This is a genomic window from Saccharopolyspora sp. NPDC050389 (assembly GCF_040655595.1).
In the GTDB taxonomy this organism is placed as follows: domain Bacteria; phylum Actinomycetota; class Actinomycetes; order Mycobacteriales; family Pseudonocardiaceae; genus Saccharopolyspora.
In genome coordinates this window covers 90,092-132,378 of the sequence record NZ_JBFAKG010000007.1, presented here as the reverse complement: position 1 = coordinate 132,378, position 42,287 = coordinate 90,092, and the positions used below count along the sequence as shown (strand labels likewise).

The 42,287-nt window shown below is 69.8% G+C and carries 45 protein-coding genes and 1 pseudogene (1 of these 46 cut by a window edge); 26 read left to right on the top strand and 20 right to left on the bottom strand.

Annotation, left to right across the window (positions count from 1 at the left end):
* Positions 1-147 precede the first annotated feature (147 nt).
* Together AB0I53_RS06835 and AB0I53_RS06830 are read left to right on the top strand one after the other, a co-directional pair.
* Entirely contained in the window at positions 148-903 is a 756-nt protein-coding gene (locus AB0I53_RS06835) for an NAD(P)H-binding protein (RefSeq protein ID WP_358597617.1), read from the top strand.
* A gap of 2 nt (positions 904-905) precedes the next feature.
* Positions 906-1,319 (top strand): hypothetical protein, encoded by a 414-nt coding sequence (locus AB0I53_RS06830; RefSeq protein ID WP_358597615.1) that lies wholly within the window; start codon positions 906-908, stop codon positions 1,317-1,319.
* On the opposite strand, the gene AB0I53_RS06825 is transcribed toward AB0I53_RS06830, so the two are convergent.
* Entirely contained in the window at positions 1,267-1,566 is a 300-nt protein-coding gene (locus AB0I53_RS06825; protein WP_358597612.1) for a hypothetical protein, read from the bottom strand. The genes AB0I53_RS06830 and AB0I53_RS06825 overlap by 53 nt on opposite strands.
* Before the next feature lie 158 nt (positions 1,567-1,724).
* Here AB0I53_RS06825 and AB0I53_RS06820 point away from each other — a divergent pair, with 158 nt between their 5' ends.
* Both AB0I53_RS06820 and AB0I53_RS06815 read left to right on the top strand, forming a co-directional pair.
* Positions 1,725-3,506, top strand: a complete 1,782-nt coding sequence (locus AB0I53_RS06820; protein ID WP_358597609.1) for a Xaa-Pro dipeptidyl-peptidase — start codon at positions 1,725-1,727, stop codon at positions 3,504-3,506.
* A gap of 202 nt (positions 3,507-3,708) precedes the next feature.
* Entirely contained in the window at positions 3,709-4,818 is a 1,110-nt protein-coding gene (locus AB0I53_RS06815; RefSeq protein WP_358597606.1) for a DUF4192 domain-containing protein, read from the top strand.
* A 44-nt stretch (positions 4,819-4,862) separates the two neighbouring features.
* Here AB0I53_RS06815 and galE read toward each other — a convergent pair whose 3' ends face one another.
* The 3 genes from galE to AB0I53_RS06800 all read right to left on the bottom strand — a co-directional run bounded on the left by galE (position 4,863) and on the right by AB0I53_RS06800 (position 7,768).
* Positions 4,863-5,825, bottom strand: a complete 963-nt coding sequence (gene galE, locus AB0I53_RS06810; protein WP_358597603.1) for a UDP-glucose 4-epimerase GalE — start codon at positions 5,823-5,825, stop codon at positions 4,863-4,865.
* Between the two features lie 72 nt (positions 5,826-5,897).
* The gene (gene galK, locus AB0I53_RS06805) at positions 5,898-7,076 is read right to left on the bottom strand and encodes a galactokinase (RefSeq protein ID WP_358597601.1); all 1,179 of its coding nucleotides are present in this window, start codon (positions 7,074-7,076) and stop codon (positions 5,898-5,900) included.
* Positions 7,073-7,768 (bottom strand): metal-dependent transcriptional regulator, encoded by a 696-nt coding sequence (locus tag AB0I53_RS06800; RefSeq protein WP_358597597.1) that lies wholly within the window; start codon positions 7,766-7,768, stop codon positions 7,073-7,075. The genes galK and AB0I53_RS06800 overlap by 4 nt, the downstream gene beginning before the upstream one ends.
* Positions 7,769-7,890: 122 nt before the next feature.
* Here AB0I53_RS06800 and AB0I53_RS06795 point away from each other — a divergent pair, with 122 nt between their 5' ends.
* The 4 genes from AB0I53_RS06795 (at position 7,891) to AB0I53_RS06780 (ending at position 13,655) form a co-directional block, all read left to right on the top strand.
* A complete protein-coding gene (locus AB0I53_RS06795; RefSeq protein WP_358597594.1) occupies positions 7,891-8,742 on the top strand; it encodes a sulfurtransferase in 852 nt (283 codons plus the stop codon).
* A 75-nt stretch (positions 8,743-8,817) separates the two neighbouring features.
* Positions 8,818-9,993, top strand: a complete 1,176-nt coding sequence (locus AB0I53_RS06790) for an acetoin utilization protein AcuC (RefSeq protein WP_358597591.1) — start codon at positions 8,818-8,820, stop codon at positions 9,991-9,993.
* Positions 9,962-12,688, top strand: coding sequence for a GNAT family N-acetyltransferase (locus AB0I53_RS06785; RefSeq protein ID WP_358597588.1), 2,727 nt, complete (start codon positions 9,962-9,964; stop codon positions 12,686-12,688). The genes AB0I53_RS06790 and AB0I53_RS06785 overlap by 32 nt, the downstream gene beginning before the upstream one ends.
* Before the next feature lie 52 nt (positions 12,689-12,740).
* Positions 12,741-13,655 (top strand): alpha/beta fold hydrolase, encoded by a 915-nt coding sequence (locus AB0I53_RS06780; protein ID WP_358597585.1) that lies wholly within the window; start codon positions 12,741-12,743, stop codon positions 13,653-13,655.
* A 106-nt stretch (positions 13,656-13,761) separates the two neighbouring features.
* Here AB0I53_RS06780 and AB0I53_RS06775 read toward each other — a convergent pair whose 3' ends face one another.
* Positions 13,762-15,006, bottom strand: a complete 1,245-nt coding sequence (locus AB0I53_RS06775) for a YeeE/YedE family protein (RefSeq protein WP_358597582.1) — start codon at positions 15,004-15,006, stop codon at positions 13,762-13,764.
* 268 nt (positions 15,007-15,274) lie between these two features.
* Here AB0I53_RS06775 and AB0I53_RS06770 point away from each other — a divergent pair, with 268 nt between their 5' ends.
* Complete coding sequence (locus tag AB0I53_RS06770; RefSeq protein ID WP_358597579.1) at positions 15,275-15,610, top strand: hypothetical protein; 336 nt, start codon at positions 15,275-15,277, stop codon at positions 15,608-15,610.
* Between the two features lie 95 nt (positions 15,611-15,705).
* Here the strand turns inward: AB0I53_RS06770 and AB0I53_RS06765 are convergent, their stop codons facing one another.
* Complete coding sequence (locus AB0I53_RS06765) at positions 15,706-17,358, bottom strand: fumarate hydratase (RefSeq protein WP_358597576.1); 1,653 nt, start codon at positions 17,356-17,358, stop codon at positions 15,706-15,708.
* Positions 17,359-17,548: 190 nt separating this feature from the next.
* Here AB0I53_RS06765 and AB0I53_RS06760 point away from each other — a divergent pair, with 190 nt between their 5' ends.
* Entirely contained in the window at positions 17,549-18,271 is a 723-nt protein-coding gene (locus AB0I53_RS06760; RefSeq protein ID WP_358597573.1) for a tyrosine-protein phosphatase, read from the top strand.
* Positions 18,272-18,916: 645 nt separating this feature from the next.
* Here the strand turns inward: AB0I53_RS06760 and AB0I53_RS06755 are convergent.
* The 3 genes from AB0I53_RS06755 to AB0I53_RS06745 all read right to left on the bottom strand — a co-directional run bounded on the left by AB0I53_RS06755 (position 18,917) and on the right by AB0I53_RS06745 (position 22,113).
* The gene (locus tag AB0I53_RS06755) at positions 18,917-19,888 is read right to left on the bottom strand and encodes a sigma-70 family RNA polymerase sigma factor (RefSeq protein ID WP_093265043.1); all 972 of its coding nucleotides are present in this window, start codon (positions 19,886-19,888) and stop codon (positions 18,917-18,919) included.
* 288 nt (positions 19,889-20,176) lie between these two features.
* A complete protein-coding gene (gene dtd / locus AB0I53_RS06750) occupies positions 20,177-20,602 on the bottom strand; it encodes a D-aminoacyl-tRNA deacylase (protein WP_358597570.1) in 426 nt (141 codons plus the stop codon).
* Positions 20,599-22,113 carry a class I SAM-dependent methyltransferase gene (locus tag AB0I53_RS06745; RefSeq protein WP_358597567.1) on the bottom strand — a complete coding sequence of 505 codons (1,515 nt, stop codon included), beginning with the start codon at positions 22,111-22,113 and terminating at the stop codon, positions 20,599-20,601. Before AB0I53_RS06745 ends, dtd begins: the two co-directional genes overlap by 4 nt.
* Before the next feature lie 107 nt (positions 22,114-22,220).
* Here AB0I53_RS06745 and AB0I53_RS06740 point away from each other — a divergent pair, with 107 nt between their 5' ends.
* The 3 genes and pseudogenes from AB0I53_RS06740 to AB0I53_RS06730 all read left to right on the top strand — a co-directional run.
* On the top strand, positions 22,221-22,814 hold the full coding sequence (locus AB0I53_RS06740) for a hypothetical protein (protein ID WP_358597564.1): 594 nt from the start codon (positions 22,221-22,223) through the stop codon (positions 22,812-22,814).
* A 273-nt stretch (positions 22,815-23,087) separates the two neighbouring features.
* Positions 23,088-23,969 (top strand): NAD(P)-binding domain-containing protein, encoded by an 882-nt coding sequence (locus AB0I53_RS06735; protein ID WP_358597561.1) that lies wholly within the window; start codon positions 23,088-23,090, stop codon positions 23,967-23,969.
* A 47-nt stretch (positions 23,970-24,016) separates the two neighbouring features.
* A pseudogene (locus tag AB0I53_RS06730) lies at positions 24,017-24,121 on the top strand (Fe-S cluster assembly protein HesB); the annotation flags it as partial.
* 70 nt (positions 24,122-24,191) lie between these two features.
* On the opposite strand, the gene AB0I53_RS06725 reads toward AB0I53_RS06730, so the two are convergent.
* Positions 24,192-24,692, bottom strand: a complete 501-nt coding sequence (locus AB0I53_RS06725) for a nuclear transport factor 2 family protein (RefSeq protein WP_358597558.1) — start codon at positions 24,690-24,692, stop codon at positions 24,192-24,194.
* Between the two features lie 99 nt (positions 24,693-24,791).
* Between AB0I53_RS06725 and AB0I53_RS06720 the strand changes: the two genes are divergently transcribed.
* The 3 genes from AB0I53_RS06720 to AB0I53_RS06710 all read left to right on the top strand — a co-directional run bounded on the left by AB0I53_RS06720 (position 24,792) and on the right by AB0I53_RS06710 (position 26,660).
* Positions 24,792-25,361 (top strand): helix-turn-helix domain-containing protein, encoded by a 570-nt coding sequence (locus AB0I53_RS06720; RefSeq protein WP_358597555.1) that lies wholly within the window; start codon positions 24,792-24,794, stop codon positions 25,359-25,361.
* Positions 25,362-25,473: 112 nt separating this feature from the next.
* Complete coding sequence (locus tag AB0I53_RS06715; RefSeq protein ID WP_358597552.1) at positions 25,474-26,055, top strand: HhH-GPD-type base excision DNA repair protein; 582 nt, start codon at positions 25,474-25,476, stop codon at positions 26,053-26,055.
* Positions 26,056-26,117: 62 nt separating this feature from the next.
* On the top strand, positions 26,118-26,660 hold the full coding sequence (locus tag AB0I53_RS06710; RefSeq protein WP_358597549.1) for an RNA 2'-phosphotransferase: 543 nt from the start codon (positions 26,118-26,120) through the stop codon (positions 26,658-26,660).
* Between the two features lie 115 nt (positions 26,661-26,775).
* On the opposite strand, the gene AB0I53_RS06705 is transcribed toward AB0I53_RS06710, so the two are convergent.
* From AB0I53_RS06705 to AB0I53_RS06695, 3 genes are read right to left on the bottom strand one after another with little or no spacing between them, the layout of a single operon-like run.
* Complete coding sequence (locus tag AB0I53_RS06705) at positions 26,776-27,120, bottom strand: hypothetical protein (protein ID WP_358597546.1); 345 nt, start codon at positions 27,118-27,120, stop codon at positions 26,776-26,778.
* A 24-nt stretch (positions 27,121-27,144) separates the two neighbouring features.
* The gene (locus tag AB0I53_RS06700; RefSeq protein WP_358597543.1) at positions 27,145-27,330 is read right to left on the bottom strand and encodes a hypothetical protein; all 186 of its coding nucleotides are present in this window, start codon (positions 27,328-27,330) and stop codon (positions 27,145-27,147) included.
* A 45-nt stretch (positions 27,331-27,375) separates the two neighbouring features.
* Complete coding sequence (locus tag AB0I53_RS06695) at positions 27,376-28,050, bottom strand: lysophospholipid acyltransferase family protein (RefSeq protein ID WP_358597540.1); 675 nt, start codon at positions 28,048-28,050, stop codon at positions 27,376-27,378.
* 157 nt (positions 28,051-28,207) lie between these two features.
* On the opposite strand from AB0I53_RS06695, the gene AB0I53_RS06690 reads away from it, so the two are divergent.
* Complete coding sequence (locus tag AB0I53_RS06690; RefSeq protein ID WP_358597537.1) at positions 28,208-28,555, top strand: DUF3099 domain-containing protein; 348 nt, start codon at positions 28,208-28,210, stop codon at positions 28,553-28,555.
* A 58-nt stretch (positions 28,556-28,613) separates the two neighbouring features.
* Positions 28,614-28,862, top strand: coding sequence for a DUF3039 domain-containing protein (locus tag AB0I53_RS06685; protein WP_358597534.1), 249 nt, complete (start codon positions 28,614-28,616; stop codon positions 28,860-28,862).
* A gap of 24 nt (positions 28,863-28,886) precedes the next feature.
* Here the strand turns inward: AB0I53_RS06685 and AB0I53_RS06680 are convergent, their stop codons facing one another.
* Positions 28,887-29,915: a YihY/virulence factor BrkB family protein gene (locus AB0I53_RS06680; RefSeq protein ID WP_358597531.1), complete on the bottom strand. Its 1,029-nt coding sequence runs from the start codon at positions 29,913-29,915 to the stop codon at positions 28,887-28,889.
* 375 nt (positions 29,916-30,290) lie between these two features.
* On the opposite strand from AB0I53_RS06680, the gene AB0I53_RS06675 reads away from it, so the two are divergent.
* Both AB0I53_RS06675 and AB0I53_RS06670 read left to right on the top strand, forming a co-directional pair.
* The gene (locus AB0I53_RS06675; protein WP_358597784.1) at positions 30,291-32,024 is read left to right on the top strand and encodes a DEAD/DEAH box helicase; all 1,734 of its coding nucleotides are present in this window, start codon (positions 30,291-30,293) and stop codon (positions 32,022-32,024) included.
* Positions 32,025-32,089: 65 nt separating this feature from the next.
* Positions 32,090-33,301, top strand: coding sequence for a cysteine desulfurase-like protein (locus AB0I53_RS06670; protein ID WP_358597528.1), 1,212 nt, complete (start codon positions 32,090-32,092; stop codon positions 33,299-33,301).
* An 82-nt stretch (positions 33,302-33,383) separates the two neighbouring features.
* Here the strand turns inward: AB0I53_RS06670 and AB0I53_RS06665 are convergent, their stop codons facing one another.
* From AB0I53_RS06665 to ppgK, 4 genes are all read right to left on the bottom strand, one after another.
* Complete coding sequence (locus AB0I53_RS06665; RefSeq protein ID WP_168587342.1) at positions 33,384-33,569, bottom strand: hypothetical protein; 186 nt, start codon at positions 33,567-33,569, stop codon at positions 33,384-33,386.
* Between the two features lie 514 nt (positions 33,570-34,083).
* Positions 34,084-34,380, bottom strand: a complete 297-nt coding sequence (locus AB0I53_RS06660; protein ID WP_358597525.1) for a hypothetical protein — start codon at positions 34,378-34,380, stop codon at positions 34,084-34,086.
* A gap of 175 nt (positions 34,381-34,555) precedes the next feature.
* A complete protein-coding gene (locus tag AB0I53_RS06655; protein ID WP_358597781.1) occupies positions 34,556-35,965 on the bottom strand; it encodes an RNA polymerase sigma factor in 1,410 nt (469 codons plus the stop codon).
* 225 nt (positions 35,966-36,190) lie between these two features.
* Positions 36,191-36,964, bottom strand: coding sequence for a polyphosphate--glucose phosphotransferase (ppgK, locus tag AB0I53_RS06650; protein ID WP_358597522.1), 774 nt, complete (start codon positions 36,962-36,964; stop codon positions 36,191-36,193).
* A 103-nt stretch (positions 36,965-37,067) separates the two neighbouring features.
* On the opposite strand from ppgK, the gene AB0I53_RS06645 reads away from it, so the two are divergent.
* A complete protein-coding gene (locus tag AB0I53_RS06645) occupies positions 37,068-37,859 on the top strand; it encodes an inositol monophosphatase family protein (RefSeq protein WP_358597520.1) in 792 nt (263 codons plus the stop codon).
* 66 nt (positions 37,860-37,925) lie between these two features.
* Here AB0I53_RS06645 and cei read toward each other — a convergent pair whose 3' ends face one another.
* Positions 37,926-38,618: an envelope integrity protein Cei gene (gene cei / locus AB0I53_RS06640; RefSeq protein WP_358597517.1), complete on the bottom strand. Its 693-nt coding sequence runs from the start codon at positions 38,616-38,618 to the stop codon at positions 37,926-37,928.
* A 479-nt stretch (positions 38,619-39,097) separates the two neighbouring features.
* Between cei and AB0I53_RS06635 the strand changes: the two genes are divergently transcribed.
* Entirely contained in the window at positions 39,098-39,397 is a 300-nt protein-coding gene (locus tag AB0I53_RS06635) for a DUF4193 domain-containing protein (protein ID WP_093265014.1), read from the top strand.
* Positions 39,398-39,683: 286 nt separating this feature from the next.
* Here AB0I53_RS06635 and AB0I53_RS06630 read toward each other — a convergent pair whose 3' ends face one another.
* Positions 39,684-40,190 (bottom strand): DUF3093 domain-containing protein, encoded by a 507-nt coding sequence (locus AB0I53_RS06630; RefSeq protein ID WP_358597515.1) that lies wholly within the window; start codon positions 40,188-40,190, stop codon positions 39,684-39,686.
* Between the two features lie 24 nt (positions 40,191-40,214).
* On the opposite strand from AB0I53_RS06630, the gene dut reads away from it, so the two are divergent.
* The 4 genes from dut to AB0I53_RS06610 form a co-directional block, all read left to right on the top strand.
* Positions 40,215-40,706: a dUTP diphosphatase gene (gene dut, locus AB0I53_RS06625; protein WP_358597512.1), complete on the top strand. Its 492-nt coding sequence runs from the start codon at positions 40,215-40,217 to the stop codon at positions 40,704-40,706.
* A gap of 4 nt (positions 40,707-40,710) precedes the next feature.
* The gene (locus AB0I53_RS06620) at positions 40,711-41,328 is read left to right on the top strand and encodes a DUF3710 domain-containing protein (RefSeq protein WP_358597510.1); all 618 of its coding nucleotides are present in this window, start codon (positions 40,711-40,713) and stop codon (positions 41,326-41,328) included.
* 268 nt (positions 41,329-41,596) lie between these two features.
* Positions 41,597-41,974, top strand: a complete 378-nt coding sequence (locus tag AB0I53_RS06615; RefSeq protein ID WP_358597507.1) for an OB-fold nucleic acid binding domain-containing protein — start codon at positions 41,597-41,599, stop codon at positions 41,972-41,974.
* Positions 41,971-42,287, top strand: the 5' end (the start) of a protein-coding gene (locus tag AB0I53_RS06610; RefSeq protein ID WP_358597504.1) for a DUF3159 domain-containing protein. The gene runs 424 nt beyond the window's last position; only the first 317 of its 741 coding nucleotides appear in the window; its start codon is at positions 41,971-41,973; its stop codon lies beyond the right edge, outside the window. Before AB0I53_RS06615 ends, AB0I53_RS06610 begins: the two co-directional genes overlap by 4 nt.

Sequence of the window (42,287 nt, the reverse complement as noted above, 5' to 3'; positions counted from 1 at the left end):
GGGCGACGACCAGGCCGTCCTGCGGGGTCGAGTACGCCGCGTAGCTGTGTCCGCCGCTGCCCGCGGCACCCACGCCGGGCTGATGGCCTGTCACATCCGGCAGGGCCGCCTCGTCCTACCGATGACCAGCTCGGAAAGGACGGACGAATGCAGAAGCCGATCCTGGTGACAGGCGGGACGGGCACGTTGGGCAGGGCCGTGGTGCGGCGGCTGCTGGATGCCGGGCATGAAGTGCGCGTGCTCAGCCGCGGCCCACGGCCCGGCAACGTCCAGCACGGTTGGGCGACCGGGGATTTGCGCACGGGTGCGGGTATCGACGCGGCGACGTCCGAAGTGGACGCCATCGTGCACTGCGCCACCACGCTGGGGCGCAAGGACGTGGCGGCAACCCAACGCCTGATCGATGCCGCGCGCCGCAACGGCGTTCCGCACCTGGTCTACATCTCGATCGTCGGCGTGGACCGGGTGCCGCTTCCGTACTACCGCGCCAAACTCGAAGCCGAAGAGCGGGTGACGAAATCGGGGCTGCCGTGGACGATCCTGCGGACCACGCAGTTCCACGACCTGATCGTCCGCATCACCTCGGCGCAGCGCCGGTCCCCGGTGGTCGCGACGCTCGCCGGGGCGAGCTTCCAGCCCATCGACGTCCGCGACGTCGCGGAACGCCTCGCCGAGCTCGCGGCCGGGGAGCCGGCCGGCCGGGTCGCGGACATGGGCGGGCCGGAGGTCCGCAGCCATCGCGACCTGGCGCGGGCCTACCTGAATTCGACCGGGCGCCGCCGAATCCTGCTGCCGGTGCGGTTGCCGGTCGCGGCGTTCGACGGCTACCGCCGCGGCGGCCACCTCGCCCCGGACCACGCGGTCGGCCGCATCACCTTCGACGACTTCCTGGCCGGGCGGTGACGATGCGCGCCTGGTTGCGGACAGGCCTGGTCTTCCTGACGTTCGTGCACGTCGCACTGGGTTCCTGGACGCTGCTGTTCCCGCATTCGTTCTACGGCCGAGTGCCGACGGTGGGCGACTACCCGCCGTTCAACGAGCACCTCTTCCGCGATTTCGGCGCGATGAACCTCGCCATGGCCGTGGTGCTCGGCGCAGGTGCGGTGTTCCTGGAACGGCGCCTGGTCTACGTCGCGTTGACGTCGAACCTGGTCTGGGCGGTCCCGCACCTGGCGTTCCACGCCGCGCATCCGCCGCACACCGCGGGGACGGTGCTGGTGGTGGCGCTGGGCGTGATCGCGACGATCCCGGTGGTGCTGCTGGTGCTCACCCGCGGCGCTTTGCCAGCAGGTGAGCGGCGACGGCCGTCGCGCCGGTGACCGCGAACACCGACGGCCAGGCACCGATCTTCTTGGCCAGCGGGTGCGAGCCGGTCAGCGCCGCCGCGTAGGTGGCGCCCAGCGCGAGGGCCGGCACCACTCCGGTCCGGCGGCGGCACGACTCCATCGCGCCCAGGCCGGCGCCCGCGGCCACCACTCCGCCCCAGTGCCGGTGCTTGGTCGCGCGGGCGACCGCGAAGCCGCCGATCAATCCGGCCGAGGTCAACAGGCTGGACGGAATGGACATGCTCGCTCCTCGCGGGTTCGGTTCTGAGTCCCTGTTCCGACTCTACTGGGCGGCACGCGGTGGGTTCTGGCGTAAACCCGCCGGGGGAGTGTTTGACTTCGCGTTCCGCTGTAAGAAAAGTGCTGGTGTCGATTTCCCCTTCGGTCCCGGGAGCCTGCATGCGACGCGTTCGGATGGGTCTGCTGGCGGCGGTTTGCGTCCTGCCGCTCACCGGGATGCCGGCTCTCGCGGAACCACCGCAGGGCCCGGTGTTCCAGGACGGCGAGGCGCAACCGGTGTTCGACCCGGCGCAGGCGGTGCGCGAGGACCTGTTCGTGACCGCGCCGGTGGACAGCGACCGCGACGGGCAGGACGACGTGGTGCACGTCCAGGTGGTGCGGCCGAAGGAAACCGAGCAGGGCCTGCGGGTGCCGGTCGTCTACCAGGCCAGTCCGTACTTCTCCGGCGGAAACGACGTCCCCAACCACAACGTCGACACCGAGCTGCACGTGCCTCAGAAGCCGGGCAACCGGACCATCCGCACCGCCGGCGGCGACGAGCGCATCGCGGCGGCCGCCGACATCAGCTGGGCCTACGAGGAATACCTGCTGGCCAGGGGATATGCGGTGGTGTACGGGGAATCGCTGGGCACCGGGCTGTCCACCGGTTGCCCGACCACCGGTGCCGCGAACGAGACGACCGGCGCCAAGTCGGTGGTCGACTGGCTGAACTCCCGCGTGCCCGGGCACGACACCTCCGGTGCGCCGGTCGAGGCGGCCTGGGCGACCGGCAAGGTCGGCATGATGGGGGTCTCCTACAACGGAACCTTGCCGAACGCGGTGGCCAGCACGGGCGTCGAAGGTCTGGAGGCGATCGTGCCGATCGGCGCGATCTCGAACTGGTACGACTACTACCGCTCCGACGGGGCGGTCGTCGCACCCGGCGGCTACCAGGGCGAGGACGCCGACGTGCTGGCGAAGTACGTGCACACCCGCGCGGACCGTGAGCCGTGCCGGACGGTGCTCGACCAGCTCACGGCGGATCAGGACCGGATCACCGGCGACTACAGCCGGTTCTGGGACGAGCGGAACTACCTCAACGACGTCGACCGGGTCCACGCCGCGGTGCTGTCCGTGCACGGGCTCAACGACTGGAACGTCAAGACCAGGCAGGCCGCGCAGTGGTACGCGGAGCTGCGGGAACGCGATGTGCCGCACAAGATCTGGTGGCACCAGGCGGGGCACACCGACCCGCTCCGGCTGCGGGAGCAGGAGTGGCTGCGCACGTTGAACCGGTGGTTCAGCCGGTACCTGTACGACGTGCCCAATGGCGTCGAGGGCGAGCCGAGGGCCACCGTGCAGCGCGAGGACGGCAGCTGGGCCGAGGAGGCCGAGTGGCCTGCGCCGGACGCTCGGGAGGTGACGTTGCGGCCCACGCAGGGTGGCCCCGAGCGAGGCGGGCTCACCGCCGCGCGGGTTCCGGGCCGGGCGGCGGAGGCGCTGCGCGACGACGCGGGTCAATTGGCGGAAGACCTTGCGGCGGCGCCGAGTTCGCCGAACCGGCTCGCCTACTTCGGCGCCCCGTTGGCGGCCCCGGCCCGGGTCAGCGGCACGGTTCGGGCCGAGCTGGCGCTGACCTTCGACCGGCCGGCCGCCAACGTGACGACGCTGCTGGTGGACCAGGCTTCGGACGGCGCGGTCACGGTGGTCACCCGCGGTTGGGTTGATCCGCAGAACCGGGACGCGATCGATAGGACGTCGCCGATCGAGCCGGGGAAGAACTACTCGATCAACGTGGTGATGCAGCCGGACGACTACGTGTTCGCGCCGGGGCACCGGCTCGGGATCGTCGTGCTGTCCAGCGACCACGACTTCACGTTGCGCCCGAAGCCGGGTGCCGGGCTGGAACTGGACCTGTCCCGCACTCGGTTCCAGCTGCCGATCGTCGGGTCGGTCGAATAGGCCGACTGCGACGAAGATTCGCGATTGGGACGTGGCAACCGAGCGTTAGCGTCGATGGAGTGACGCAATTGGCCCGGCCGATCGTCACTCCATAGTGGATTTGTCGGCCTTTCTTGGCTGAGTTGTCCACAACGGACGGATCTGTCAACAGATTCCGAAAATGCCCTTTCGTCGATGCCGGTTCGGCGTCGATCGTTGCGGCATGACAACACGACTCAACGCCGCCATCGCGCTGACCGAACCCGCCGACCTGATCGCCGCCATGCCGCACATGCTCGGGTTCCATCCGACGCATTCGCTGATCGTGCTGACCCTGCACGACCTGGCGGACACGCCGACGTTCGGCGTGACGCTGCGCACCGACCTGCCATGCCCGATGCAGGTTTGCGGCTTCGGCGAGCACCTGCTCGACGGCCCGCTGGGCCGACAGCAGATGGAAGCCGTGATCCTGGTCGTCGTCGGGGAGAAAACGAGCACCGCCGCCTGCGGTGACTCCTGTGCCGGCCGGTGCCAGGACCTCGAGAATTCCACTGTGGACAATCGTGATACCGGGCCGCCGCACACCGACCTGGTCGAAGTGATCCGCGACGCGTTCCACCGCGCCGGGGTCGTGACAGCCCACGCGTTGTGGGTGCCGGAGATCCGAGCCGGTGCCGAGTGGGTGTGCTACGCAGACCTGGGCTGCTCCGGTGTGATCGCCGATCCGCGGGGCTCGGCGATCGGGGCGGCGATGGCCGCAGCGGGAGCGGTGACCTTCGGCAGCCGCGATGAGCTGAGGACGCTCGTCGCGCCGGAGTCCGATGAGTCCGTGGCGCGCTGGTCGGCGAAGCTCGACCTGCTCGCCGAAGAACACGCCGAGGGCTACGACCCGGGAAAGGTCGCCCGCGACGTCCGGATCGTCTTCACCGCCATCGAACGCGTCGGCACCGGTGCCGCGCTCACCGAGGACGACCTGCTGCGCGTGCTGCTCGCGGTGTCGGACACCAGGGTGCGCGACATAGCCCTGGGCACCGCCCTGGGCGATGCGGCCAGGGCAGCCGAAGAACTCTGGCTGACCCTGGTCCGCAAGGCCCCCGACCCGGAACTTCCCGAGGTCGCCGCGCTGCTGGCGTTCTCCGCCTACCTGCGGGGCGAAGGGGCGCTGGCAGGCGTCGCATTGGAGCGAATCGAACGTGCCCAACCAGACCACCAGCTCGGGATCCTGCTACGGCAGGCCATCGAAGCCGGCATCTCACCGGCCGACCTGGCGGTCATCGCCCGCGACGCCGCCGAAGACGCCCAGATCATGCTCGAAGAGGACGGAGCCTGGTGATGAATCACGACGAGACGACCCGAAACGAAATGCCTTGGCGGCGTTCAGGATCCGTGGCGCTGCCGGGTGAACTCCCAAGCATCCCGCACGATCACCTCGAGGTCGGCGCGCTGCGGAGTCCAGCCCAGTTCCTCCCGCGCGCGCTGGCTCGACGCCACCAGCGTCGCCGGATCACCGGCCCGGCGCGGCGCGACCTTCGCCGGGATCGGGTGACCGGTCACCTCGCGGCAGGTGTCGATCACCTGCTTGACGGAGAAGCCGGTGCCGTTGCCGAGGTTGTAGATCCGGTGCTTGCCCGGGGCGGCGCTCTGCAGCGCCAGCAGGTGAGCGTCGGCGAGGTCGGTGACGTGGATGTAGTCGCGGATGCAGGTGCCGTCGGTGGTGGGCCAGTCCTCGCCGAAGATCTGCACCTGCTCCCGCTGGCCGAGCGCGACCTGCAGCACGATCGGGATCAGGTGCGTCTCGACCGTGTGCCGCTCGCCGAACGCCCCGTGCGCGCCGGCGACGTTGAAGTACCGCAGGCTGACCGCGCCGATGCCGTGGGCGGCGGCGTAGGAGGTGATCGCGTGGTCGATCGCCAGCTTCGTCGCGCCGTAGGTGTTCGTCGGGCGCGTCGCGGTGTCCTCGGTGATCGGCGTGACCTCGGGCTCGCCGTAGGTCGCGGCGGTGGAGGAGAACACCAGGCGCGGCGTGCCGTGCTCGCGCATCGCGTCCAGCAGCCGCAGCGAGGTGACCACGTTGCCCTGCCAGTACTTCTGCGGATCCTGCATGGATTCGCCGACCAGCGACTTGGCCGCGAAGTGCAGCACACCGTCGAACGGCTCCGCGAGCAGCTCGCTCGCCGCCGTCGAAATGTCGGCCTCGACGAACTTGCAGCCGTCCGGGACCGCGTCGGCGTGCCCGGTGGACAGGTCGTCGACCACGACGACCTCGTGGCCGGCTTCCACCAAACGCGCCGCGCACACGCTTCCGACGTAGCCTGCGCCGCCTGTGACGAGGAGCTTCACCTGCGTACTGCCTTCCGTGGGAGATCTTCTGAGGGCGCCGTCAACCGGCAGGCGGGAGCGGTCGCCCGATGGTCACCGGTCTCGCCCCGCACCGGCGGAGGGTACCGCTGTGAACAAGCGGGGCGCCGCGAGGTGCCGGCCCTCGAACGCGTCCCGGACGGCGCGCTCGATGCGGGGCCGGTCGTCGACCCCCACCAGCGCGATCGCCGAGCCTCCGAAGCCGCCGCCGATCATCCGTGCGCCCAGCGCACCGGCGGCCAGCGCGCTGTCCACCACGAGGTCCAGCTCGGGGCTGGAAACCCGGTAGTCGTCGCGGAGGCTGGTGTGGGAAGCGGTCAGCAGCGGGCCGATCTCGGCGTACCGCCCGGCGCGGAGTTCGTCCACAGTGGCCAGCACCCGGTCGTTCTCGGTGACGATGTGCCGGACAAGCGGCCGGAGTTCCTCCGGAAGCTTCGGCAGGGTCGCCGCGAGTTCGTCGCCGGACACGTCGCGAAGCGCTTTGACCTCAAGCAGTTCCGCCGCGCGTTCGCAGCCCCGCCGCCGTTGTCCGTAACCGGACTCGCTGTGCGAGTGCTTCACGCGAGTGTCGATCACCAGCAGCTCCAGGTCGGCACTGCGCGGGTCGAACGGGATCTGCTCGGAGTCGCCGGACCGGACGTCGTAGAACAGCACGTGCTCCGCGGTGCAGGCCAGCGACGCGGTCTGGTCGAGCAGGCCGGTCGGCGCCCCGGCGAAGTCGTTCTCCGCCCGCTGCACCAGGCGCGCGATCTCGCCCAGGCTCGGGGCGTTCGGCTCGCCAGGCGCCAGCTGCGCGGTGTCGAGCAGCGCCAGCGCCACCGCGCATTCCAGGGCGTGGGAGGACGACAGGCCGGCGCCGGTCGGCACCTCGCCGACGATCACCAAGTCGGCGCCGCTGAGCGGGAACCCGGCCTCACGCAGGGCCCATGCGACACCGGCCGGGTAGGCGACCCAGCCGGTGGTGGCGCCGGGGCTCAGCTCGTCGATCGGCACGACGGGCGCGCGGTGCACTCGTCCGTCGCTGCCGAGAGTGGCGACGGACAGCAGTCGGTCGGGACGGGGACGGATCGCGACGGCGGTGCGGTGCGGCAGGGCGAAGGGGAGCACGAACCCGTCGTTGTAGTCGGTGTGCTCCCCGATCAGGTTCACCCGCCCAGGGGCGGACCAGACCGCGCTCGCCGCGCCGCCGTGCTCGTCGGCGAACAACGCCGCCGCGCGGTCCGCTGGACTCACTTGGTGCGCACCATGACCGCGTGCGCGATGCCGACCGACAGCTCGGTGCTGCCGTTCTGGCCACGGACCTCGATCGGCTTGTTCGGCCCGACCACCGACATGATCTCCACCTCGTTGCCCGGCACGATGCCGGCGTCCTTCAGTTCGGTCATCAGGTCGGGGTCGAGCTGGACGTGCTCGGCGATGCGGCGGATGACGGCGCGCCCCCCGCCGTTGCGGGCGATCTCGTCGACCCGCTGCAGGTCGCCGTCGGCCGGCGCCTCGACGTGGTCCACGCCGAGCTCGTCGAGCCCCGGGATCGGGTTGCCGTAGGGAGAGGTCGTGGGACCGCCGAGCAGCTTGACGAGCTTGCGCTCGACGGCTTCGCTCATCACGTGCTCCCAGCGGCACGCTTCATTGTGGACGTGCTCCCACTCGAGGCCGATCACGTCGACGAGAAGCCGTTCGGCGAGGCGGTGCTTGCGCATCACGCTGATCGCGCGAGCGCGGCCGGCCTTGGTGAGTTCGAGGTGGCGATCCTCGGCGACGGTCAGCAGCCCGTCGCGTTCCATGCGGGCGACCGTCTGGCTCACCGTGGGGCCGCTCTGCTCCAACCGTTCGGCGATGCGGGCCCGGAGCGGAACCACGCCCTCTTCTTCGAGGTCGTAGATGGTGCGGAGGTACATCTCAGTGGTATCGATGAGATCGTTCACGTCGGCTCCCCATTCAGTCCCAACCACGATGCTAGTCGCCCCGGGCGACAGCGGTCAGTGGTCGGGGAGTTGACTTCCAGGATTTCCGACAGACCTCGTCGCCGGGCTACGAAAGGGCCGTCATGCATCCTTTGATCAGTACTGATGATCTCATGGCCGCGTTGCGGCGGCAGCCGCCCCCGACCCTCCTCGACGTCCGGTGGTCGCTGCTCGGGCCGCCGGGCCGAGAAGAGTACGAAAAGGGCCATCTGCCCGGCGCGGTGTTCGTCGATCTGGACGCTGAGCTGGCGTCCGAACCGGGCCCGGCGGGACGCCATCCGCTGCCCGGCCCGGGCGACCTGGAGGCGGTGTTCCGTCGGGCGGGCGTCGAGGCCGAGCGCCCGGTGGTCGTCTACGACGCCGACAACGGTTCGGTCGCGGCCCGCGCTTGGTGGCTGCTGCGCTGGGCGGGGCACGAATCGGTGGCGGTGCTCGACGGCGGCTACGCGGCCTGGGCGGCCGCGGGGCAGCCCACCACGACGGACCTGCCGCAGCCGGCGGCGGGCGACTTCCGGGTCCGGCCGGGCTCGATGCCGGTGGTGGACGCGGACGCCGCGGCCCGGCTCGCCAGGGAAGGCACGCTGCTGGACGCCCGCGCGCCGGAGCGCTACCGGGGCGACGTCGAGCCGGTGGATCCGCGGGCCGGGCACATCCCGGGCGCGCTGAACGCGCCGTTCGCTGCGCACGTGGCGGAGTCCGGTCGGTGGCGGTCCCCGGAGGAGCTGGCGAAGCACTTCGCAGACCTGGGTGTCGATGCGGAGGGTCAGGTCGGGGCGTACTGCGGGTCGGGCGTGACCGCCTGCTCGGTCCTGCTCGCGCTGGAGCACGCGGGCCTGTCCGATCGGCGGCGGCCGGCAGTGCTGTACGCGGGCTCGTGGTCGAACTGGTCGGCGGATCCGGCGAGGCCGGCCGCGACCGGATCGGAGGCCGGATGAAAGATCGCTTGACCGGTGCGCGCAGGTGACCCGGAACACTGTGTTGGCCGACACAGGGCAGGTAGCGTCCGGAACATGGGTTCTCAGTGCGCGGTCGTGTGGGACGAGTCGGTGCTCGACTACGACCTGGGTGGGCAACACCCGCTGCATCCGATCAGGCTGGACCTGACCATGCGGCTGGCCCGCTCGCTCGGGGTGCTCGACGGCGTCGAGATGATCAAGCCCACTCCGGCCACCGACGCGGACCTGGAGCGCGTGCACACCGCCGAATACATGGCGGCGGTGCGCTCGGCGCCGCTGGCGGGCTGGGAGGTCGGCCACGGGCTGGGCACCGACGACAACCCGATCTTCGACCGGATGCACGAGGCATCGGCCTTGATCGCGGGTGCCTCGATCCGGGCGGCCGAGCAGATCGTGTCCGGCAAGGCCGACCGGGCGGTCAACATCGCCGGCGGACTGCACCACGCGATGGCCGATCGCGCGGCGGGCTTCTGCGTCTACAACGACTGCTCGGTGGCCATCGCGTGGATGCTGGAGCAGGGCGTGGAGCGCATCGCCTACCTCGACGTCGACGTGCACCACGGGGACGGGGTGCAGGCGGCGTTCTACGACGACCCGCGGGTCATGACCATCTCGTTGCACCAGCACCCGCTGACGTTGTGGCCCGGCACCGGGTTCTCGGCAGAGATCGGCTCCGGCGCGGCCGACGGCACCGCCGTCAACATCCCGCTGCCGCCGGGCACGGGTGACGCCGACTGGCGGCGGGCCTTCCACGCAGTGGTGCCGTCCGTGCTCGACGCGTTCCGGCCGCAGGTGCTGGTGACGCAGTGCGGCGCGGACGCACACCGGGAAGATCCGCTGGCGGACCTGTCGATGACCGTCGACGGGCAGCACGCGACCTACCAGGACCTGCGGCAGCTCGCCGAGAGCTGCGCGGGCGGCAAGTGGCTGGCGCTGGGCGGCGGCGGTTACTCGCTGTTCCGGGTGGTGCCGCGCGCCTGGACGCACCTGTTGGCGACGCTGCTGGACCGCGATCTCGACCCGGCGACGACCATCCCGGAGGACTGGATCGCGCACACCGTGCGGGTCGCGGACAACGTTCCGCTGCCGACTTCGATGACCGACGGGGCCGACCCGGCCTTCCAACGGTGGTCGGGGGTCACCGCGTCCGCGGTGGACACCTCGATTCGCGACACCCGGCACGCGGTGTTTCCGTTGCATGGTCTCGACCCGGTCGACAGCCGCGACTGAGGAGTCCGAAGTGGACGGATTAGTGGAGCAGCAGGAAGCAGCCACCCCGCGGGCGGACTACCCCCGGCAGTGGGAGGCGGACGTGGTGCTGTCCGACGGCGGCACCGTGCACCTGCGGCCGATCACCGAAGCCGACGCCGAGAAGCTGGTGGCCTTCCACGGGCGGCTCAGCGACCGGACCAGGTACTACCGCTACTTCGGCCCGTACCCGCGGATGCCCCAGCGCGACGTGGAGCGGTTCACCCGCGTCGACTACGTCAACCGCGTTGCGCTGGTGGCGCTGCTCGGCGACGACATCGTGGCGGTGGGCCGCTTCGACAGGCTCGGCGAGCAGCAGTCGGCCGAGGTCGCGTTCGTGGTGCAGGACCAGCACCAGGGGCGCGGCCTGGGATCGATCCTGCTGGAGCACCTGGCCGCCGCGGCGCGGGAACGCGGGCTGCGGCGCTTCGTGGCCGAGGTGCTCGCCGAGAACTCGACCATGGTTCGAGTCTTTCGCGACGCCGGCTACCAGGTGAGCCGGGCCATGGAAGAGGGCGTGGTGCACCTGGAGTTCGACATCGACCCGACCGAGGATTCGGTGGCCGTGGCCCGCGCCCGCGAGCAGGCCGCCGAGGCCCGCAGCGTGCACAACCTGCTGCGGCCGCGGTCGGTGGCGGTGATCGGGGCGTCCACCGACCACGCCAAGATCGGTCACGCGGTGCTGACCAACCTGCTCACCGCGGACTTCACCGGCCCGGTCTACCCGGTCAACCCGGAGCACCGCTCGGTGCGCGGGGTGCGCGCCTACGCCTCGGTGCTCGACATTCCCGACGAGGTCGACCTGGCGGTGGTGGCGATTCCGGCCGCCAGCGTGACCGGAGTGCTCGACGACTGCCTGGCCAAGGGCGTGAAGACCCTGGTCATCGTCAGCTCCGGGTTCAGCGAGGCCGGCCCGGACGGCCGCGAGGTTGAACGCGAGATGGTGCGAGCTGCGCGCGTGCACGGCATGCGCGTGGTCGGTCCCAACGCGCTGGGCGTGGTCAACACCGACCCTGAGTTCCGGTTGAACGCGAGCCTGGCGCCGCAGCTGCCCGGCCGCGGCCGCACCGGCTTCTTCTCCCAGTCCGGCGCGCTCGGGGTTGCGATCCTGGCCACCGCGACGGAGCGGGGCCTGGGGCTGTCGACGTTCGTCTCGGCGGGCAACCGCGCCGACGTGTCCGGCAACGACCTGCTGCAGTACTGGCAGACCGATCCGGCCACCGATGTCGTGCTGCTGTACCTCGAGTCCTTCGGTAACCCGCGCAAGTTCGGTCGGTTGGCGCGGCGGCTGGCCCGCAGCAAGCCGGTGGTGGTGGTGAAGTCGGGTCGCAACGCGGTGCGACCCGGCCTGGCGGCCACGTCGGTGCAGATCGACGAGACCAGCGTGCAGGCGTTGTTCGAGCAGTCCGGCGTCATCCGGGTCGAGTCGGTGGCGCAGATGTTCGACACCGCGCTGTTGCTGGCGCACCAGCCGCTGCCGCAGGGCGACCGGGTCGCGATCGTGGGCAACTCCTCGGCGCTGGGCATGATCGCCGCCGACGTGGCGCAGGCGCAGCAGTTGGAGCTGGCCTGCGATCCGGTCGACGTGGGTGCCTCGGCGGGGCCGGAGGAGTTCGCGGCGGCGGTCCGCGACGCCGCCTTGCGCCCGGACGTCGACGCGTTGGTGACGGTGTTCGCCCCGCCGGTGGCGGTTCCGGGCACGGCGTACGCCCGCGCTTTGCGGGAGGCGTTGCAGGAAGCCGGTGTCGCGCGTTCGAAGCCGGTGGTGACCACGTTCCTGGCCGCCGAAGGCGTGCCCGACGAACTCGTGGTTCCTGGCCCGGACGGAACGACCGGTAAGGGCTCGGTGCCGTCCTACCCGAGCCCAGAACGGTCGGTGCTGGCGCTCGCGCGGGTCACTAGGTACGCGCAGTGGCGCGCCGCGCCGCAGGGGCACTTCGTGCGGCCACCGGACATCGACGAGGATCGGGCGCGGGCGCTGGTCGACGGCTGGTTGGCGGCGGGCATCACCGACCTCAACGACGACCAGGCGGTGCGGCTGCTCGGCTGCTACGGCATCGACCTGGTGCCGTTCCGCCTGGTCACCGGCGTCGAAGCGGCCGTCGCGGTGGCGGAGGAGCTGGGCTACCCGGTGGCGCTGAAGTCGGCGAGCGATCAACTGCGGCACCGCAACGATCTGGTCGGCGTCCGCCTCGACCTGGGCAGTGCTCATGCCGTGCGGTCGGCGTACGCCGACATCCGGCAGGTCTCGGGGCTCGACGAGGTTTACGTGCAACGGATGGCGGCCCGGGGAACCTCGTGCGTCATCGATCTGACCGACGACCCGTCGTTCGGCACGCTGGTCTCGTTCGGTCTTTCCGGGGTGGCCAGCGAATTGCTCGGGGACAAGGCATATCGCGCGCTACCGCTGTCCGATGTGGACGTTTCCGCGCTAGTGCGCGCCCCTCGGGCGGCGCCGCTGCTGGCCGGCTACCGAGGCACCGCGCCGGCCGATCTCGCGGCGCTGGAGGATCTCGTGCTGCGAGTGGCCACGCTGGCAGAGGACCTGCCGGAGGTCCGCGACCTGGCGTTGCAGCCGGTGCTCGCCTCTCCGACGGGCGCCGTGGTCGCAGGCGCCAGGGTTGGCATCCGGGCGTCTCCGGCGGCGCTGGACGCCGGGCCGCGCCGGCTCCGCTGATCGCTGCCGCGCGGCGCTGCCCGAAACTGGACGGTTCCGTTAATCTGGCGACGTGGACGAGCAAACCATCGAGAACAACGCCGAGAACGGTTCGGGCGGCCAGGCTTCTCTGGTGCTCGGGCAGATTTCGGCCGGTGCGCACCGGCCGACCGTGCGCGCCGCCGAGCAGGACGATCCCAGCAGCCCGGTGGTCGTCCTGCTCCCCGCGATGGGCGTGCCCGCCAGGTACTACCGCCCGTTCGTCGCCGATCTCCACGCCCAGGGCCTGGCGGTGGTGACCTTCGACGTGCGCGGCCAGGGCGAGAGCAAACCGCAGGCCGCCCGCGGCGTGCGTTTCGGCTACCAGAGCATGATCGACGACGTGGACGGCGTGCTCGATCTCGTCGACGCGGTTTTCCCGCAGGCACCGCGGTTCCTGCTCGGGCACAGCATGGGGGGCCAGATCGCGTTGCTGCACGCGGCATCCCGCCCGGGCCGGGTGCAAGGCGTGGCGTTGGTGGCTTCAGGCTCGGTGTGGTTCGGGAGCTTCCCTGGGATGTACAAGTTGCGCACGCTGTTCGGTACGCAGTTGGTGGCGGCCACGTCGGCGCTGCTCGGCTACTGGCCCGGCCAGCGGTTCGGCTTCGGCGGCCGCCAGGCGACCGACCTGATGCAGGACTGGGCGCGGCAGGCCCGCACCGGCCGTTACCGGCTGAACGGCTCGACGACCGACTACGAGGCGGCGCTGCGGGAAGTGCGGCAGCCGCTGCTGACCGTCAGCGTCGCGGGCGACCGGCTGGCCCCGCAGTCCTCGGTGGATCACCTGGCGGCGAAAGCCGGGCGAGCGCCACGCACCGCCAAGCACTACACCCGGGTGGCATCCGGCGCGGAGAGCCTCGGCCACTTCAACTGGGTGCGAAACGGCGGCGAACTGTCCCGCTGGATCCGGGACTGGATCGCCGCCGTCGACTCCTCGGTCCACGCCTAGCGCGATCGCCACTGGCCTTCCGGAGGCACGCGGGCGATCGGTATTGCGGGAGCCGATCGCATTGGTGGGGCGGGAAATCCGCCCCACCGTTTGCCGAAGGACGGCGTCAGCAGACCGAGTCGGTCGGCTTGGGGACGTCGAGACCGAACAGCGGGCGCAGCTTCAGCCCGACCCAGGTGCCGACCAGTGCCAACAGGCCCCAGGCCCAGCCGTGCAACGAGAACGAGGCGATCCCCGAGAAGTAGGCGCCGATGTTGCAGCCGTACGCCAGCCGCGCGCCGTAGCCCATCAGCAAGCCGCCGATCACGGCGGCCAGCACGACCTTCGCGGGCAGCCGCTTGGCCAGCACGAAGGCACCCGACGCCGCCGATGCCACGAGCGCACCGACGATGATTCCGAAGTCCAGCACCGAGGTGGAGTCGGCCAGCACCGGACCGGTCAGGGTCGCAGCGCGTTCCCCTTGCCAGTAGGGCCAGCTCGCCACGTCCACGCCCACCGCCTGCAGCGCCTTCGAACCCCACAGCACGAACGCCGAGGTGATGCCCCACGGGCTGCCGCGAGTCAGCAGCACGACCGCGTTGAGCCCGGCCAGCAAGAGCGCTCCGACCCACAGCGGCCACGAACCGCGCAACACGCGCCAAAGCCCGCGCGACGTCGGCGGCCGGCCCGCCGGGGGAGCGTTGTGCCGCCGCGCCCATCGTGTTGCGGTGTAACCGATCGCGCCCAGCACTGCGAGCTGCACCACCAGCGCGCCGAAGTAGCCAAGCCCGGTGTCCTCGGCGAGGGAGAACGACCCGAGGGTGATCGTGTCCGATGTCCACATTGGAAGGTGCAGCGCGCCCAGCACCGAACCGCAGATGAAGAAGAAGAGCGTGACCACCAGCAGGGTGTTCCCGCCGCCGACGGCGAACAAGGTGCCCGACGCGCACGCGCCCCCGAGCTGCATCCCGATGCCGAACAGGACCGCGCCGACGACGAGCCCGAGCCCGAGCGGTTCGACGTTTCCCTCCGGCGTGGCGCCGAAGAACGTCACGCCGCCGGCCAGGATCGGAGCGAACAAGATCGACGCCGCGCCGAGCATCAGCAGGTGCGCCCGCACTCCGGACGTCTGTCCAACCGAGACGAGTTGCCGCCAGGCCGAGGTGAAACCGAAGCGGGAGTGGAAAAGCGTCAGCCCGAGCGCGAGGCCCAACCCGGCCAGCACGGCGGACTTCACGCCGACCACAACAGCCGCGGCGGCCACTAGCGCAACGGCCGCGATCAACCCGACGGTCAACGGAACCCACTGCGGCTTGCCCTGCGGAGCCGGGGGCGCGTCAGCGGATGGGGCAGGTGTGGCGGTGGTGGACATTCCTCACTCCCGAATGTGAAGCGGATTCGTCGACGAAACCACGCACCGGCCACCGACCACCAGCCGTTTCGAAATGTGGGAAAGATGTGGATTCAATCCGATGCGGATTCCGCGCAACCAGCCGCTCGGGCCGCTCCGTCCTTAGGGCATGAGACGCCTACAAACCGCAGTGGGCGCGGGTGTTCTGCTCGTAGCGCTGGCAGCCTGCGCCCAACAGCCATCCAACGAAGTTGGTTTCGGTGGTCAGCCTCCGGTCCCGCCCGGCCCGGTGCAGCCGAAACCCGAGCCGGAACGCGCCCCGGTCGCCGAGACCGCGGTCGACATATCGTTGCTGCCCAAGGGATATCCGAAGAAGGTCTGGACCCAGGACGACGGAAAGGTCGTCGTGGCAACCGGTCAGGAAGGCGGCTGCAGCAAGGTGCACGCCGAACTGGCCGAGCAGACCGCCGACCACGTGAAGGTGGTGCTGGTCGAAGAAACCCCGGAACCACCGGGAATCTGCACCATGGACCTGCGCTACCCGCCGGTGGCGGTGCAGCTCGACGCGCCACTGGACGCGCGGAAGGTCGTTCTGGAACAACGAGATGTCAAGATTCCCCGCTGATCGGTGACCGCGTGATACCTGCCAATCGCGTCGATCGGCTGAGCTGAAACCTGTACTCCCGCAGGAGGTGGGGCTCCTGCGGGAGTACAGGTGTGTCAGCGGCCGAAGGAGATCTGCAGGGTCGGCTTGGTGGCGTTGGCGAAGAAGTCGTTGCCCTTGTCGTCGACCACGACGAACGCGGGGAAGTCCTCGACCTCGATGCGCCACACCGCTTCCATGCCGAGCTCGGGGTACTCCAGCACCTCGACCTTGCGGATGCAGTCCTGGGCCAGGCGCGCGGCGGGACCGCCGATGGAACCGAGGTAGAAGCCGCCGTGGGTGTGGCAGGACTCGGTCACCTTCGCCGACCGGTTGCCCTTGGCGAGCATGACCAGCGAGCCGCCCGCGGCCTGGAACTGCTCGACGTAGGCGTCCATGCGACCGGCGGTGGTGGGGCCGAACGAGCCGGAGGCGTAGCCCTCCGGCGTCTTGGCCGGGCCCGCGTAGTACACGGGGTGGTCGCGCAGGTAATCGGGCATCGGCTCGCCGGCGTCCAGCCGCTCGGCGATCTTGGCGTGCGCGATATCGCGCGCCACCACCAGCGGACCGGTCAGCGACACGCGGGTCTTGACCGGCAGCTTGGACAGCTCCGCGCGGATCTCCGCCATCGGCTGGTTCAGGTCGATCTTGACGACCTCGTCGGAGAGCTGTTCGTCGACCACGTCCGGCAGGTAGCGGGCCGGGTCGCGCTCCAGCTGCTCCAGGAACACGCCCTCCGGGGTGATCTTGGCCTTGGCCTGGCGGTCCGCCGAGCACGACACCGCGACACCCACCGGCAGCGAGGCGCCGTGCCGGGGCAGCCGGATGACCCGCACGTCGTGGCAGAAGTACTTGCCGCCGAACTGCGCGCCGATGCCGAACTGCCGGGTCATCTCCAGCACCTGCTGCTCCATCTCGACGTCGCGCAGGGCGTGCCCGGAGGCCGAGCCCTCCCGCGGCAGTTCGTCGAGGTAGCGGGCCGATGCGAGCTTCGCGACCTTGAGGTTGAACTCGGCGGACATACCGCCCACCACGATCGCCAGGTGGTACGGCGGGCAGGCCGCGGTACCCAGCGAGCGCAGCTTCTCCTCCAGGAACCGGCCGAGGCGCGTCGGGTTCAGCAGCGCCTTGGTCTCCTGGTACAGGAACGTCTTGTTGGCGCTGCCGCCGCCCTTGGCCATGAACAGGAACTCGTAGGCCGGGTCGGTGCCGGGCTTGTTGTACAGCTCGATCTGCGCGGGCAGGTTGCTGCCGGTGTTGCGCTCGTCCCAGAAGTTCAGCGGCGCCATCTGCGAGTACCGCAGGTTGAGGTCCTGGTAGGCGTCGAAGACGCCCCGGGCGAGCGCCTCTTCGTCGTGACCGCCGGTGAGCACGGTCTCGGTGCGCTTGCCGATGACGATCGCCGTGCCGGTGTCCTGGCACATCGGCAGCACGCCGCCGGCGGACACGCACGCGTTGCGCAGCAGGTCGGTCGCCACGAACCGGTCGTTGGGGCTGGCTTCCGGGTCTTCGACGATCGCGCGCAGCTGCGCCAGGTGGGACGGGCGCAGCAGGTGCTGGATGTCCTTGATGGCCTCGGTTGCCAGGGCGGTGAGCGTGGTCGGCTCGACCTCGAGGAATCGTCGCCCGGCCGCCTCGACGACTCGGATGCCTTCGGTGGTCACCAGGCGGTAGTCGGTGTTGTCGGGGCCGAGGGGGAGCACCTCGGTGAAATCGAACGTGGTGGTCACGTCGCGGCTCCTTTGCGCGCGTTCGGGTTACGCGATGACCAATAAAACCGCGCGGTCGATCAGCGCGTCCACGGGGGTGGCCCAGGTGTGACGGATCGCCCGCCCTGGTGACGCGGCGGAGCACCTGCGAGGCTGGCGGCCGAACATCTCGCCACACCCCGGACGCGGGGCCGGAGCAACGGAGGTCGCCTTGCCGACGACAGATCCCCTCGATGCACTGGTCAATCTTCGTGACCTGGGCGGGCAGCCCGCCGGTGACGGCGTGGTGACGACGGCCGGCGTGGTGTACCGAAGTGATGCTCCGCACAGTGGTGACCGGGTGCCGGAGGGAGCGTCGCCGTGGCCGCCGAAGGTCGTGGTGGATCTGCGGGATTCGGTGGAGACCCGTGACCAGGAACACCCGCTCGCGGCGGTGGCCACCGTGCACCACGTGCCGCTGCTGGAGGAGGCTCAGGACGCGGATGTCGAACTCGACGAGGCCGCCCACGAGCTGACGGCGCTGTACCAGTCGATCCTCCAGGGCGCGCCGAAGAAGCTGGTCGAGGTGTTCCGCATCGTCTTGGAGGCGGACGGTCCGACGCTGATCCACTGCGCGGCGGGCAAGGACCGCACGGGAGTGGTCTCGGCGATGCTGCTGGGCGCGGTGGGAGTGCGCCGCGACGCGATCGTGGCGGACTACGTGCGCACGGACCGGAACATGTTCCGCGTCCTGCAGCGCCTGAACGTGGCCCCGGCCCTGCCGCCGGGCGTGGACGAGGAGATGGTCCACGAGCTCTTGTCGACGCCGACGGAAGCGATCGAGAGCGTCCTGAACGCCTTCGAGGCCCACGAGGAAGGTGCCAGGGGCTGGCTCCGAGCCCACGGAGCCACGAACGAAGAACTGGACCGCTGGCAAGCCAAGTTCCTGCCGTAGCGAAACCGGACGTTCGGCCTGGTCGCGGCACTCGTGCGTGTTTTGTGCTGCCATAGCAACCCAAAGCGCTCACGGCCCCTGACCAGGCCGAACGTCCGTTCAGCAGTTGTTGGTGGCTGGATTTGCGGGCAAAGAGGTCGGGAGGCCGGACCCGCCCGAACGACGAGTCCGCCCTCCCGTGGTGAGCGGCGAAACCGCCGCAAAGACCAAAAACCGAAGCGGAAAAAAGGGGAGAAGGACGATGGTCCCGCCCCAACCCGACAAGCTCAAAGAGCCAACTGGGTGTACCCAACACCCAGAACCAAAAAAACAAGCGGCCGAGAAACCCCGCCAACCAGCAACAACCCAAGCGCCAAGCCCCCGAAGCCACAAAGCCCCGGAAGTCTCGGCCCCCCGAAGGTCTGAACGACTGAACGTCCCGAATGACCTGAGGTCTTGGACTCCCGAAGGTCCGAACGGCTGAAGGTTCCGAAGGACCGGAGGCTGGTCGGTGAGCAGGCCGGGAACGCTCAAGAACGTGAGGAGCGATCCCGAAAGCGACCACCGCACCGTGGGGGTCTGCGGGGGCTCGGCCCCCGCAGAATCATTCTGGCCGCGCCGTGGTCCGCGCTTTCCGCGGACACACGGCGCCCCAAAATCGCGCGGTCAGCTTGCGTACGCGCGCAAGCGGTCGGCGCGGTCGCCCTGGCGGAGCTTGGCCATGACTTCCCGCTCGATCTGCCGGACCCGCTCGCGGGAGAGCCCGAACGACTTGCCGATCTGGTCCAGGGTGCGCGGCTGGCCGTCGTCGAGGCCGTAGCGCATCCGGATCACCGACTGCTCGCGCTCCTCCAGCGTGGCCAGCACGCGGCGCAGGTCGTCCTGCAGGAACCCGGAGATCACCGCGTTCTCGGCGTCGGCCGATTCGGCGTCCTCGATGAAGTCGCCGAGCGGCGCGTCCTCCTCGGCCCCGACCGGCATGTCCAGGCTGACCGGGTCGCGGGAGTGGTCCATCAGGTCGAGGATCTTCTCCACCGGGATGCCGGCCTCTTCGGAGAGCTCCTCGTCGGTGGCTTCGCGGCCGAGCTTCTGGTGCAGGTCGCGCTTGATCCGGGCCAGCTTGTTGACCTGTTCGACCAGGTGGACGGGCAGCCGGATGGTGCGGCTCTGGTCGGCCATGCCGCGGGTGATGGCCTGCCGGATCCACCAGGTCGCGTAGGTGGAGAACTTGAAGCCCTTGGTGTAGTCGAACTTCTCCACCGCGCGGATCAGGCCCAGGTTGCCTTCCTGGATGAGGTCCAGCAGCGGCATGCCGCGGCCGGTGTAGCGCTTGGCCAGGCTGACGACCAGGCGGAGGTTGGCCTCCATGAGGTGGTTCTTCGCCCGGCGGCCGTCGCGGACCACGGCACCGAGGTCGGAGCGCCGCTCGGGGGAGAGGTTCTTGCTGGTCTCCAGCAGGTGCTTGGCGAAAACCCCGGCCTCGATCCGCTTGGCGAGGTCGACCTCTTCCTGTGCGGTGAGCAGCGCGGTGCGCCCGATGCCGTTGAGGTAGACGCGCACCAGGTCGGCCGATGGGCCCTGGGTGTCCAGCTCTTCGGCGGCGGTGACGTCTGGCTTGGTGGTCTGCGGGACGGTCATTGAGCTCCCTCCCTGGCGGGCTGGCTTGGCGGGCGCAAATCACACCTGCGCGCCGTTGCGCGGTGTGGAGGACGCGTACGCTCGGTTGTACGGGCTCCGCGTCGACGTCTTCTCCGGCGCTACCGATGGGTGCGTAGGTGACCTGTCGGCATGGCCGTCGAAGCTTCGTTACCTGGAAAACGACCGGCGTGCCGAATTCGTTCCCGAAGTTCTCGAAGAGGAGACGTCATGGCGGTCACATCCGTTGCGCCGCCAAGCCTGAGGATTTGCTGAGAGCTCTCGTTACCTTTAGACCTCAACCAAAAGCGTGAATGGCCCGTCGTTCACGCTCTCCACCGCCATCATCGCGCCGAACACCCCGGTGGCCACCCGCGCGCCCCGCTCGCGCAGCGCCGCCACAACCCCGTCTACCAGCGGTTCGGCCTGTTCCGGCCGGGCCGCCTCGGTCCACGACGGGCGGCGTCCCTTCTTGGTCGACCCGTAGAGCGTGAACTGGCTGACGACGAGCAGCGGTGCCCCGGTGGTGGCGCAGGACTCCTCGTCTCGCAGCGCCCGAATCTCGTGCAGTTTGCGTGCCATATTTGCGACTTCTTGAGGCCCGTCGGAATGCGTCACACCCAATAGCACTAACAGCCCGGGTTCTTCGATCTTGCCGACCACGACGCCGTCGACAGTTACCGAGGCGCGAGTGACTCGGGTGGCGATTGCTCTCATTGGTCCCCGCCCGTCCATTCCGCCGGGAGCAGCATTCCGTGCCGGACGAGTTCGCGCACCATCGGGATCGCGGCCCGGGTCAGTTCCTCGGAGTCTTCGCCGTATCCCATCGCGAGCAGTTCGAGGAGCTCGCCGAGTGGCAGCGCCCCTCGGCACCCAGCGAGCAGCCGCACGCCCAGTTCGTCGATCTCGTGCTGCCAGCCCGGCCCGTCGGTGCGGTGCAGCCGGTGCACGAGCGGTTGCCAGCCTTCGTCGCCGGGCTCCGAGACCGCTTCCAGCACGGTGCTGTCGGCGGTGACCAGGCGAGCCGCCAGCAATGCCGCGGCGGAGTCGTGGGCGCGCAGCCAGTCGACGCGGCGCAGCCACTGGTCCGATTCCGGGCCCAGCGGGTCGTCGAAGGCGTGCCGGAGGTCTTCGCAGACGACCTCGCCGCGCGCGTCGGTGCGGCGCAGCGTGACGAATCCGAAGCCGATCCCGATCACGTCGTTGGCCTCGAACCAGTCCAGCCACTCGGCCGCCTTCCGCAGGCCTTGCGGGGACCGCAGGTCGTATCCGGCGTCGCGCAGCCAAGTGCCCACGTACAGGGCGGGATCGGCGACGTCGCGCTGCACGAACCAGGCGTCCACCCCGGCACCCGGCGGCAGCCACCGGGATACCCGGTCCTGCCAGTCCTCGCCGTCCCTGTGCACCCAGGAGGCCAGGAGCTGCCCGGTGCCGCCCTCAGCGAGGAAGCCGGACAGCTGCCGCACGACCAGCGCGCTCGCGTCGTCGCCGGCCAGCCCCGAGTCGCGGTAGGTGAAGTCGGTGCGCGGCGGGCCGACCACGAACGGCGGGTTGCACACGACCTGGTCGAACTTGCGGCCCCGGACCGGGTCGAACCACTCGCCCTCGGCGAGCTCGACGTCGATGCGGTTGAGCCGGAACGTCGCCTCGGCCAGCGCCAGCGCCCGCTTGGACACGTCGGTCGCGGTGATCCGCTGCGCGTGCGTGCTCGCGTGCAAGGCCTGCACGCCGCAACCGGTGCCGAGGTCGAGCACCGAGCCCACCGGCCGCCGCGAGGTCGCCCGGACCAAGCTCAGCGACGCGTGCCCCACGCCGAGCACGTGGTCGGCCTCCACGGGGCGGCCGCCGCGCAGATCCGAATCCAGGTCCGAGACGACCCACCACGATTCGTCGTCGACGCCGTGCGGGCGGACGTCGAGCCCGGCGCGCAGCCGGTCGCCGTCGCCGACGAGCAGCCCGGCGGCCGTTGCTTCGGCCGCCGGCAGCGGGTCGAGCGCTGCTTCGACGGCGGCCTGCGACTCGGGCTGGCCGAGCAGGAACAACCGGACCAGGGTGCCGAGCGCGCCGGCGTCGGTGGTGGCGCGCAGCGCCGGAACGGGCTCGCCCCGGCCCAGCGCGGCGTGCGCTTCGGGACCGAGGAGCTCCACGACGCCGTCGGCGTGGTAGCCGGCGGCCTGGAAGGCGTCGCGAAGTCGATCGATGCGGTCATTGGACAGGTCTGGAATCACGATCCCGATCCTCACACGGCCACCCGTTCGTGCATCTGGGAGCACCCGCCCGCGGACCTCCGGAAAATCGATCGCGCCCCGAGTTCCTCCTGCACGAACATGAACGGATGAGACCTGCGATCGGTGCCGCCCTTGTTCGGTGTGGGGAATGCGGCGGCTACGAATACAGCGGCGCACCCGATTGCGGCCGCTGCCGGGCGCTGGTGGATGACGTCGTCGAAGAGGAGTGGCGGCGCTTCCGCACCGAGTGGGCGGAGGAACCGGAGTCGGAGATCGCCGGGCTGGTAGCGGCCGAGCCGGATCGGCATGACTGGCGGGTGGTGGACGCCGCGCTCGATCGGATCACCTGCGATGAATGCGGAGACCGGCTCAGTCGCGGGCCGGCGGACTGCGCTGCCTGCAACCTCGCCCACGGATTCCGGTACGCCGCGGTCGAGACCGATCGGCCAGGTGTGCCGCCGCTCAACGAGCACGCTGTCCGCGTGAACGTCTCGGTCGTCCGCAGGCCGCAGGTGACCTCGGCGAAGGAACTGCTCGCCAGGCGCTTGCTGCTGCCGGCGTTGCTGGTCGGCTTCCTGCCTACGACAGCGGAGGCCCAGCGCATGAGCGCTCTGATCAAAGGAGGAGCCGCGCCAGATCGGGTTGTCGAGCTGATCGACGACTGGCTCCGAACGCGGCGCCTCGAAGGGCCAAGCGCGTAGATCGGAACGAGCTTCGCTCGGCCGCTGCACATTCGCTTGAATGAGCACCTTTCTCGGAGGCCGCCGAATCGGCGAGTGCCGTGGCGGTGTAGCTCCCGCAGGATGCTTTCGATTTGCCGCTGACGACATCCATTGCCGCTTCGATGCTGCGGCTATTCGCTACTGCTTACTTTTTGGTGCGTACCGCACTAAATAGTGGGTACTTGTCGGTCCGACGCGCGGAGGTGACGATTTGCTGGCTTGCTGAAAGTGAGATCAAAGGAGCGATTCACGATGACCAAGTCCTCGCCGGTTCCGATCACGGTCCTCGGTCTCGGCGCCATGGGGCGAGCTTTGGTAGCGGCGTTCTTGCGCGGCGGCCACCCGACCACGGTGTGGAACCGCACGCCCGGCAGGGACGCCGAACTCGTCGCCGCCGGAGCCGCCTCCGCCGCGACGGTCGACGAGGCGGTCCGGGCGGATGGCCTGATCGTCGCCTGCCTGTTGGACCACGAATCGGTGCACGATGTCCTCGATTCCGTGGTCGACGACCTGGCCGGGCGGACGGTCATCAACCTGACCTCCACTGCGCCGAGCGACGCGAGGGAACTGGCCGCCTGGGCGGAGAGCCACGGCATCGAATACCTGGACGGCGGCATCATGGCCATTCCGGCCATGATCGGGCGGCCGGAGTCGTTCCTGCTGTACAGCGGATCGAAAAAGGTGTTCGACGAAAATGCGGCGACGTTGGAGTTGCTGGGTTCGGCCGAGTACTTCGGTGCGGATGCGGGAATGGCCTCGCTCTACGATTTCGCGTTGCTGGCAGGGATGTACACCATGTTCGCCGGGTTTTCCCACGGTGCGGCCATGGTGCGCACCGAAGGCGTTTCGGCCACCGAATTCGCAAGGCATGCGGTGCAGTGGCTCTCGGCGATGGTGCGGGTCATCCCGCTGAGTGCGGAAGCCATCGAGGCCGGTGACCGCGCCGGTGGGCAAAGCCTCGACTTCACCAAGGCCGCCCTCGACGCCATCGTCCGGGCGAGCCGCGAAGCCGGAGTGGGGCTGGACGTGGTCGGTCCGCTCAAGGCCCTGGTCGACCGCCAGGTCGCAGACGGCCACGGCGCCGAATCCTTCGACGCGGTGTTCGCGGGGGTCAGGGCGCCCGGTTCCGAGTGAGTCGCCGCGGCGACCACCGGCGCGCCTGACGTGTGAAAATGAGGCGCATGTCCAACATGCTGCACCTCACCGGCGACACCGACGCCGACGAGCTGCTCAGCGACGACTCGTTCGCCCTGCTCACGGGCATGCTGCTGGATCAGCAGGTCGCGACACTTTGAAGGTGAGTTGGGTGCCTGATCACCTGGCCGATCTCGACTCGCCCGTGCAGCGGCGTGCGCGTCATGACTGCGTCCGGAAACTGGTGTCTCCTCCGGAGTCGGCAGTCAGTGCGGTGGCCAGGTTGTGGAGTCGACCGAAGGCGCGGGCCATACCCACATGGTCGGCGTAGTCGCGTGATTCGACGATGACTCCGTCACGTACCCGTGCCACGAAGATGCACGGCACCGTGAACGAACGGCCGTTCGCCGAACCGACGTAGCTGAACTCGAAGATGACCACTTCGGGATCCGCGGTTTCGTGGACGTGGCCCACGGGCTCGAACCGGTCGACTCCTGGCGTTCGGGCTGGTCCTTCGGCGAAGTGCTGGCGTAGTTCGGCACGGGTTCGCAGTGGTGTGTCGCCCGTTGGCGCGAATGGGTGTCGGACATCGGTGTGTTCGGCGTACAAGCTGGCCAGGTGGTCGAGCTGTCCCTGTGTCTCCTGCTCGGTGAGATTGCCGGCGATCAGCCGGCTGACTCCCGTCGCGACGGTGCGGACAGCATCGGCTGGTGATGACGGCACTACACCCTCCAAGCGCTAATCGGAGTCTGAACTTCGGAAGCGTATCGAAGTCCGGACTCCGGTTAAAGTGGTCCGAACCGAGTCTTGAAGGGGGGCGGGATGCGGCAGGACGCGCGGGAGAACCGGGAACGGATCCTGGCGGCGGCCGAGGAGGTTTTTGGCTCACGCGGGGCCGCCGGGTCGACCGAGGAGGTGGCCCAGCGGGCCGGCGTCGGCATCGCCACGGTCTTTCGCCACTTCCCGACCAAGGAGGAGCTGATCGAGGCAGCGCTGCTGCAGCATTTCGATCAGCTCACCGAACGGGCCTACGCTCTTGCCGCCGGGGAGGACCCGGCCACAGCGTGGCGCGGCCTCGTGCGGGCGATGATCGAAACCGGCGCCACGAAACTGACGCTCACCTCAGTGCTGGCCGACCGCGAGGGAGTTCCGGACAGTGCCGGCGCCGCGTCGAACCGGTTGAAGGTCGCCGTCAGCGAGATCCTCAGTCGGGCGCAGGACGCCGGAACCGTCCGGCCCTCGGTCACGATCGAGGAGGTCTACCTGCTCATCCGCGGGCTCGCTCAAGCGTCAGCGACGATGCGGCCTCGGTCCGACGTTCTGGAACGCGCCATCGACGTCGTGCTCACCGGACTGTCGCAGTCCGGTCGCCTGCCTGTGGACGACGGCTGACCGGCCGGATCGAAACGAACGCACTCGGCCAACGGTGGTTCGGCCGAAACCCAGGATGTACGCCCCTCAGCACCGGACATCGGTGGGTTCGGTTGCGTGCCAGGATGGTGGCATGTCCAACATGCTGCACCTCACCGGCGACACCGACGCCGACAAGCTGCTCAGCGACGACTCGTTCGCCCTGCTCACGGGCATGCTGCTGGATCAGCAGATCAGCATGGAGATCGCGTTCGCGGGACCGAAGAAGATCGCCGACCGGATGGGCGGGTTCAGCCTCGCCAAGATCGCGGAAACCGATCTCGACGACTTCGTCGAGCTGTGCGTGCAGAAGCCGGCGATCCACCGCTACGGCGGGTCGATGGGGCGGCGGGTGCACGCGCTGGCCCAGTACATCGCCGAGCACTACGACGGGCGCACCGACGGCATCTGGACCGACGGCGACCCGGACGGCAAGGAGGTGCTGAAGCGGCTCAAGGCGCTGCCCGGGTTCGGCGACCAGAAGGCGCGGATCTTCCTCGCCCTGCTGGGCAAGCAGCGTGGCGTCGAGCCGACCGGTTGGCGTGAGGCGGCGGGTGCCTACGGCGACGTGGACGCCCGCCGCTCGATCGCCGACGTCGTCGACGATCAGTCCCTCGCCGAGGTGCGCGCCTGGAAGAAGGAGCAGAAGGCGGCGGCCAAGGCTGCCAAGGGCTGACTGCCGAAAATCGCTCTCGTCGTGATGCCCAGCGGCGCTAGTGTCGGCCGGGGGAGGCGTTGATGGACGAGCGGAGGCTGGTGCGGGTCTCGAAGTACCTGTCCAAGCACCTGCGGCACCGGCCCGAGCGGATCGGTATCCAACTGGACGAGCACGGTTGGGTGGTGGTCGACGAGTTGCTGGCGGCGGCCGGCTCGCACGGGTTTCCGATTTCGCGGGCGGAGCTGGTGCAGGTCGTCGAGGACAACGACAAGCAGCGGTACGTGATCGACGGCGATCGGATCAGGGCCAGCCAGGGCCATTCGGTTCCGGTCGACCTCGACCTGCCGGTGACGGAACCGCCCGCGTTGCTGTTCCACGGCACGGTCGAGCGCAACCTGGGCGGCATCCGCGCCAAGGGGCTGCGGCCGATGAACCGGCATCACGTCCACCTGTCGGTCGATCGCGAGACCGCGAAGCGCGTCGGCGCGCGGCGGGGGAGACCGGTCGTGCTGACCGTGGACGCCGCGGGGATGCACACGAGCGGGCACGAGTTCCGGGTCAGCGCGAACGGCGTTTGGCTGGTGGATCACGTCATGCCCGAGTTCATCCGCTATCCGGACTGACGCGGCGGCGGCACTACGGGTGGTAACCGGATAACGCCCGGCAATGTCAACGCGGAAGCCAAGGCAGGGCCTGCGAACCCGCGGGCCTTCGCACTGGGGGACCGCCTATGACTCGCTACGCCGTTGCCGCCGCATTGTCGGGACTGATGCTCGCGATGGGGGCGTGCAGCGCTCCGCCGCCGCGTTTTCTGCCGCCGCGCGTCGCACCGTCGTCGATGCCGTTGCCGAGCAAGATGTCGGCTCGGCTGGTCGCGCCGGTGGCCGCACGCGCTCCGGAGGTGGTCGCTCTGACCTGCGAGCCGGACGCCGCGCCGCGCTTCGACGACCCGAACAACCCGAACGCCATCACGAACAAGGCGTGCGGCTCGGTCGACGGGAACGGCAACGCGCGCTCTTCCGATCCGTGGATCGACGACCAATTGACGGCAACGCGCGTTGAGCCGCCGACGCCGCCGACCAATTCAGCCCCGTGCGCCGGGCTGACCTACGAGCAGTGCCACGGCATTCCGGATCCGCCGGCGAGCTCCACGCCCGACGAACCGTCCAGTCCGCCCGTCACGGCGAGCACGGCACCGACGAGTCCCCCGCCGACCAGCTCGGCACCGGCGGAGGCGAGGACCGGTTCGCCGACGACCTCCGACTCGCCGACCACTTCCGGATCAGCGCCCACCGCGACCGGCCAACCCGCGACCGGATGAGCTCACGCGCCCGCGGATCAGGCCGCCGCGGCGGCGCCGGGGCTCTGGTAGCGGTCGACGTACTCCTGCATGGACAGCTCGGCGATCGCGTACATGATCTCGTCGGTGATCGAGCGCAGCACCGGCAGCGACGACTCCATCCCGGCGTAGCGGGAGAAATCCAGCGGGTCGCCGAAGCGGACCGTCACCGGGTGCGGCCGGGGGATCTTCTTGCCGCGCGGCTGGAGTTTGTCCGTGCCGGTCAACCCGACCGGCACCACCGGCGCGCCGGTGGCCAGCGCCAGCCGGGCCACGCCGGTCCGCCCCCGGTACAGCCGCCCGTCGGGCGAGCGGGTGCCTTCCGGGTGGATGCCGAACGCGCCGCCGTCGCGCAGCACCTGCTCGGCGGTGTCCAGGGCCTCCTTCGCGGCGCGCCCGCGCCCGCGCTCCACCGGGATCGCGCCGAGCGAACTGAACAGCCACTTGGTCAGCGCGCCCTTCGTGCCGGCGCCGTTGAAGTACTCGGCCTTGGCCAGGAACGCCACCGGCCGCGGCAGCACCAGCGGCACGATGAAGCTGTCGAGCACGGCGAGGTGGTTCGGGGCAAGGATCACCGGGCCGGTCGTCGGCACCTTGTCGGCGTCGATCACGGTCGGTCGGTAGATCGTCCGCGCCACCGCGCCCACGACCCGCTTGCTCACCGAGTACAGCATTCGCCCTCCCGTGCCGTTGATCCCGATCGAATCTAACCCGGCGAGGTTTCGGCGTTGCGTCCTGCCGGTCAACCTCTGGGTCCGGCTGGTCGGCCCGGCGCCCGGGGTTGCGGGGTCGGCGAGCCCGGGCTATCGGGGGAGGCGATCGGGTGGCAGCATGGGACTCGGAGGTAGCGTCGTGAACAGCTCACATCGTGACGACACCCCGGTGCTGATCACCGAGGCACAGCCGTCCTACGACGATCAGCAGGCGAAGCGTCGCCGCAGGTACGCGATCATGATGGCCAGCCGGATTCCATGTCTGGTCATGGCCGCAGTGGTGTTCCAGGTGTGGCATCTGTGGTGGTTGTCACTGATCATCTTGGCGATTTCCATCCCGCTGCCGTGGATGGCGGTGCTCATCGCCAACGACCGGCCGGCGAAGAAGAGCGAGCACGTGAACCGATTCCGCCGTTCGCCGCACTCGATCGAATCCCGCAGCCATCAGGTCATCGACGGCGCCTGACAGCAAACACCCGGGCGGATGCGGACATGCGTCGATGCCGTGCGGCATCATTGGGGGCATGAGCACGATGACGATGCCGGAGACCGATACCCGGACCGAGACCACTGATCAGACCAGTGACGACCGTCCGGAGATGTTCCACTACGTGCAGAAGGACAAGATCGCGGAGAGCGCGGTCATGGGCACGTTCGTAGTCGCGCTGTGCGGCGAGGTCTTCCCCGTCACCAAGTCGGCGAAGCCGGGCTCGCCGGTCTGCCCGGACTGCAAGGAGATCTTCGAGTCCCTGCCCTCGGGCGGCAAGGACTGACCTTCCGGATCCGCGCGGCGGCGCTCAGCCGCCGTGCGGTTCGGCCTGCTTGTCGATCGGTTTCTTCGGCATCGGTGCGCCGTTGCGCGGCGGCTGCGCGGGCGGGCTCGGCTTCTCGCCCTCTTCGACCTGGCCGTTCCGCCACGCGCGGTAGCCCTCTTCGGTGTGCATCCGCTGCGCGAGGCGCTTCATCTCCAGACGGCGCCACCTCCGGCGCTCCCGGCGGGTCATCTTCGCCGGCCACATCTCCTGGATCGCGTTGTTGAACTGCGCGCCCATGATGATCGCCAGCCCGATGAAGAACGCGAACAGCAGGAACGCGATCGGGGTCGCCAGCGCGCCGTAGGTGTAGCCGGTGCCGGTCACCCACGTGATGTAGAGCCGCAGGCCGATGCTGGCGCACAGGAAGATCGCCATCGCCAGCAGCGCCCCGGGCAGGCCGCGATGCCACGGCAGCTTCCTGGGCAGCGCCACCTTGTACAGCGTCGCCAGCGCGACCACCAGGCCGATCCCGGTCGCCGGGTAGTAGAACGCCTGGATCAGCCAGGCGATGTCGTCCTGGAAGTCCTGCGGGAAGATCGTCGGCAGCCAGTCCGGGCCCAGCGCGACCACCGGCAGCCCGACCACCGCGAGGATCAGGCACACCAGGTACAGCAGCAGCGCGAAGGTCCGCTGCCACACGCTGTTGCGCACCAGGTACTGGTCGTAGGCGAGCGTGATCGAGTCGACCAGCGACGCCAGCGCCGACGAACCCGCCCACAGCGAGATCAGGAAGCCGACCGAGACGATCTCGCTGCGCCCCTTGGTCAGGATGTCGGCGACGGTCGGGCCGATGATCTGGTCCACCACGTTCGCCGTGAACACCGTGCGGGAGAAGGCGAGGATCTTGTCGTGCACGGCGTCGACGACCGAGGGGCCGAACCAGTCGCCGAGGAAGCCGAGGCTGCCCAGCAGCCCGAGCAGCAGCGGCGGCATGGACAACGTCTGCCAGAACGCGGCGGCCGCCGATTCGGAGAAGATGTTGTCCCACCACGCCTTGTCGAGCGTGCGCATGACAAGACGCAGCGGTCCGCGCCGCACCGGAGCTTCCCGTGGTGCGACGGTCGCACTGCGCCCCTGGCGGTCTGGTGGACTCGGCTGACCCATGGCACCCATAAGGATGCTGCATCCGTTGGCGCCGCGAGCGTCGGCCCGTCAAAACCGCCGGGAACACGGAGTGTCGCGCACCTCTCGTCCGGGCGTGCCGGTGCCGGCCGGACTCGAAAGGTAGGCTGCACGGCGGCCCGCTTCGAGTCGATCGACGCTGAACGCGCATGCGGGCGGTCGCAGGGCAGCGCAGGGCGCGCCCTCACCATCCAGCAGGGGAGAAAGAGGAAGGAGCGGCGAGCCGGCGTGTCCGAAGCGCAACTCGACCATTCCGTTCGATCCGTGCTCAGCGACCCCTCGCAGGCTCCTTCCCGACCACTGCGTGCCTGGCAGCGGCGGGCGCTCACCAAGTACCTGTCGCGCAAGCCCCAGGACTTCCTGGCGGTGGCGACGCCGGGCGCGGGCAAGACGACGTTCGGCCTGCGGGTCGCCGCGGAGCTGCTGGCCGACCGCACGGTCGAGTCTGTGACCGTGGTGGCGCCCACCGAGCACCTCAAGCACCAGTGGGCGCTGGCCGCCGGCGGCGCGGGCATCCCGCTGGACTCCAACTTCCGCAACAGCGACGGCATCACCTCCAGCGACTACCGCGGCGTCGTGGTCACCTACGCGCAGGTCGCGGCGCACCCGACGTTGCACCGGGTGCGCACCGAGCGCCGCAAGACGCTGGTGATCCTCGACGAGGTGCACCACGCGGGCGACGCGAAGTCCTGGGGCGATGCGATCCGGGAGGCGTTCACACCGGCCGTGCGGCGCCTGTCGCTGACCGGAACGCCGTTCCGCAGCGACGACTCGCCGATCCCGTTCATCGGCTACGAACCCGACGCCGACGGCTCGCTGCGCAGCCGGGCGGACCACTCGTACGGCTACTCCGACGCCCTCAACGACGGCGTCGTCCGGCCGGTGCTGTTCCTGGCGTACTCCGGAGAGGCCCGGTGGCGGACCAACGCCGGCGACGAGTTCAGCGCCCGCCTCGGCGAGCCGCTGACCGCGGAGCAGACCGCGCGTGCCTGGCGCACCGCGCTCGACCCGGCGGGGGAATGGATCCCGACGGTGCTGCAGGCCGCCGACACCCGGTTGACGCAGCTGCGCAACGGTGGCCTCCCGGACGCCGGCGGCCTGGTGATCGCCACCGACCACGTCACGGCCAAGGCCTACGCGAAAACCCTGCACCGGCTCACCGGGCACGATCCGGTGGTGGTGCTCTCCGACGATCCGCAGGCATCCGGCCGGATCGCCGATTTCGCCGAGTCCGAGGACCGCTGGATGGTCGCGGTCCGAATGGTCAGCGAGGGCGTCGACGTGCCGCGGCTGGCGGTCGGCGTCTACGCCACGAGCGCCTCGACCCCGCTGTACTTCGCCCAGGCCATCGGCCGGTTCGTGCGGTCCCGGCGGCCGGGCGAGACGGCGAGCATCTTCCTGCCGAGCGTCCCGGTGCTGCTGGAGCTGGCCAGCCAGCTGGAAGCGCAGCGGGACCACGTGCTCGGCAAGCCGCACCGGGAGAAGGACGGCTGGGACGACGAGCTGCTGGCTGCGGCCAACAGCCAGCGCGACGAGCCCGGCGAGGAGGAGAAGGCGTTCACCTCGCTGGGTGCCGAGGCCGAGCTGGACCAGGTGATCTACGACGGCTCGTCGTTCGGCACGGCCGCGTTCAGCACCTCCGAGGAGGAGCAGGACTACCTCGGCCTGCCCGGCCTGCTGGAACCGGATCAGGTGCGGGCGCTGCTGCGGCAGCGCCAGGAGCAGCAGCTGGAGGACGTGGGCAAGCGCGAGGCGGTCGCGAAGGCGGCGAAGGCCACCGAGCAGGCGGAGCAGCGCGCGCGGCCGCAGACCGTGCAGGAGCGGTTGCAGAAGCTCCGCAAGGAGCTGAACACGCTCGTGTCGCTGCACCACCACCGCACCCGGAAGCCGCACGGCAAGATCTACAACGAGCTGCAGAAGTCCTGCGGCGGGCCGCCCACCGCGATGGCCACCGTGGAACAGCTCGAGGAACGCATCGCCACCCTGCGCTCCTGGTGATATCGGCCCCGAACGGCGCAGCGCGATCGGTTTGGTCGCCGATCCGGGTCTCATAGGGTCGGGGCATGGCTTTCGACGTGGAGAAGATCCGGGCGCAGTACCCGGCGCTGGCGGACGGTCGTGCGTGGTTGGACGGTGCGGCGGGCACCCAGGTCCCGCAGTCGGTGATCGACGCGGTCAGCGACGCCTACCGGGTGGGCACGTCCAATGTGGGCGGCCCGTACGAATCCAGCCGCCGCTCCGCCGGGATCGTCGCCGAGGCGCGGGCGGCCGTCGCCGACCTGGTTGGCGCCCCGGATCCCGGTTGCGTGGCGTTCGGCCCGAGCATGACCGCCCTCACCTACCGATTCGCCGACGTGTTCGCTGCGGGCTGGCGGCCCGGCGACGAGATCGTGGTGACCCAGCTCGACCACGACGCCAACGTGCGGCCCTGGGTGCAGCACGCGCAGCGGGCGGGCGCTGCCGTGCGGATGGCGGAGCTCGACCCGGCGACGGGCGAGCTGCCGGTCGACAACGTCACCAGCCTCATCGGCGAGCGCACCAAGCTGGTCGCCGTCACGGCGGCCTCCAACGTGCTGGGCATCATGCCCGACCTGCGGGCGATCACCGACCGGGCCCGGCAGGTCGGCGCCGTGTCCTACGTCGACGGCGTGCAGCACTGCCCGCACGCCCACGTGCGGCTGGCCGAGCTGGGCGCGGACCTCTACGCGACCAGCGCCTACAAGTGGGCCGGCCCGCACCTGGCCGCGGTGGTGGCCGCCGACCCGTGGTCGCTGGAGAACCTGCACCCGGACAAGCTCGCGCCGTCGCCGGACACCTCGCCGGAGCGGTTCGAGCTCGGCACCAACCCGTTCGCCGCGATGGCCGGTGTGGTGGCCGCGGTGGAGCACCTGGCCGGCCTGGACACCGATGCCGACGGCAGCCGGGCCGAGCGGCTGGCGATCTCCCGCCGGTCCGTGCAGGCCCACGAGGACGAACTGGCCAGGGAGCTGTTCGACGGGCTTGCGGCACTGGACGGCGTAGTGCGCTACGGCGCTCCGCAGGGCTCATGCACTCCTACGGCGTTCTTCGGGCTTCCGGGTAGGGAACCCTCGGATGTCGCAGAGCAGCTGTCTGAGCGCGGTCTGAACGTCTCGCACGGCCATTCCTACGCCTGGGAGGCGGTGCACGCCCTCGGCATCGGCCCGAAGGGCGGCGTGCGGGCCAGCCTCTCGCACTACACGAGCCAGGCGGAGGTGCGGCGGCTGCTCGACGCCCTGGCCGAGATCAGCGGCTGAGCGGGAAACGCTTCCAGCCAGAAAACGACCATGCCCCCCGCAGGTTCCTGCGGGGGGCACGGTCTGTCGGTCTGACGGGTGATTACTGCTCGTCCTGTTGGAGGTCGGCCTGCACTTCGCGCAGCCCGGCCTCGTACGCGCGGGCGTGGTGCCCGCAGAACAGAAGCTCGCTACCGGATGGCAATACGGCGCGAAGCTTCGCAGCGGCCCCGCAGCGGTCGCAGCGGTCGGCGGCGGTCAGCTCGGGGCGGGTGAGCGTTCCCGGCATCGTGATCTCCCTCCGTCCCGGCGTCGGAATCACCCGACGCCCTCGATCCTGCTACGACCACCGTTGGCCCACTGGCTGCGGGAGCGGTGCTCGTTGTCTCCACTCTTCCAGACGCTTGGGCCGCAGTCAGTGTTCCCGCGCCGGGTGGCGACGGTCGTCACCATGAAGCACCCGGTTGCAGCAGCGCTGCTCGCGGAGCGTGATCAACACCGCGAAAAGCCTTGTGACATGGGGAAATGGGCCGTGGCGAAGCGGACGATGCGGAAACGGCGTCGATCGACAATCGGACATTCGGTGTTTCAGATCACAGACCGGGCGCCGTTGCGGGGCCGCCGGTTCCGCTGGAAGCGAACAGGAAATCCCACCAGGCGGACGGTTTTCGCCGTGAAACCGGCCTTCGGCGGCCCTTCTCGGCGTTTCCCGCGTCAGTTCAGGTGTCCCGCACGGCGGTGCGCTCAAGCGGCGTGCTAGGCCTGCGCCTCGTGGTCGGCCGGCACGGGCGGTCCGAGGTGATCTAGCGGCTCCCAGGCCGGTCGAGGGTGATGGTCGTCGCCCCTCCTGGCGTGCCGGTGGTTCCGGTGTTCGAGCCCCAGGTGCCGATTCCGGCGCTGCCGGAGGTCCCCGGGGTGCCGGTGGCGCCCGACGGGGCAGAGCGGAGCTCGACCGGCTTCACGTGGTCGGTCAGCACGGGAGGCGAAACCGGTGGTTCCGCGGCGGTGGGCGCCGCTGCGGGGAGCGAGGCGCCGACTCCCAGCAGCACGGCCAGCCCGGCGAATGCGATGAGCGCGAGGATGACGAACCGAACGGACATGATGCGCACCCCCTAGTGCGGCTGCCTCTCGAGGTCCGGTTTCCCAGGATGGGCTCGCGCGTCCGGATCTGCGCGGGCCGAACGTCCCGGCGATGTGCCGGGGAATCGGAATCCGGGAAGACAGATGCCGCCGACCCGCGAGATCGCAGGTCGGCGGCATCGGCCGGGATGAAGCTCAGTCCAGGTAGTCGCGAAGCACCTGGGACCGGGACGGGTGGCGCAGCTTCGACATCGTCTTGGACTCGATCTGCCGGATCCGCTCCCGGGTCACCCCGTAGACCTGGCCGATCTCGTCCAGTGTCCGCGGCTGGCCGTCGGTGAGCCCGAACCGCAGCCGGACCACGCCGGCCTCCCGCTCGGACAGCGTCGCCAGCACCGACTGCAGCTGGTCCTGCAGCAGCGTGAAGGACACCGCGTCGACCGCGACGACCGCCTCGGAGTCCTCGATGAAGTCGCCGAGCTGGCTGTCGCCCTCGTCGCCGATCGTCTGGTCCAGGGAGATGGGTTCCCGGGCGTACTGCTGGATCTCCAGCACCTTCTCCGGGGTGATGTCCATTTCCTTGGCGAGCTCTTCGGGCGTGGGCTCGCGGCCCAGGTCCTGCAGCAGCTCGCGCTGGATGCGGCCGAGCTTGTTGATCACCTCGACCATGTGCACCGGGATGCGGATGGTGCGGGCCTGGTCGGCCATGGCGCGGGTGATGGCCTGCCGGATCCACCAGGTCGCGTAGGTGGAGAACTTGTAACCCTTGGTGTAGTCGAACTTCTCCACCGCGCGGATCAGGCCCAGGTTGCCTTCCTGGATGAGGTCCAGGAACGCCATGCCGCGGCCGGTGTAGCGCTTGGCCAGGCTGACGACCAGGCGGAGGTTCGCCTCCAGCAGGTGGTTCTTCGCCCGCTCGCCGTCGCGCACGATCCAGCGCAGGTCGCGGCGCATCTGGGTGGTCAGCTGCTCGCCGGCCTCCTCGACCTGCCGCAGCCGCTCCGCGCCGTAGAGCCCGGCCTCGATGCGCTTGGCCAGCTCCACCTCTTCCTCGGCGTTGAGCAGAGCGACCTTGCCGATCTGCTTCAGGTAGGCGCGGACCGAGTCGGCGGAAGCCGTCAGCTCGGCGTCCTTGCGAGCCTGCCGGAGTGCCTCGGATTCCTCTTCGTCCCAGACGAAGTCGCCGGACTCCTTGGTCTCCTCCTCCGGAACGGGCTCTTCCGGGATTTCCACCTCGACGTCGGCAAGGTCGCCGACGTCCGGGGACGTCAGGTCGGTCTCGATCGGTTCGTCGATCTCCATGCCCTCGCCGCTGCCCTTGGCGGAGGCCGACTTCGTCGACTTCTTCGCCGGGGCCTTGGCGCCCTTCTTGGCCCCCGCCGACTTCGCGGCGGTGGTCTTGCGGGCCGTCGGCTTCGCCTCAGTCGAGCTCTTGCGCGCGGCGGTGGACTTCGTCTGCTCGGTGTCAGACGAAGCAGCCGCCTCCGAAGCTGGGGTGGCCTGGGACTGGCCCGACTGGGACTGGGCACCGCCGGTTGTTGCAGCGGAGCGTCGGGTTGCGGTTTCTGCGGCTGCCACGTACGCCCTTTCGCGACGGTCGATCAGGGCAGGCCGGAGGGCGCGAAACCTCGGCCGCCGAAGGTCGGGGAACAAACCCACTGGATTCAGCCCTGCGGCCGATGAGGAATCACCCGGTGCCTGCCTCGGTGTTTTCCTCGACGAGGACTTCGAATCAAGTGGGCCGTGTTCCATTGTAGCCGCGATGCGGGGGTGTGGTTCCGCTGCAAGGCGGAGTCCGCGCGTCCCGTCGTGTGCTACGAGGTCGGTAGATCAGGCGTTGTGCCTGGTCGCGGCCGCCGTCGCGGCCGCCGTCGCGGCCCCGACGATGCCCGCGTCGTTGCGGAGCGCCGCGGCCACCACCGGCGTGCGGGACTCCAGCCGCGGAATCCACTTGTGCCCCTTCTTGCTGACCCCGCCGCCGGCGATGATCAGGTCGGGCCAGAGGAACTTCTCCAGCGCCTGGATGTAGTTGCTGACCCGCGGCGCCCACTCCTCGTAGGTCAGCTCCAGGTCGTCCTTCACGGAGGCTGCGGCCTGCTTCTCCGCGTCGTGGCCGTCCACCTCGATGTGCCCGAACTCGGTGTTGGGCACCAGTTCGCCGTCGATGAACATCGCGCTGCCGATGCCGGTGCCGAAGGTCAGCACCACCACCAGGCCGCGGTGCCCGGCGCCGGCCCCGGTGCGCATCTCGGCGATGCCGGCGGCGTCGGCGTCGTTGAGCACCAGCACGTCGTCCCGGGTGCGGCCGAGCCGCTCGGCGAACAGCTCCTGGGCGTCGGTACCGATCCAGCCCTTGTCGACGTTGGCCGCGGTGAGCGCGGTGCCGTCCTTGATCACGCAGGGCAGGGTGATGCCGACCGGGCCGGTCCAGGAGAACTTCTCGACGATCTCCGCCACGGCGTCCGCCACGGCGGACGGCGTCGAGGGCTGCGGGGTGGGGATCCGCATCCGTTCCTCGGCCAGCACGCCACCGTCGATGTCGACCGGACATCCCTTGATGCCGGACCCGCCGATATCCACGCCGAAACCGCGGGCAGTCGCCATGGCTGAATCCTTCCTATTCGATTCAGATGAAGGTGTGCAGACCTTAACCGGGTTGTGTTGCGATGTGTACGTGGGATTGGCAGCAGAAGTAGACGCAAAAGCTTTGTGCCAGGTAGCGGTGCGGATCGCCCGCGAGGCCGCGGAACTGGCGCGCACGGTGCGTGACGAGTCGGTCACCGATGGTGCGGTAGACACGAAGAGTACCGAGACCGATGTCGTCACGGCAGGTGATCGCGCGGTGGAACGGCTCGTGCGGGAGCGGCTGGCGGAGTTGCGCCCCGGCGAGTCGGTGCTGGGGGAGGAGGAGGGCGGCGAAGGAGCGCTGGACGGGCTGCGCTGGGTCGTGGACCCGATCGACGGCACGGTCAACTACCTGTACGGCTTCCCCTGGTACTCGGTTTCGCTGGCCGCGCAGCTCGACGGCGTTTCGGTGGCCGGCGCGGTGGTGGAGCCGGTGTCCGGCCGGGTGTGGAGCGTCGCGGCCGGGCACGGGGCCTTCCTGGACGGCCGCCGGCTGCGGGTCTCGGCCGCCGACCGGCTCGACCTGTCGCTGATCGGCACGGGATTCGCCTACGCGGTGGAGCGCCGCACGGCGCAGGCCGAGGTGCTCGGCCGGCTGCTGGGCCAGGTGCGCGACATCCGGCGGGCCGGGGTGGCGTCGCTGGACCTGTGCGCGGTCGGTGCGGGCTGGCTGGACGGCATGTTCGAGGTCGGTCTCAACCGGTGGGACTGGGCGGCGGGCGCGCTGGTCGCCGCCGAGGCCGGTGCCGAGCTGCGGCTGCCCCAGCCGGGCTCGACGGACGGGCTGGGCGACGGGATGATCGTCTGCGCCGCGCCGGGCATCGCCGATGAGCTGACCGAAGCGCTGCTCCGCGCGGACGCCGGTCGCGTCTGATCGCGGCCCCACGACGAGCGGAAGGCGCCTGCGGCCACGTCGGTCGCAGGCGCCCTCCAGCCGGCGTCAGCAGTGCACTTCGCGGGCCTTGCTGAGGAGGTCGTTGCTGATCTGCGGCGGTGTCACCTCTTGGTGGGAGCTGTCCTGGTGGTCCCGCTGGGGCACCCAGTTCTCCAGCTCCTGGAGCACCTGCTTGGCCTCCGACGTGGTCTTGATGTCGTCGAAGTCCGATCCCAGCGCGAAGTCGACGCTGGCGTCCTGGCGTTCGTCGCGCACCAGCTGGGCGCACGGCGCGATCAGGCTCAGCGTCCGCGCCGCGCTCACCCCGGCGCCGCCGAAGCGGATCTGGCCGTGGCACTTCAGGTCGTAGTTGACGTAGACCGGGTCGTTGTCCGCGCCGCCCTTGGCGAAGCCGAGGCTGGCGAGCTCGTCGCTGACCAGCGACGCCTGGCGGGCCTCGCCGTTGCCGTTGAGCACCCGCACCTGCACGTCCTGCTGCGGGATCGGGTTGGTCGAGTCCAGCGCGTCGCGCGGCAGCATCGATCCCAGCGGAACCGGGTCGGGCGCGGTGCCGCCCTGCGGCGCGGCCGTCGGCATGCTGGGCGGGTTGCAGGTCGTCGCGGCCTCGATGTCCTTCACGGAATCGAAGACCCGGGTCCACAGCAGTCCCGACAGCAGCACGAGACCGACCAGCACCACCAGGGCGGGCACTGGCCGACGCCGCCGGTACCGGGCTCGTCGACCCGACCTTGCACTCACGGCTGACACGTCCTGCCCCTCCCTGGATGCTTCGACCAGCGTGCGCCCGTCTTCACTAGATCAGCCTAGGCGCACATCCGACGTCGTGCGGCGCTGGACGTCGCCATCATGTCGGAGCCGTCCGCGACGTGCCGCTGAATCGATGCCGATCGGCGAACTGCCTGGGCACCGCTTCACGGGGCAGGATGCCGGGCAACCGAAGAAGGCGACCGGGCGGCATCCGGGGATTGATCTTCGGTGGTCGGCGGATGCAGCGAACACCACACCTATGGGTGACCTGATGCGTGTGCGAACTCGGCATGAGCTACCCTCTCGGCGCCTCACGGAGTGCCGGATGAGGCGAGTCGCTCATTACGGGGGAACTGAACGCGTTGCAGGGCGAGACCACGATCACTGCGCCAACGGGCACAAATCGTGGTCCTGGAACGTTTACCAGCGGCACACCATTGCAGTCTCCACTAACGCAGGGGTGAATCACGATGGCGACCGACTACGACGCTCCGCGCCGCGAGTCCGAAGACTTGGCGGAGGACTCGTTGGAGGAGCTGAAGGCGCGACGCAACGATGCGCAATCCGGCGTCGTCGACGAGGACGAAGGGGCGATCGCGGAGAACTTCGAACTGCCGGGCGCGGATCTGTCCGGCGAGGAGATGACCGTCAAGGTGCTCCCGAAGCAGGCTGACGAGTTCACCTGCTCGAGCTGCTTCCTCGTCCACCACCGCAGCCGGCTGGCCGAAACCCGCAACGGCCAGTTCGTCTGCCGCGACTGCGCCGCCTGATCCAGGCGGCCAGGAGTCGACGAGACCGGGAAGTGGCTGGGCACACGCTGACGGCGTGTGCCCAGTTGTTTAACGGTGTTGCCAGGTTCGTTTTGCGTGGCGGTGCGGATGGCGGAGCCTCAGAGGTCTTCTCGCTGCGGGATCCCCGGCTTATGCATGAGCACGGGGCTGTCCTCGCGAGAAGACCTCTGAGAACCCGCGGCGGTGCCGATTGCGAGGCGTTTCAAAGAACCCTCTGAACGGACAGGCTCGCTCTCGAGAGCCGCTCCGTCGTACTACTACGCGCTCAGGACTTCTTCAGGGCGGCGATGAGTTGTTCGGGGCGGCGGGTGCTGACCACCCAGTACGGCGTGGGATCGTCCGGATCGTTCAGCCAGATCCGCACCGAGGTGCGGATCGACGAGCGGTGCACCATGAACGCCGCCGGGTCCAGGTCCGGGCCGAGCGCCCGGCGCTGCTCGGCGGGGGTGATGAGCTCCGCCTCGTCGACGAACCGCAGCGGCAGGTGCGCGTCGCCCACCCAGAGCTCGCCGTCGACGACCTCGATCTTGGTGCGACCCATCAAGAGCGGGATCGCGATCGCCACCGGGACCAGCACGACGTAGGGCAGCCACGCGCGCACTCCCGGATATCCCATGTGCACCTCGGCGGCGAGCAGCACGGCGCCGATCACCGGCCACGGCCACGTCCACCAGGACGTGTACAAGCGCTCGCGGAACACCGGACGCCCCTTCGAATTCGCCTGACCGGGGACGTCCCCGGCGATGCTGGCCGCTTCTACGCTTTCCGACACGTCTTCAGGGTAGTCTCGCCGCCCGTGTCGAACGTGAAGGTCCTGCTGACCCGACTTGACCCCGATGTGCCGCTGCCGGCGTACGCGAAACCAGGCGACGCCGGCGCGGACCTGGTGACGACCGGCGACGTGGTGCTCGAACCCGGCGAACGCGTCGTGGTGGGCACCGGGATCGCGGTGGCCCTGCCGGAGGGCTACGCGGGCTTCGTGCACCCGCGCTCGGGCCTGGCGGCCAGGGCGGGGTTGAGCGTGGTCAACGCGCCCGGCACTGTCGATTCCGGGTACCGCGGTGAGATCAAGGTCTGCCTGATCAATCATGATCGTGCGGTACCGCTGTCGTTGCGGCGTGGCGACCGGATCGCTCAGCTCGTCGTGCAGAAGGTCGAGCACGCGGTGTTCCAGGAGGTCGACGAGCTGCCTGCGTCGCAGCGGGGTGCCGGGGGCTACGGGTCCACCGGCGGGCACGAGGTGCTGGCGGTCTCGGGAACCGAGGCCGGTCACAGGACGGAGGGCTGAGGGGATGTTCGGATGGGGACGGGGCAAACGTGCCGGTGACGCGGCGGACGAGGCGCTGAACGCCGAGGAGCAGGACCTTGAGGAGGGCGGCCCGTTCGACGCGAGCGAGGCGCCCGACGACGAGGTCGAGCGGCTCGACCTCGGTTCGGTGCGGGTGCCGGTGCCCGAAGGCGGCCAGCTGCAGGTGGAGGTCGACCCGGCCGGGCCGGTCCGCGCCGTGCACTTGGTCACGCCGGTCGGCTGGCTGACCGTCAGCGCGTTCGCGGCGCCGCGAAGCAGCGGGCTGTGGGCCGAGGTGAGCGCGGAGCTCGCCGAGCAGCTGCGCAAGGACGGCGCCCGGGTGTATGCCGAGGAGGGCGACTGGGGCCCGGAGCTGGTGGCCGACTCGCAGAACGCGGCGCTGCGGTTCGTCGGGGTGGATGGTCCGCGCTGGCTGCTGCGCGGTGTCGCGGCCGGGCCGGGGGAGCACGCCGAGGAGTGCGCGAAGCTGCTGTACGCGGTCCTCGACGAGACCATCGTGGTCCGCGGCGACGAGCCGATGCCGGTGCGGACGCCGTTGCCGATCCAGCTGCCGGAAGCGATCCTGCGCCACATCCAGCAGGCCCAGAACAACGGCCAGTAGGGCTAGGAAAGCCGACCTCGGGCGCCGTTCCGGCCGGGACGGCGCCCGAGCCGTGCTCGCAGAACTAGTCGTGCGGGAATTTTTCGCTTTTCACCGGATCGAACCAGTGCGAAGCCGAACACCCTGCGTGGCCGTGTTGATCAAGGTTTAGCCGATCGTGCGGGTCAAGCTCGTTATCCCGCCGGGCCCGCGACTACGCCGTTCTGGGCCGCTACGCTGGGGGTGCACGGGCTTCGAGTCGAGCCCCGGAAGCGCACGGGAGCGCTAGATGAGCAAGACCGACGGCGGCTACTGGCGTCGCCTCGTACGCCGCTTGACCAGCGACGTCGCCGAGTTGGACGCCGATGACCTCTCGGAGCGGTCCCAAGCGGGCGGAGCTCAGCGGGCCAGCGACTGCCAGTGTGGGCAGGAGGCCGTGGTGCTCGGTCGGGTGCGCAGCGTGGGCCTGTGCCCGAAGGCGTCGGCACCGACGCTGGAGGCCGAGCTGTACGACGGCACCGAGGACGTGACCCTGGTCTGGCTCGGGCGCCGCCGGATCACCGGCATCGAACCCGGACGCATCATCAAGGCCCGGGGCCGGATCGCGGTCCGCGACGGCCGCAAGGTGCTTTACAACCCCTACTACGAGTTGCAGAACACCGCATGAGCGAACGCGACGCATCCGCCGCCGGGCTGCCCGCCCAGGACGCGGCCGACAACCAGCCGAACCAGACCGCGCAGCGGTCCGGCGATCCCGAGAAGACGCTGCTCGAACAGATGGGCGGCGTCAGCGGGCTGGCCTATTCCGCGGTTCCGATCGTGGTCTTCGTGCTGGTCAGCTCCTTCACCTCGCTGATGCCGGCGATCTGGTCGGCGATCGGCGTCGCGGTGGCGATCGCGATCTTCCGGCTGGTGCGCAAGGAGCCGCTGCAGCCCGCGATCTCCGGCGTGCTCGGCGTGGCGGTGTGCTCGTTCATCGC

Bases quoted from the DNA above. Each gene is read 5' to 3' on its own strand.
- AB0I53_RS06835 (WP_358597617.1), top strand. From the start codon at position 148: ATGCAGAAGCCGATCCTGGTGACAGGCGGGACGGGCACGTTGGGCAGG.
- AB0I53_RS06830 (WP_358597615.1), top strand. From the start codon at position 906: ATGCGCGCCTGGTTGCGGACAGGCCTGGTCTTCCTGACGTTCGTGCAC.
- AB0I53_RS06825 (WP_358597612.1), bottom strand. From the start codon at position 1,566: ATGTCCATTCCGTCCAGCCTGTTGACCTCGGCCGGATTGATCGGCGGC.
- AB0I53_RS06820 (WP_358597609.1), top strand. From the start codon at position 1,725: ATGCGACGCGTTCGGATGGGTCTGCTGGCGGCGGTTTGCGTCCTGCCG.
- AB0I53_RS06815 (WP_358597606.1), top strand. From the start codon at position 3,709: ATGACAACACGACTCAACGCCGCCATCGCGCTGACCGAACCCGCCGAC.
- AB0I53_RS06795 (WP_358597594.1), top strand. From the start codon at position 7,891: ATGCATCCTTTGATCAGTACTGATGATCTCATGGCCGCGTTGCGGCGG.
- AB0I53_RS06790 (WP_358597591.1), top strand. From the start codon at position 8,818: ATGGGTTCTCAGTGCGCGGTCGTGTGGGACGAGTCGGTGCTCGACTAC.
- AB0I53_RS06785 (WP_358597588.1), top strand. From the start codon at position 9,962: ATGGTCTCGACCCGGTCGACAGCCGCGACTGAGGAGTCCGAAGTGGAC.
- AB0I53_RS06775 (WP_358597582.1), bottom strand. From the start codon at position 15,006: ATGTCCACCACCGCCACACCTGCCCCATCCGCTGACGCGCCCCCGGCT.
- AB0I53_RS06755 (WP_093265043.1), bottom strand. From the start codon at position 19,888: ATGACCGTCCCGCAGACCACCAAGCCAGACGTCACCGCCGCCGAAGAG.
- dtd (WP_358597570.1), bottom strand. From the start codon at position 20,602: ATGAGAGCAATCGCCACCCGAGTCACTCGCGCCTCGGTAACTGTCGAC.
- AB0I53_RS06740 (WP_358597564.1), top strand. From the start codon at position 22,221: ATGAGACCTGCGATCGGTGCCGCCCTTGTTCGGTGTGGGGAATGCGGC.
- AB0I53_RS06735 (WP_358597561.1), top strand. From the start codon at position 23,088: ATGACCAAGTCCTCGCCGGTTCCGATCACGGTCCTCGGTCTCGGCGCC.
- AB0I53_RS06720 (WP_358597555.1), top strand. From the start codon at position 24,792: ATGCGGCAGGACGCGCGGGAGAACCGGGAACGGATCCTGGCGGCGGCC.
- AB0I53_RS06715 (WP_358597552.1), top strand. From the start codon at position 25,474: ATGTCCAACATGCTGCACCTCACCGGCGACACCGACGCCGACAAGCTG.
- AB0I53_RS06710 (WP_358597549.1), top strand. From the start codon at position 26,118: ATGGACGAGCGGAGGCTGGTGCGGGTCTCGAAGTACCTGTCCAAGCAC.
- AB0I53_RS06695 (WP_358597540.1), bottom strand. From the start codon at position 28,050: ATGCTGTACTCGGTGAGCAAGCGGGTCGTGGGCGCGGTGGCGCGGACG.
- AB0I53_RS06690 (WP_358597537.1), top strand. From the start codon at position 28,208: ATGGGACTCGGAGGTAGCGTCGTGAACAGCTCACATCGTGACGACACC.
- AB0I53_RS06685 (WP_358597534.1), top strand. From the start codon at position 28,614: ATGAGCACGATGACGATGCCGGAGACCGATACCCGGACCGAGACCACT.
- AB0I53_RS06680 (WP_358597531.1), bottom strand. From the start codon at position 29,915: ATGCGCACGCTCGACAAGGCGTGGTGGGACAACATCTTCTCCGAATCG.
- AB0I53_RS06670 (WP_358597528.1), top strand. From the start codon at position 32,090: ATGGCTTTCGACGTGGAGAAGATCCGGGCGCAGTACCCGGCGCTGGCG.
- AB0I53_RS06665 (WP_168587342.1), bottom strand. From the start codon at position 33,569: ATGCCGGGAACGCTCACCCGCCCCGAGCTGACCGCCGCCGACCGCTGC.
- AB0I53_RS06660 (WP_358597525.1), bottom strand. From the start codon at position 34,380: ATGTCCGTTCGGTTCGTCATCCTCGCGCTCATCGCATTCGCCGGGCTG.
- ppgK (WP_358597522.1), bottom strand. From the start codon at position 36,964: ATGGCGACTGCCCGCGGTTTCGGCGTGGATATCGGCGGGTCCGGCATC.
- AB0I53_RS06635 (WP_093265014.1), top strand. From the start codon at position 39,098: ATGGCGACCGACTACGACGCTCCGCGCCGCGAGTCCGAAGACTTGGCG.
- AB0I53_RS06620 (WP_358597510.1), top strand. From the start codon at position 40,711: ATGTTCGGATGGGGACGGGGCAAACGTGCCGGTGACGCGGCGGACGAG.
- AB0I53_RS06615 (WP_358597507.1), top strand. From the start codon at position 41,597: ATGAGCAAGACCGACGGCGGCTACTGGCGTCGCCTCGTACGCCGCTTG.